Here is a 42,687-nt window from a genome sequence, read left to right as displayed (position 1 = left end):
TATTACGCGCATCCGTACAGCAGCTGGGAGCGTGGAAGCAACGAAAACGGAAATCGGATGCTGCGCAGGTTTCTTCCCAAGGGAACGGACTTCAGCAAATTGAAGCCAAAGGAACTGCAGCGGATCGAAGATTGGGTTAACAACTATCCGCGCAAGATTTTCGGATATAAGTCAGCAAATGATATGTATGCTGCGATGATATAACTCGCTAAAAGTTTAACGAGACCTTGCGACAATTAAACTTGCAATTTGCCATCCTCTCCTCGTGTAAAAAATTCGCTTGCATTTTCCTCCCGCACGGGTTATAATAGCCCCTGTCAATCATGGGGACGTAGCTCAGCTGGGAGAGCACCAGGTTCGCAATCTGGGGGTCGAGAGTTCAATCCTCTTCGTCTCCACCATCTCGATGACAAAGAGGCATCTACGCGGATGCCTTATTTTTGTATAAGGAGTAAAAATATGTTCCGTCCGATGCGCCGCAAACGCCAAGAGCTCACAAAGGAAATGACCGAGGAAATCCTGCACCGCAATACAGCGGGCGTTCTCGCCCTCGCGGGTGATGAGGAGTTCCCGTACGCCGTCCCCATCAGCTACGTCTACGACGGCACGCACATCTACTTTCACACGGCGGTAACGGGACACAAGGTCGATGCCCTCCAGCAGAACCCAAATGTCTCCTTCGCCGTCATCGACCGCGATGAGATCATCCCCGAAAAATACACCACGGCATACCGCAGTGTTGTCGTATTCGGACGCATCCGCATCGTCGAGGATGATGCAGAAAAGCGGGCGACCGCGCGCAAGCTCGCTCTCAAATATGCTCCGCACAACACGGAGGAGCAGCATACGCACGAAATCGACGGCGCATGGAAACGATTCCACATGCTCGAAATGACCATCGTCCATATCACGGGCAAACAAGGCAAAGAACTCGTCGGAAAAGAATAACGGACAGCAAAAAGAGCAGCCGCACGACGGCTGCTCTTTTTTCTATGAAAACTTTATCCCTCGACGTTCAGCACGATGAGCTTTTCCTCCGTCAGCTCGCGGATGGCATAGGCGGGACCCTCGCGGCCGACGCCGCTGTCCTTGACGCCGCCGTAGGGCATGTTGTCCATACGGAAGGTCGCACCGTCGCCGATGATGACGCCGCCGACCTCGAGGTTCTCGGCGCAGTAGTTCGCGACGGCGAGCGAGCGCGTAAAGACGCCCGCCTGCAGGCCGTAGCGTGTGTCGTTCGCCATGTGCACCGCCTCCTCGATCGTGTCGTAGGGGATGATGCTGAACACGGGGGCAAATGTCTCCTCGGAGACGACCTTCATCGCCGGGGTGACATCGGTGAGCACGGTTGGCGCATAGAACGCACCGCGCCGTGTGCCGCCCGTGAGGACGCGTGCACCTGCCGCCTCCGCCTCGCGCACCCACGCCTCGATGCGCTCCGCCTCGCGTTCTGCGATCATTGGGCCGATCTGCGTGTGTACGTCCATGAGGTCGCCACTGCGGAAATCCTCCGCCGCTGTGACCGCAGCGCGGCAGAACGCCTCATAGATGCTGCGCGCGACATAGACGCGCTGGCAGGAGATACAGACCTGCCCTGCGTTGACGAACGCATGCCGCGCGCAGTGCTCCGCAACCCATGCCACATCGTCAACATCCTCGTGGACGATGTTCGCCGAGTTCGAGCCGAGTTCGAGCGAGATGCGGCGAAACCCGACCGCCTCGTGGAGCGCCTTGCCGACGGGGACGCTCCCGGTAAAGGAAAACATGCGGATACGCTCGTCCGCCGTGAGCAGCCGTCCGACCGCACTGCCCGCGCCGTAGACGAGGTTGAGGCAGCCCGCAGGCAGTCCCGCCTCCACGAACACGTCGCAGAGGAGCGACGCCGTGAGGGGCGTTGCCGAGGCAGGCTTGTAGACAACCGTATTGCCCGCCGCGAGTGCCGGACCGATCTTGTGCGCGGCGAGATTGACGGGAAAGTTAAACGGCGTGATGGCGCAGACCACGCCGAGCGGACGGCGAATGGTGAACGCCATCCGATTGCCGCAGCCGGGCGCCCCCGCGAGCGGCACCGTCTGCCCGCGCAGACGCTTTGCCTCCTCGGCAGAGAGGATAAGGGTCTGATAGGAACGGTCGATCTCACCGCGTGCGTCGCGGATGGGCTTGCCCGCCTCGGCCGAGAGCGCCTCTGCGAACTCCTCACGCCGTTCGCGCATGAGATTTGCCGCACGCATGATGATCTCGTAGCGTTCGTACGGGCTGAGCTCCACCGTGTGGAAGGCGCGCTCCGCCGCATCCACCGCCGCGCGCACCTCCTTTTGCCCTGCCGTGCAGATCTCCGCAATCACCTCGCCGGTCGCCTTGTGATAGACGGGGAGCGTCCCCTCGCCTGCGACACGTACACCATCAATGAGCATCTCGACCGTCTTCATTTCATCGTCCTCCCTCCGCAGGTGGCACAGGAACCGCGCCGCCCCGCAGAAAATCGTCCAGAAGGTTCATCATCCGCGCTTTCGATAGGCCCCGCGCGGCTCATGTCAGCTATTTTTCATTATAGACACGCCTCTTGCAAAAATCAAGAAATCATGCATCCGCAAATTTTTACCAACATATAATCCCCTCCTTACGCCGTTCCCCATTACTTTTGCTACACTATCATCCGTCAGCAATCAACAGAAGAACAAATGGAGGAACCATGATGAAGAAAACTCTGCGCGCTGCGGCGCTTACAGCGGCGATGACAACGATGCTTTCCGGCGCGGCATTTGCGATGGCAACCGTCACGGACGGACAGGAGACCAGCGACGGTGCGACGCTCACCTATCCCGTCGTAAAGGCCGATGCGCCTGAGGCACAGCAGCGCATCAATATGGTGATCGAGGACGATGTGAAGGCATTCATGCAGGAAATCGACGCCGCACGCGTTGCGGGCAAGCCGCCTGCGGCAAAGATGAGCTACGAGATCACAAAAAGCAGCGACGAACTGCTCAGCCTGAAGACGGAGCAGTTCATCTCCGAGGAAAGCGCGGCGCATCCGATGTCCTATGCTCACGGCTATATCTTCCGTCTGTCCGACGGCAAGGCGCTCACTCTCGACGACGTACAGCAGCTGCCGGATCGAAAGAAGCAGGCCGAACGCTACACGCTGGAGTCACTGAACAAACGCCTCGCTGAGCCGAAAAACGGCGCGGCCAAGGACTTCAAAAAGCTCGAGACCGCGCCCAAGGACATCTATATGGATGCCAACGGACACATTCATGTACTCATTCAGCGCTATGAGGCGGCTTCCTACGCAGCGGGCATCCTCGACATCGACCTCGACGCATAACATCGTTCCGCCCTCCCTTTTTCGCCTGCGCCCCATGGGCGCAGGTATTTTTTGTGCCGCAGAATGCATTGCATTTCGCCCCTGCTTTCGGTAGAATGAGGGAAAGGGAGGATCTATCATGCTGAAAAAATTATTCTTGCCGAGCCTCGTGCTCGTGCCGCTCCTGTTCCTACACCCGTACGGACAAGTTCAGGCAGAAAAGCCCCTTCCCAAAACGACGTCAGTCCAGCCGGTTCCCGAGGATGCGGTCGGCCGCTCAAGATTTTCATCGGCGACAGAATACCTGAGATTCCGTGACCAGGGCTCCGCCCTCACGATGTCAGTACCGCTCATTAATGGTCCATTTTATATCTATAGGCTCAAAGGCGGCATTACCCTATTTGTCAATGACAAATTTTTAAATGGCGATGTGCCGCTGCGCCTTACAGCGCTGCTCACACATATGCCTGCTCCTGCAGGAAAGGCACAGACGACAGCCGAACCTTTCAAAGACGACGCTGACCGCACCATCCTCTCTTACCAGACATCGCCCCTCATGCGCAATGTCAAGATCCTCAGCAATGAAACACTGAAACAGAATGGCTCTCCCGCACGGCGCCTGACGATGAGCGTATTCACACACGAGAGAGATACCATTGTCGAAATCCTGTGGATTGGCGATTCATCGGGAGCATGGCTCGTTCAATTTGACTGCAACGCCGATGATGCGAATACGGTTGATCTCCTTCCTCGCCTCCTCTCCTCTGTGAGCGTCGGCGAAGATACAGAAAAATAACCCCCATCTATGGATACCGGATATCGAAAGGAGAACAATGATGGATTCCATCGAAAAACTTCGCACCATCCTCGGTGCCAGCCGTCGTGCGGTCTTCTTCGGTGGGGCGGGCATGTCCACGGAGTCGGGGATCCCCGACTTTCGCAGTGCGGGCGGGATATACAGCGAGACGCTTCATCAGGAGTTCAGTCCCGAGCAGATGGCATCGCACAGCTTCCTCATGGCGCATCCCGCCGAGTTCTTTGACTTCTATCGGCGGCGCTTTGTCTACCTCGCAGCGGAGCCGAATCCGGGGCACTATGCACTCGCAGAGCTCGAGCGGCGCGGCATTCTCGCGGCGATCGTAACGCAGAACATCGACGGGCTCCATCAGGCGGCTGGCTCCAAGACCGTCTACGAACTGCACGGCTCGATCCGCCGCGCACACTGCATGGACTGCGGCGCGCACTACGAGCTCGACTACATCATGGAGCACACGCCCATCCCTTACTGCTCCTGCGGCGGCATCGTCCGTCCCGACGTCGTGCTCTATGAGGAAAGTCTCGATCCCGCAACGATCGAAGGGGCTGTCGCAGCGATCCGCGCGGCGGACACACTCATCATCGGCGGCACGTCGCTCATTATCTATCCCGCAGCGGGGCTGATCAACTACTTCCGCGGCGAACATCTCATCCTCATCAACAAGAGCGAGACGCGTGCAGACAGCCGTGCCGAGCTCGTCATCCGCGAGCCGATCGGTGATGTGCTGCATGCGGCGCTGCCGGAGGTACACTGATTCGAACACCAAGCGTACGGCGCGCGCACAGCATCATCAGACACAAAACAAGGTGGTTTCCATGTCCATCAGAAAGATTCTCGCAGTGACCGTCTGCGCTCTTCTCCTTGCTGCAGCGACGGTCTCGGCACAGGAAAAGACAGAGACCAACCCGTGGGCAGCATCTCTGCAGGCAACGACACTGGAGGGATTCGGCGCACGCCTCACCATCGATCTGCCGCCCCTGGAATACTGCCAGCTGGGACGTTTTCCGACGAAATCGGAGGGAAACGACTTTGGATTTGTCGGAAACACATTCTCGTCAGGGGATGCCCGTGATGCCCTCTACATTGGAATCTCCTGCGAAGAAAATGCCGCCTTTTCCAAGGACGGCGATACGATAAATCAGCTCTCCGACTATGCGCACAATTTTATTTCCACCATCCCCGCATCCGATTCCGCCCCCCGCATCATCCGTGAATATTTGCTCTCACGGGACAAACATCCTGCATGGATGATCAGCCTCTCCTATAACGGGGGTGCTGCGCGGCGTGACTTTCTCTTCATTGCCGACGAGGGGAGGATCTGGCGCATCAGTATATTGTGTCACGCCCCGAGCGCACAGCAGGAAAGGCGTATCGACACGATACTGACCTCTGTCAAACTCAGCTCTTCCGAGGCGACAGTGCCTCGCGTTCACATAGACGGCATACAGCCCATCGAGTTCACAAAGAGAGCCGCTGAGAACGGCGATGTATCTTCCCACGCGCTCAGCACCACAACGATCCGCGACCGTGACAGCATCCTCACAATGCAGCTGCCAACCTCTGGGGTGCCGTTTTCCGTCGACACCTCGCACACGGAAAGTGCATTCTTTACCAGCAACCGATTTTCACACGATGACACGCCTCTTGCCCTGTCCGCCGTGCTGATCCATACGCCCGATATGGACGCAGGGCAAACGAACGAATCCATGGGGGAGCGCCTGAACGAACAAACGACGCTGCTGACCCAAGGCATCCTGACCTCCCCGCAGGGAAGCGAGAAAAAGATCCTCCGCGACGACGTCCAATCCCAAAACGGCTGTCCCGCACGGCGGCTGACCGTGCAGGCGCACTATCAAGGTCAAAACATCATCACCGAGATCCTGCTCATCCGCGGCAAGACAGATACATGGATCGCCGAGCTGACCTTTTATGCAGAGGACACGGTACTGGCGGAGCTTGTCCCCGTTCTCTTATCCTCCATAAAAATCGGCGCATAGGAACCTGCCAAGAAAATCACAGATACATTTAGGCAGCGGCCCTTGACACGTTTTTCCATGCTTCGACGAAAAATTCTCCACGCAGCCCTTACTGTGCGTCCTCTTTTTTCACCTCATTCGGACGAAAACGTCTGCGCCGATCAACCGACTCCATTTCAGCCGCGTTTCGTTAGAGAAAGGAATTCGTAAATGTTCCGACAAATAGTGCCGCTGTGTCTTACGTTCCTATGTTTTTTTGCCTGCGCACCGGTGCATGCAGAAATCCAGTCATACGCCAGTGCAGAGTCAACATCGGAGGAGGTACGTCATCTCCCTGCACCGACCATCCCTGTTATGTCCGTCAAAATCGGCGAATTCCACGACCGCGGCTCTGTCCTAACGATGGACATCCCCTCGACGGACACGCCGTTTGCCAAATCTACGGTACGCACAGGGGACACTCTCTTTGTCAACAATCAATTTGCCAACTACTACAAGACACCACTCGCCATGGCGATGATGCTGCTACATTTCCCGGCAAAGGACGACCTGCAGACAAAACCAATCAACCAAAGCCTCGATGAGATGGTCGAGGGGTTCATCGACAGTGTTATGACATCTCAAAATGGATACAAGAAGGAAGTGCGCCGCAACGAAGCCCTGCTGCAAAACGGTTTTCCTGCGCGGCGGCTCACGGTGTGGTGGTCTCTTAGAACCGGACGGGAAACGATCGGCGAGGTGCTTTTCCTCTCATATAAGAACGACGTATGGTGTATTCAGGTAATCTACGACACAAGCGATCCGATCATCCCCTACCACGCAGCCAGCCTTCTGGACAGTGCAGTGATCCGCACGGACACGGAAGAATAATCCTTACTCCAACACCAAAGACAGCATGCATAGAGCGGCTCACCTCGAGCTCCTGCCCCGCCGCACATTCTGGAGCAGGATCCCACCCATGATGAGCACGAGGGCGAGGAGTACCGCCCCCGTCATGCGCTCGCTGAGGGTAACGGCGGATACATTCAGACAGCCTCTCTTGACACATTTTTCCATGCTTCGACGGAAAATTCTCCGCGCAGCCCTTGCTGTGCGTCCCTTTTTTTACCTCATTCGGACGAAAATGTCTGCGCCAATCAACCGACTCCATTTCAGTCGCGGATCCCAAGGGACATGAAAGGAAACCTGTTATGTCCATCAAAACAATCTATGCGCTGACCATCTGCGCCGTACTCCTCCTGTTCATGCCGACCGTCTCGGCACAGACGGAAAACGTTGGCGATGAGGTGCTCTTTTTTACGGGCGAGGGCACAGAAGACGTTCCCCCGTCATGGGAACTGCGCGACAATGTGCTCAAGGATCGGGGGCATGCACTGTACATCAGCCTGCCATTTGATGTAAAAAGACCTTTTCGCAGGTATAGAGATTCCGATGAATATTTTCTCACCAGCAAGAATGAACACATCGCTTTTGCCCTCTTCCACCGCCTCTACGAGCCTCCTTCGTCAAATGACGCCCCCCTCTCCCGCCCATCCCAAGAGGAGATCATCGAAAAAGCACTGGATCGCCTCACTGACAATGATACACCAAATTGGACCGTTTTGCGCAGTGAATCATTACGACTGGGCAACACTCCTGTCAAACGTGTTTCCGTCATGTATCCCTATCGCTTTCAAAGCGGGGAGTGGCATATTTTTAAGATGGAATATCTCTTCGTTTGTACCGACACAGAGGATTGGGTTGTCATGTTTGAATACAGAGCCGATGACCGCGAGATCACTGATGATATGCTCGACGCCATGTTCTCATCCGTTCGTTGGCGCATGATCGATACAAAGTAATCCTCGTCTACCCACGCCCCCGCCGCACATTCTGGAGCAATATCCCGCCCATGATGAGCACGAACGCGAGGAGTGCCGCCCCTGTCATGCGCTCGCCGAGGGTAACGGCGGAGACGATGAGCGAGAGCAGCGGCACGGCGTAGGCGAGATTCGCGACGGCGGCGGAGTTCGTCGCCTGCTGGAGCGCCATCGCCCACCAGAGATAGCCCACGGCATCGATGAAGATCCCGAGCCAGAGAATCCCGCCCCACTGCATCCACGAGAGCGTGACCCACTCCTCCATGATGAGCGTCACGGGCAGCGAGCACAGCGCCGTCACGCCCCACGCCATCACCATCATCACGATCTGATCGATGTTCCGCCGCTTGTTCAGCACGCAGAAAAGGCCGTAACAAAGTGCCCCAAGTATGCAGGCGGCGGCGCCGAGCATTCCATTTCCCTCGGCGCTGCCCTCCCCGCCGAGCGTGAGCACCACGACCCCCGAGAACGAGAGAAGGAGGGCGGCGGCCGTGCGGACGGTGATCCGTTCCCCGAGAAGGAACGCCGCAAAGAGGACGATCATCATCGGCCAGAGGAAGTTGAGGATGCACGCCTCCTGCGAGGTGAGCTGCGAAAGCCCGTAGTAGTAGAGCCCCGAGTAGAGGAAGATCCCGAGAAAGCCCAGCCCCGCCATCGCCGCATAACCGCGCACATCGTAGGCGCGGAACACGCGTCCGCCGTCACGCACGAGCTGCATGACGATGAGAAAGAGACAGCCCGCGAGACTGCTCACAAAGAGTGCCTCATACGTTGGGATCGCCGTGAGGAGGCTCTTCACCAGTGCCGCTGTCGTCGACCACATGAGGACTGCGCTGACGGCATAGAAATAGACACGCCCCTGCATCATCACTCCTCCTTTACGTACGCAATCTGTGCTTTCCTACTTCTCCCTCTGCCCCTTTCATCCCTTCTTCTATTATGACAAAATATGTGAACTTCTCACAGGCAAGAAAAAAAGCTTCCGATCTCTCGGAAGCCTCTGCGTTTCAAATGGAGCTGATTATAGGACTTGAACCTACGACCTGCTCATTACGAATGAGCTGCTCTACCAACTGAGCTAAATCAGCATACCGCCTCACAGGCGATAGTGGAATTATACCCGAGCCGCGCGCTCCTGTCAACCCCGCAGCAAATATTTTTTTCACAGTGGGAATCATCTGCGGCTAATCCCCGTTTCACTTCACTTTAAGGATTATTTGGAACAATACGAGGTAGTTTATGGACAGCATCTCGGGGCATCTCATGCCCATCAAGGAGTGAACTGCATGATCGGACATATTCTGCGCGCCCTCTGCTGCGCGCTGTGTCTCCTCACCGTAGCGAGTACGGCACTCGCCGCCCCGCAGACCATCGAGGCGGAGGGCGTCTACACCGTCGGTGACAACGACTCGCCAAAGATCGCCCGCGACGCCGCACGGCAGGAGGCGATGCGCTCCGCGACGGAGCAGGCCGGCGTCTACGTTGAGAGCTACACGGAGACGCAGAACCTCACCCTCACCAAGGACGAGGTGCGCATGGTCGCGGGTACGGTGCTGCGCGTCCTGCACGAGGACGTAACCCCCGAACTGATCGGCGACGTATGGCGTTACCGCGTGCATCTCGTCTGCGAGGTCGACACGTCCAAGGTCGATCTCGCCGCCCTCGCCCAGAACAAGGCGGAGCTGGCACGCCTCCAGAAGGAACGCGACGAGCTGAAGCGGCAGAACGACGAGCTCCTCGCACGCTACGAGCAGGCACGCGGCACAGAAAAGGCGGAGATCGGCGCACAGCTCGAGGAGAGCTACAAGCTTGGCCGCATCTTTGACGACGCGGCATCCATGATCCAGCGCGGTGACGAGCAGCACGCCATCGCCGACCTCTCCCTCCTCATCGAGGATCCCGCCGTCACAGGGAATGCGCGTGCGTATGCGTTCTACCTGCGCGGGCGCGCCTACTACGAGCTCCGCAGCGACCGTCTCGCACTCAATGACTTCGACGCGGCCGACCGCACACCGCACACGAACACGCCCTATCCCATCTGGCAGCTGCACCGCTACCGCGGGCAGATCTACTTTGACATGGGCCGCTACGACGATGCGGCAGACGAACTGCGCACGGCGTGGGACGCCTCCGACAAGACAGACGACGAGCTCTGGATGAAACTGCGCCGTGCCGAGCACAAGGCGGAGCAGGAGGCACGCCACGCCGAGCGCGGTGACGGCGGCGCGCGGGGCGGCATCGACTGGACGCGCGTCATCACCGAGGTCATCCGCGGCGCAATGCAGCAGGAACGTACAACAGAGTAACAGTGCACCGTAATCTTTCTTGACAGAGACTTTCATCTATCATATACTTTTTATAATGAAGGTTTTATGTAAAGGAGGATTCCCATGCTGCACCCATTTTTGCGGCGCGTATGCGCTGCCCTCACCCTCTGCATCGTGCTCACCGCGCCGGCCGTACTGCTCACGGGCTGCGGCGGACGCAGCGCGGAATCCCCCGTCCCGACGCAGCAAATGCCCGCGCGCAGCATGGAGGAGCGCAGAGCGTCACTCGGCCCGTATATGGAGGCAACGACCGCCTACAACAGCACGATGCTCCCCCTGAGCCTCGCCGTCTCCACCACCGTCAGCGACCTGCGGCAGGGGAAGCACCTGACGAGGATCACGCTCCCGCCGCTCTCAAAACTCCGCCGTGAGCTCGACGCGGCGCACGCTGCGCCCGGCGGCACGGGCGTCTATCCCGACGTCGATGCGGCGACAGAGGAACTGCGCAGCACGCTGGAGGAGCTCGCCCCGCTCGCCGACCAAATGGAGAACTACTACGCCGCCGGGGCGTACACGACGGACGGCTACGCGCAGGCGAACGAAATGACGGCACAGTTTCTCCCACTCTATGACCGGTTCATCTCAGCCTACGACCGACTGGATGCCATCGTCACCGACCACTACAAAGAGATGCGGCTCACTCAGATCGACGCGATGCATAGCGACGGCAGAGAGAACGCCGCCACCTTCCTCGAGCTGCGCACGAAGGCACGCGAGCTCGTCCGTATGCTGCGCAGCGGTGGACACGATCCGGAAGCCACCGAGGCGAAAATCCGCGAGATCAACACCCTCATCGAGAAACTCCCCGCCGGCACCGGCTACCTCGTGAGCTACAAGAACGGCATCAACAGCCTCGTCACGGCCGTCCGCGCGTATAATGCGGGACCTCCCGACCCGAACAAACTCGACAACGTCGTCGAGGAGTTCAACCGCCTCGCCGCCACGGGCAACAACGTCGATGTGAATGCGCTCGACGCGAAAAAGAAATAGCGCACAACATAAATCTCCCCCTCCCACTTCACGGCAGGAGGTTTTTGCGTGCCGATCAACATAATCCCGTACACGATTCCCCCATGACACACAACGAAGATCCACGGATGAAAGGCACATAATGTTTGACAGAAATTATCACCTGGGTTATACTTGTTGTGATTATTTATCTTATATTCAGATATTTTCAAGAAGGAGGCTCCTCATGATCTGTTCCACGATCCGACGTACCCTCTCCATCCTCACAGCGTGCAGCCTGCTCGCCGCCCCTGCCGTACTGTTCACGGGCTGCGGCAGCAGCAACGACAACGCCGCATCACAGCAGACCACAGCAAGCAATGCACAGTCGCGCGAGACGGCACTCAACCCCTACCTCGAGGCAACGAACGACTACAACCACAACATCGTCACCTTTAACTTTTCCATCGCCCCGTCCCTCGACAGCCTCCGCAAGGGAGAGCACAAGGAGCATATCTCTCTGCCGCATTTTGAAAATCTGAAAAGTGCCCTTGAGGCGGCACGTTCCGACCCGAAGGCCGCAGGTGTCTACCCCGACATCGATGCGGCAGCGGATGATCTGCTCGCCGTCCTGAAGGATCTCGCCCCGCTCACCGCGAAGATGGAGAGTTACTACTCCGCCAAGACCTATATGACCGACAACTATGCGCAGTCGGACGAGATGGTCGCGCAGTTCTTCCCTCTCTATGACAAATTCGACGCTGCCTACGACAAATTCGACGCCGTCGTCACCGACCGCTACAAGGAACTCCGCCTCGCCCAGATCGATGCGCTGCGCAGCGAGGGCAAGGAGAACGCCGCCTCCTTCCTCGAGCTGAACGGCAAGACACGAGAACTCGTCGAGATGCTCGACGGCGAGCAGGTCGACAAGAACGCCGCCGAGGCGAAGATCGGCGAGATCAGTGCCCTCCTCGAAAAACTCCCCTCCGGCACGGGCTTCCTCTCCTCCTACAAGAGCCAGGTCAACAGCTTCATCGGTCAGGTGCGCGAGTATACCTCCGGAAGCCCCGACCCGAAGAAGTTCAACAACGTCATCGAGGAGTTTAACAGACTCTCCTCCACCAGCAGCAACGTCGATGTGAATGCGCTCGACGCGAAAAAATAGCACCGATCCCCCCTTCCTCTGACCTGCCCCCCAAAAGTTAGACTTAAGGAATCTAACTTTTGGGGGTATTGTAATGGCAAAATACAGTACAGAATATAAACTGAAGATTGTAAGGGAATACCTTGCAGGACAAGGAGGATACAGAGCCTTATCCAAACGGCACGAGATTACGAAATCTCAAATCAAACATTGGGTGAAAGCATATCGAGCTTTTGGAGAAGATGGCCTGAAATGCTCCCGTGCACAGCAAACCTACTCTTTCGAATTTAAGCGTTCTGCGGTAGAATGTTATCTGTCAACAGAGGCATCCTATCAGGATGTAGCCATCGCGCTTGGCCTGAACAATCCGCCCCTGCTCGCCCGCTGGACGAAGGAATATCGCCTTGGCGGTGTGGATGCCCTGAAACCAAAACCGAAAGGAAGAGCACCCACCATGCCAAGAAAGATGAAAGAGCGTCCCCAAGACCTTCCACAAGACGAGACCACGCAGCAGCTGAAGGCCCTGCAGGACGAAAATCAGAGACTGCGCATCGAGGTCGCCTATTTAAAAGGACTCAGGAGGCTGCGTCTGCAGGAAAAGATGCAGAGCAAAAGGCAAGGATCGTCCACAGCCTCCGAGGAGAATTTCAGCTGAAAGATATCCTTGCCGTCACAGGTTTTCCGAAAGCGACCTATATGTACTGGCAAAAGAAATTTGCTCAACCGGAAGTGCCGGATGAGCGGGAACAGCTTATCCTTGCCATTCGTAAAGAACACAAAGATTATGGCTATCGCCGCCTATGGGCACAGCTACGAAATCTTGGGCACAAGATCAATCGCAAGGCGGTGCAGCGGATTGTGCAGAAGCTTGGACTGCAAGTGCATTCCTTTACGCACAGAACGCGCAAGTACAGCTCCTATAGGGGAGCTGTCGGCAAGGCTGCAGACAATCTCCTCAGCCGCAGATTCAAAACCTCTATCCCGCACCAGAAGATAACAACGGATACGAGTGAATTCAAATACTGGGGGCAGGATAATGGTAAGCCCGTCGTACACAAGCTGTATCTCGATCCATATATGGATCTGTTTAACAGCGAGATTGTCAGCTTCCATATCGGAAGACACCATCTGCCGCGGGGATTCAGAGCGCACTCGAGGAAGCGATTCGTGTGACAGCGGACTGTCCCTATCGGCGTACATTTCACTCGGATCAGGGATGGGCGTATCAGATGAAGTCGTACACAAAGCGGCTGAAGGAGGAGCGAATCTTTCAGAGTATGTCGCGCAAAGGGAACTGTCTGGACAACAGTGTGATGGAGAACTTCTTTGGACTCTTAAAGCAAGAGATTTACTATGGGCGTGTGTGTCTACCATAGCTACGAGGAGCTCAAAACGGCGATTGAGGAATATATCGTCTACTACAACGAGTACCGGCATTAAGGAATCTCTCGGCTGGCTCAGTCCTGCACAGTATCGCCGCAAACATCTCGCCGCATAGCAAAAAGCGCAGGATTTTGCTTTCCTACGCTTTCAGGTCTAACTTTTTGGGGTCACTACCCTCCTGCTTCATCGCAGGAGGGACTTTTTTGCGCTGCGCCACATCTCCCATGCACGGCAAAACAAGGTGCATCACGTCGCATAAAGTTTGACAGAATTTCTCACCCGCGTTATACTCATTGCAATATTCATCTTATATTCATATTCAGATGCTTTCAGCAAGGAGGATTTCCATGACCCATCCATCGATTCGGCGTGCCCTCTCCATCCTCACCGCGTGCAGTCTGCTCGCCGCCCCTGCCGTACTGCTTACGGGCTGCGGCAGCAATAGCGACAGCGCCGCATCACAGCAGGCCACAGCAAGCAACGGACAGTCGCTCAATCCGTACATCGATGCGATAAACCACTACAACCGTGGCCAGGTCACCTGTGATGTTATCATTACCCCTTCCCTCGACAGCCTCCGCAAGGGAGAGCGCAAGGAGTACATCTTCCTGCCAGATTTTGAAAAGCTGAAAGACAGGCTCGAGAAGGCACGCTCCGACCCGAAAGTCGCAGGTGTCTACCCCGACATCGATGCAGCGGCAGATGACCTGCTCGCCATCCTGAAGGATCTCGCGCCGCTCGCCGCAAAGATGGAGGCCTACTACTCCGCCAATACCTACTTGACCGATAACTACGCGCAGTCAGACGAGATGGTCGCACAGTTCTTTCCGCTTTATGACAAATTCGGCGCTGCCTACGACAAATTCGGCGCCATCGTCACCGATCACTTCGAAGAAATACGCCTTGCCGAGATCGATACGATGCGCAAGGAGGGCAGGGTAAATGCAGTGACCTTCCTCGAGCTGACCGGCAAGACACGAGAGCTCTTCAGGATGATCAGCGACGGGCAGGTCGACAAGAACGCCGCCGAGGCGAAGATCGGTGAGATCAGCGCCCTCCTCGAAAAGCTCCCATCCGGCACAGCCTCCCTCTCCTTCTACAAGAGCAAGGTCGACAGCTTCATCGCTCAGGTGCGTGAGTACACCGCCGGGAACCCCGACCCGGAGAAGTTCAGCAACGTCATCGCGAAGTTCAACTACCTTGTCGCCGCGGGCAACCTCGTCGACATCAAGGAACTCGACGAAAAGAAAAAGTAAGGAAAGCAATTCCTAAACACGGATCCCCCGCAGATACTCTGCGGGGGATTTTCAGCAGGAACGAGGCGTGACACCATGACAAAATCAGCAGATCAAGAGTACATAACAACCGCCATCGGCAAGAAGTACCGCGTGGAGAAATCATCGGACTTTGAGTACGCAGCCACCGCCATCGGCGAGGAATGCTTCCTCTTCGGCGTGGACGTATTTGCCCACGAATGGACAGACACGCGCAAATGTATCCGTGTCCATGATCCGCTCTACGGGCAGCCCTACACCATGAACGTATACGAAATCACCGTGGACGGCAGCGTTCACCGCTTCGCCGCCGGTGAATTCTCCAACAACGTGTGGGGCTTCTGGCTGCCAAAGGACCGCGCCCGCCCGGACGGACACGACAGCGCACGCATCCCGCCGGATGAGAGCAGCGTGCCGCACACAAAGGGGCAAGAGGGAAGATCGTCATGAGATAAACACGATATACGACACAGCAAATACGACACAGCAAATACGAACCAGTAAAAAAGCACCTACCATAACAGTAGGTGCCGACATTCAGTTTTGTGATGGGGCGCCCTGTCCCCTCATTTCAGGACGGGGACAAGGACACGCATACGCAGACATACAAGGCCTCCACAATGAATGCCTCCCATCACGCGCACGAGCGCATCAAAGAAAACGGCCGTCCGCACAACTCGCGAGAGGCTCCACTATTGTTGGCGGCACAGCCATTATGCATCACTGCAAAAACGAGTAGGGAAAGTGGAGCTGACCCTTGCTCATCCATTCTTTGACATGCTCAGAATAACATAATTCGCACATCCGAGCAACAACATTCGTCCCCTAGCATGGACGGATGCGACTACCAAGGAAATATTTGCAATGAGTAATTATGAAGATTGTTTTTCCTTCTGTGTGGAAAATGGACAGCGACTCCTTGAATTGAAAATCGTCTGTTCTCAGCGGCCCCCTGCAATTTGCGCCCAAGTATATCAGATGGGCAATAATGACTACAGGATATACTGGAACGTAGGGCTGACCTCTATCGACTACTTTCACAAAATAGTGGATTACTACTCCCCAAGAATGGGAGATGCTCTATCCAAAATGAAAATAAACAAAGCTGTCACAATGGCAGAACATGATAACGGTTTTATTCGCTACGTGAAGCAGTTTACTCCGGTAAACGAGAAGGTACTGAAAGAACACGATATGTCACTTATCAACGCCGTCATAAATGCAGATTGGGGATCATCTTTCGTTGATCGTATTATTGGGCTGGATGGGCATAGATACTATCTAAAAATTGATGGTCGTGTGCCCAGAGAATACGAGGTGAGCCCTATTATCCCTCCCAATATGTCAGAAATATTCCCTTTGATCAAATTTATTGTTGACGATGTCGTCCAAATCAAAGAAAAAGACCAGATATTCTATATGCCAAGCGGAACGGTGCAATCTCCCATCACACAAGAGGATCTGCAGTCGCTGGATATCCCCCCATGGATGAATAACGATAACTGAGATGAACTCATCTCCTCTACTGATGCCAGCCTCTAAAAAATATGGAGCAAAGCCTTAAGGAAGCACTGACGAACTAGCCCCCACGGACCTACTTATCATCCTTGATTGTCTACGAGTAGGCGCGAAGCATCTCATCCATCATATCAAATGCCAGCGCAGGCTGCTCATACTTTTCCAGTGTATAGTTCCCCCGACCGTTCTCGAACTGCTGGAGAAATCTCGTGAACCCAACTGGCTCCAGTGCAGCAGCCAGCACCTGCATCCCTGCTGCCCTCACCTCGCCGGGGCTGTTCACGTTAATATCCATCATCTTCAATCACCTCAGCCAAGTAGGATACAGGATTCATCACACGCATACGAGTTACTGTATTCCGGCAAGCACGAATCAGCTTTGTATCTGTTGTCAGGAACACATCAACACGTCCGAACTCTGCACTTGCAAGGTGAAGGCTATCCATTTCATGAATGGCCGTCGTCTACTGGATCTCCTCCTCCCAACACAGCTCATCCTTCTCCTCGTTATAGACCACCGACCAGAGATATATTCCTCCCGAAGAAGATCGAAGACGTGCGGAAATGGATCGATGCGCGCCATCGCCTCCCCCTATATGTATACATTCCACGACCACCCAGAAATATCCAAGTAACATCTCTGCAATCATCCAAGTGATTGCATTCTCGCGTCGTGTAGCAAGTGCACACAGGAAAATTCGTAAGAGAAAATTCATGGCAAACGGCGTTATGTGCCAAACGTGCCCTGGTGCTCCGTACGGATCGTCAGTTCGCAGAGAATATCCTCTGCAGTCGCAACATCATCCCATCGACTCCGGCAGTGAAACGTAATACACCCATAGCCTTCTTTACCGCAGGTTATATCAAATATTTCTCTATAATCCCATCAACATCCTTTACTGCATACGATATATCACTCTCCCACCGGCCGAACTCACCTGTTTCATTAACTGCACGTACCCATTCTTCCAAAGCTTTCCGTTTAGCTTCAGATCGAGCATTCTTTTGCCCCTTTACTTCAAGTACGAGTGTGACCCCATTATTGAGTCGAATAAGGAAATCTGGGATATAGCTATAAATAACTCCTGAGAACGTATAGGGCACTTTGAATCCAAGGTGATCATTTTTGGCATATGAAAGAACGTGTTGATTCTTTTCTATTTGATAGGCCTCTGTCCCTTCCCAGCTACCATCACAAACAACATGACTAATTTGAGACTTCTTCGTAAGCTCCACAGGTTTAGAGGTAAACCATGTCAACATATCAGCTGTACTGCGTATACGATGATTTGTGTCATAGATAGGAATAAGTTTCTCAGACTGTGACGTTTTAATATAATCCACAATATGCTGAACAATCTTATTCATATTCAGCATATAAACAATACGACGCCTGAGCTCCGACCTGAAAAACAAAGGCGGCGACACATGGATTGTGTTAGGCCGCTCCAAATACTGTTCAACAACTCGAAATAATTGTCCCAAAAGCCCATATTTTGTGCCACTATCTTTCCATTTCGCATTTGTTGCATCAAAAACACGTCCAGCGACTTTAAAGATAATACTCTGCATGCGCATCTCTGCATCTAATTTCTCAAGATCAATTTCGGTACATTTTGTAAGATCAGTGTTCCCGTCCAGAACAGGTGCAAGGTCAGCTCTAATACGTGTTTCATTGGCGTCAATTTCCAACAAGGGAACTGAATTAACATCAAGTTCTAGTTTAGACTTCCAAATACGATCTAGCCGGATAATATTGGGCCAAGAAACACAGTACTCTGCACGCTCTGGTATGGATTCAATCTGAGTTTTGGGACTTGATAGAGGAGGACTTTGACTACTATCCTCTTCCGTTGGAAGAAAACGAAACGGAATACCAAATATATTAACATACTCCGGAACAAACAACTGATCTTCGCCATCTTGAAGATCATACGAAGTACGCCGCAGGCCTCGACCAATCACTTGTTCACAAAGAAGTTGGCTGCTAAATGCTCGAAGTCCAAGGATATGGGTGACAGTCTTGGCATCCCATCCCTCAGATAACATACCAACAGAAATAACATTACGCACGTTTTCTCCAGGTTTTCCCTTCTTCCCAACAGTATCAACTTTTTCACGTAAAGCAACAGCGGCTTCCTTTTTAGAGCCTGCTCCAGTCTCTGCTTCTTTCATAATCTTCGAGTCAATACGCACAGTATAATCAGGAACACATAGTTCCGGCACATTAACATGTTCTTTATCGAATGCGTTTTTTATCCTTGCAGCAGTCTCTGTTCGATTAGCAACCGTAATCATAACTGGAGGCGTTTGCATTCCGAGCAACCTCCACTCCTCATACGTTGCCTGCCAATCTTTTCCAAGCAACGTATATGCTTGATTTATCAAGTCTGGCAACGGCTCGGTCTCATCAGCTGAACGATTAATATCATCTTTAACTGTAGGGTCAGAATAAATGTGATACAGTTTTGAGCGGAATTTATTCCCAATTTTAGTTTGAATTGCATCGTCTCTCACAACGACACGAGGTGTCTTCACAAGTCCAGACTCAATACCATCATTTAATCCAAAATCGCTGACAATCCAGCCAAATAATGAGCCCTCATCATTTTTTTTACCTGAAGGTGCAAATGGAGTCGCAGAAAAATCATAACAGCAAAGGATATTCCTGGTCCTATGAATGCGATCCAATCCGCCAATCCAAACAGTAGCCTCGGCCTCATTGTCAATATACTCTTTCTTATCCCTCCCACTTAACGCGACCTTCACCTCTGGATTTTTGCGCCATGCATGATGTGCTTCATCATTAATAACTAGTATATTTCGTGCATGCGACATTTCTCCAAGTACTTGTCGCGTATATGCCTCATCACTCAAAGCACCACGTTTATCAACCGTTTTTTTCTTAGCAATATCTTGATCGCTATCCCATGATAAAGCTTGCCAATTCGTAATTCGAACTTGTCCCTGGCGCAACTGATCCAACATACTGGACAGAACGATACCAAATTGAATATAATAGTTATCCATCCCCCCCAGCTCTAATACAGAGAGCCTGCTTTTGACCGTAAGCCCAGGAGCAACAATGAATATATCTTTTGCAAAGCGCTTATCACGCGGATAAGCAACTTTGTTACAAATTTGCCATGCAATAAGCATCGCCATGACAGTGGTCTTTCCGCTTCCCGTACACATTTTTGTACAGATACGCTGAAACGTCCCGCCGTCATTCGGAACCTCAATTCCTATCCTCTCCATATCAGAGGCTTCAACGAGCCATAAAATCGTTTCAATGGCATCAAGCTGGCAGAAGAAAAAGGGTTATTGCCGTGCTTCTGTATCGTACCAATACTCCAACAAACGTCTCGTTATCCCCGTAACGCCAGGATAACCTGATTCACGCCAGTTTTTTACACGTGGTCGGATTTTGTTGACAAGCGGAAGGAGCTTAAATTCGCCTTGATCATTGTAACTATTCCGCTGCTGCCCAGCTACAATATAACCAGCGGGGCGTCTCCCTTGTTCTCGCGCAAAAGTCTGTGTTTCAATATTATATTTCCAATGAGAAGAAGGTTCTTGGTAAGCTGAGTTTATAATTAATTGCTTGATTCCAGACATCATTCCTCACCGACCTTTAATACTCGCATACTCTCAATTCCCCGATCATCAATAATCTTGACAGCAATCTTGCTATGCGGCTCTGCTGTGAACCAGAGCGATTCATTTCCAGCATAGCGTTCAATGCGTTCCTGATCAATTTCCGCCCTAAGAGTTTTAGCAAGCTTTATCCATCCACCTTTTGTGCCACTCATCGGGAAAAAGACCTGATGAGGCTCAATACAACTCATCGGATCATACTTAGTGTCGAGCATCCACATCGAGATATTGCTGGCCGATCCAGATTTTACGGTGCCATTTTTTACATCATAATAATCAAATCCCTTCACTCTGACTTTATACTTTCCTTTACTGCGTTGATCTTGTATGAGCTCAACATCTGGCTGACCAACAAGCCAAAAACTTTGATTCGATGATCTTTTTTTCTTGAGATCATCTGTCATAAGGTCAGTATTCATCTGAACTTTAAGCACAGTGACACCGTGCCAAACAACATCATCTACAAGCTGAGCTGCTTCTGGACCAAATTGGAACGCTGCAAAGATAATATAACCTGGCGTCGGACGCATTGTTTGAGCTTCATCAAGAGCAGCTTCGATGTAACGAGCATCCATAACCTTATTTTCACTGCCAAAACAAATAATAAAACGTTTTGGTTCCGTTTCCTTTGTTTCACCTTCCGCTTGGAAAAATGTTGTTCCTCCAAGAGGTTCTATACGAGAAAAGTCCAACTTATTCCCATTTTTCCCGAGGATGCCTGTAGCTAGCAGCTCTGCGCGCCAGCCATCTTGTTTTGAAGTTACCGCATTAACCTCTGAAGGCGTAACAACCTCATCAAGAGGTTTCACAAGGGGTGCAGGAAGTGATTCAACTGTAAAGGGGCCAGAGACGCGTACTTTGGTTTTATCAATTTCCGGCTGATCATACAGGATTTCCATTGGCGGTGGTTCATTATTCGCTATAGATTTTAAGGTAATATGCGGAACCGTCTTATAGATAAATCCACTCGATATGCCCTGCTTAGGATACGCAAGCTTATAGTAATCATAAGTTGCTGTCATCAACCGCTCTTTTGCGAGCTCAATTGCAACGCGCGATGTATCACAAGTAATCCAGCGACGGCCCCACTGTTCAGCAACATATGCGGTTGTTCCACTTCCACATGTAATATCAAGAACTAGGTCGTCAGGATCTGTTGTCATTAAAAGGCAACGTTGAACTGGCTTTTCCGCAGTTTGAACAACATAGATCATATCCATTTCTCCTCGTGTGTCATCCCAATTATTATCAATACTCACAAGAGGAAAATCATCGAAGTAGCGAATGTAACCTAAACGCTTACCAGTATCTCTTAATCTTCCGGCCTTCTTCAAATTATCAAGGCCAGCTGGATAGGAGGCTTTCCAATGTTCATTTTCTTTAGGGCAAAATTTTTTCCCATTAAAATCATAGATTTGCGACGTATTGGCAGCTCCCTTACTGGTTAAAGAGTGAATACCATATAGTCTTGTACCCTTTGGAAGAATAGTAAAATCTATTTTCTCCTCCTTTTTTAATGTACGAGATGTTCCGTCCGGCAACAAAGCATAAGAATAATTAGAAACACCACTCTTCGATAAACTTTTCTCTTTATAAAGAGGGCGGTATTTCACCATATTAATGTCTTTTGCATACCAAATAATATAATCTCCAACATTATCTATACGAGAACTTGAGAATCCTCCTGTTTTCCGTACATAAATCTGACTAATGAAGTTTTGTCCACCAAACACCTCATCACATATTTCACGAATATGATGTACATTCTCATCGCTAATTTGAATAAATATACTTCCACTATCTGCCAATAATCCCCTTGCTAAAAGTAGTCGATTTCTGATGTAGGTTAAATAAGAATGAACCCCTAGTTCCCATGTGTCACGAAATGCCGTAATCATTTCAGGCTCTTGTGACAAATCGTCATCTTTATTATCCTGCACCTCTTTCTTATTTACGAATGGCTGAAAGTTTGATCCATATTTTATTCCATATGGAGGGTCTACATATACCATCTGAACTTGCCCTGCCAATCCTTCTTTCTCAAGCAGTGAGTTCATAATGACAAGGCTATCTCCAGCAATAAGACGATTGGTCCAATCCACTCCATGCTGATAAAACTCGAGAGCATCCCGGTGACGCCGTTGCCGTTCTAATGGACTCTCCCAAAGCGATGTTTGAACCTCTTCAAAGTCATCTCCGATTGTCTGCACAGCGCGCAGTATTTTTGATGGTTTAATTGATTCGTGAATATGAATAGACGATGCTGACACTTCAAACGAGATTCCTTCGGCTTTGCCAGCCCACTGCAGTGACGGATCGATATGTGGATCATATTCATATTTTGTCATCTCCTCATCGCTGCGATCATATTTTGCCATCCCAATAGCAGGGTTATTCGACCTTTTTTTATCGTGATGATCATATGCTGTAACCTCACGTATTCTACTGATTTCCTTCTCACTAAGTTCTTTTCTCTTTTGTGGCATAAGGCAACATCCCTTTCTTGTGAAAGCAATTAATAAAACAATAATTCTATGAACTGCAATAATAATCCTTCAATGTGATCCAATAAGTACATATTTCTTTATATATCCTTCCGCAGTACCTCTACATACTGCGCATACGAGTAAATCCGCGTTTTTCCGACCCGCTGACACTGCTCCAAGATCCCCTTTCCCATTAGAATAGAAACACCTCGTGAAACAGCATTATAGGAGACGTTCAGCGCCTCAGCAGTCTTTTTTATCTCAATGATGGGATGCGACTCGATGTAGGAGAAGAGTTTTGTTAGTGTGGCAAGCTGACGATGATTTGCCCCGTCCGCAAGTAGTGCAACATTTTTTTCATGAAGCTCGTGCAGCTGGTCAATGGTATTCACAGCGTCCTCTGATGACACTACAACAGCACGCAGAAAGAACAGGATCCACTGCTCATAATTCCCGGTGCGCCGCACCTCGGTCATACGGTCATAGTATTCGATACGGTTTTGCTTCAGGAAATAGGAGATGTAGAGTGCAGGCGTACTCAGGAGATTTTGCTCCATCAGGAAAAGTGTAATCAACAGCCGTCCGATGCGTCCATTCCCATCAAGAAAGGGGTGAATCGTCTCGAACTGATAGTGAACGAGTGCCGTACGAATCAGTGGTTCGAGTGTGTCCTCTGCGTGTATATACGTCTCAAGTGCGGACATCGCCGCATTCATATCCTGCGCGCGTGTCCATACCGATTCCCTCCCATACAAACGGAATTTTCTACGCCCCTTATCCCTTTTGTATTTCCGTTTTTCAACAGAAACGGAAACACCGCTCCGGTGGAGCTCTGTATTTCGGCATCCAGTAGGTCATTTTGTGTGGAACTCGCTCTCTCGATATGTTATCATAAAAGAAATGAACAAAAGGAGGTGAGCCGTATGGCGGGAGTTACCGTACCGGTTCATGCACCTGTGATCGACTGGATTGTGCAGAACATCCATGAAGATCAGGTCACCCCTGATGCGCTCGACCAGCTGAACGCATGGAAGACCGGCGAGAAGCAGCCTACGCTGAAACAGCTGGAAGCGATGAGCAGGAAGACACGTATTCCATTCGGCTATTTTCTTTTACAGACACCGCCTGACGAGGATATTGCGCTTGCCGAATATCGCACGGTTGGGAGTAAAAAACATCAAAAGCCGAGCCGTGAGCTCATCGACATTTTGGATCAGATGACGGCAATTCAGGATTGGATGAGGGATGACCTCAAACGGGAACAATCGGACGCTCTTCCCTTCGTCGGATGTTGCAGTCTCCACGATTCTGCAACCGAGATTGCGCAACGGATACGGGATGCCCTTGCACTCAAAACAAACTGGTACAGAGAAGGAAAAAATGCGGAAGATAATTTCAATCACCTCCGCAACACGCTCGCACAGTATGGGCTTCTCATCTTTACGGGGGGAAAGGTCGGAGCAAATACACATCGTCCACTTGATGTGAAGGAGTTTCGTGCCTTTACACTCGTCGATGCATACGCGCCGCTCATCTTTATAAACACAACAGACACAGCAAACGGACGCCTCTTCTCCCTCCTGCACGAAACGGTTCATGTATGGCTCGGCAAAAACAGTCTCTTCAACAACTCCGAATGGTCGGATGAACACGTAAGTCTGCTCGAACAGAAGTGCAATGCCGTTGCAGCAGAATTGCTCGTCCCTGCAGCAGATTTTTCCGAGATATGGGAATCGTCCATTCCTGTTGAAGATATGATAGAACGGGCCGCACGTCATTTCCGATGCAGTGAATCCGTAATTCTGCGGCGCGCCTATGAGATGAAAAGAATACCACGGGATGTATATGCGCGTATGCTAGCTCTGCAAAAGGAGCGCTGGGAGCATGCAAAGGCACAAAAAAAGAAAAGCAGCGGCGGAGATTTCTACAACACTCTGCTCTCGAACCTTGATCATCGTTTCCTCGCCGCCCTTGAACGAAGTGTAACTCAGGGAAACACACAGGATACAGATGCCTACCGGCTGACAGCAACCAATCGCAAGACCTACAGAGAGGCGCTTGAGCGGATGGGAGGCGTCTGAGTTGAGCAAAAAATACCTCATCGATGCCAATAGCCTGATACGCCCATCCCGTGCATACTATCCTTTTGATTTCGCCCCATCTTTCTGGCAGCAGCTGCGTCCTAAAATTTCACTGGATAAAATAGCCGTTCTGGATAAGGTACGGGATGAGATTCTAAAGGGAACAGACGAACTCTCTGCCTGGATAAGCGATCTTCCGAACGAATGTATTCTGTCGACGCAGGAGATACAAATCATTCAAATGTATAGAGACGTTCTGAGCTTTATTCAGCAAAGCGATCAATACAGCGAAGCCGCACTTCGTCTCTGGTCGCGAGAAAATGTTGCTGACCCGTGGCTGATTTCCGCCGCCAAAGTATATGGCTATACGCTCCTGAGCTTCGAGCAGTCAGCCGGTCGCATAACGACGCGCTCGAACAATCCGAAACTTCCCGATGTCGCATGCCATTTCCAAGTACCATACACATCCCTATTTGATATGATGCGGCAAGAATGCTTTCGCCTATGACAACGCCCCTGCACCATTTCGATGCAGGGGCATTTTGTATCTATTTAGGGTCAAAAACTCGGATACAAGCCGTCCCAGACGACGCGGCGGTAGTTCGTGCGGTCGGTGTCGCCCTCGGTGGAGATGCAGAGGATGCGGGAGTCCTTCGTGAGGCCGATGGCGTCGCGCAGGTAGTCGAGGCTCGCGTTCTGCATGAGCTCGGCGACGAGTCCCGTGGTGACGGCGCCGCTCTCGCCCGAGACGACGCGCAGGTCGTCGTCCAGCGGGTTGCCGAGGATGCGCATGCCCTTCGCCGCGACCCACTCGGGGACGGAGACGAAGTGGTCGGCATAGTCCCGCAGGATTTCCCATGCGAGGGGATTCGGCTCGCCGCAGGAGAGACCCGCCATGATGGAGCTGATCTCGCCTGTCACGATATGCCGCTCGCCGTCGCTGGCGGCAGCCGTGCGATAGATGCAGTCGGCGCGGTTCGGCTCAACGATGGTGATGACGGGACACTCCGCCCCATAGTGCGCGGCAAAGTATCCCGTGATCGCCCCCGGCAGCGACCCGACACCTGCCTGCAAAAAGATATGCGTCGGCATCTCAGCGTACTGCTCCATTGCCTCATGGGCAAGCGTCGAATAGCCCTGCATGATCCACTGCGGCCGCTCCGTGTAGCCGCCGAACGCCGTGTCCTGCATGAGCACCCACCCCTTTTCCTGCGCCATCTGCGAGGCATAGCGCACGGTATCGTCATAGTTGTAGGTGGTGAACGACGCCTCTGCGCCGAGTCCGCGGATGTTTGCCAGACGCTCGGGCGAGCCGCCCTTCGGCATAAAGACATGCGCAAAAATCCCGAACAGCTTCGCCGCCCACGCAATACCGCGCCCGTGGTTGCCGTCCGTCGCAGTGACGAGGGTGACGCCGCGCAGCCGCTCGCGGTTCTCCGGTGCGCGCAGGCGCTCATAGGTCATCTCCTCCTCAGGGATGTCCAGATACTGCGCGAGATAGCGCGCCACGGCGTAGCTCGTACCGAGCCCCTTGAACGCGTTCAGCCCGAACCGCTTGCTCTCATCCTTCACGGCGATCCGCGCCAGTCCGAGCGACCGTGCGAGATGCCTGAGGTCGGCGAGCGGCGTCGGCTCGTACGTCGGCAGTGTCCGATGAAACGCCTCCACACGCGCTGCTGCCTCTGCACTGTAGGGCGTGAGATCTGCCTGCGGCGCTGCATCATGCGTGAGATGTGCCGCCTTGATTGATTCATTCATACGATTCTTTCCTCCGTCCATTGAAATAGTTCTGTATTTTTATTATACCATAGATTCCCGCTCTAATGATACGAATCATGTTCGTCATGTTTATTCTCTGTATTTAGGGAAGCACTGATAAATTCAGCACTACCATCTTGACGTCTCATCTTAGTTTCATATATAATGAGAAAGGTTATTATTATTTATGCGAATGGATGCAGCAAACGTCACGGACACCATCCACGATGGGAAACACAGACAGGCGGTGCCGGTTCGCATGATCCGAAAAGGAGGATTTTCCGATGAAGAAAACTCTGGTGTCCGCACTTGCGGCGGCTCTCGTCGTGGGAGCGGCAGGAACGACGTTCGCGGCGGCGAATCCGTTCAGTGATGTGCCGCGCGACCACTGGGCGTATGATGCCGTAACGCAGCTCGCCAATGACGGCGTGGTTGAGGGCTACGGCGACGGGACGTTCCGCGGCGACCGCAACATCACGCGCTACGAGATGGCACAGATGGTCGCCAAGGCGATGGCAAAGGGCGACCTGTCCGCCTCCGACCGCGCACTCGTTGATCGCCTCGCCGCCGAGTTCGCCGACGAGCTGAACAATCTCGGCGTGCGCGTATCGAACCTCGAGCGCAACGCCGACATGGTGAAGTGGAACGGCAAAGTTGAGTATACCTACACGAGCGACCGCACGGAAGTATCGCGTACGCCCTCAGGAGCGACAAAAGTCAACGACAACAATCTGCTGTTCCGTCTTGAGCCGTCTGCCGAGATCAACAGCCACTGGCACGTCAATGCACGCCTCGATGCCTCGATAAAGGTGAACAAGGACGCGGGCGAAGAGGACAACGACAAGGTAACGCTCCAGCGCGCATGGGCACAGGGCGACTACGGCAATTTCAACGTCAAGCTCGGCAAGCTGGAGATGCTCTCGGCAGAGGCGTATGCCAAGCCGGGTGCGATCGTCTTCGACCGCGAGTTTTCAGGAGCTGAGGTCAACTTTGGCAAGGACCTGCGTGTCAAGCTGCAGGCAGGACGCATGGGCAGTGACGAGTTCCAGTATGACAAGGCGGCAAACTATCAGGGCGCAGAGCTCCAGTACAACGGACGCCTGACGGCAGGGCTCGGCTACTACCGCCTCAATGCAGAAGATCTCCAAGCGATGCTCAAGAACAACAAGAAGACGATGCAGATTTTCGGGGTGAACCTCGCCTATCGCTTCGACAAGTATAATTTCCTCTCGGGTGCGTACGCATACAGCAAGGATTTCAAGATGGGAAATATGCCTGACAAATCCTATCAGATCGCGTACGAGTACAGGGGTGCAGAGCCTGAGGATCGCGGCTCGTGGGGGGCATACGTCGCCTACCGCCAGATCGCAGGTGCCTCCGTGGCACCGACGACGGATGGTGCGATGGAGGGGGCAAGAGGCGTCGAGATCGGTGCCGACTACACGCTGCTGCCGAACGTCGTGCTCTCCGCGAAGTATTTCCGTGGCAAGGATCTCTATGCGCGCTATCTTGGCTCGGATAAGGACAGGGCATCGAAGCTCTTCGGCCGCGTCGAGTTCTTCTTCTAAACGATTTCCATTTGGTCAACTTCCTTCTATATACAAAAGCCTCTCCCGACCTCACGGGGGAGGCTTTTCGCACGCCTCTTGACCCGTACCCAATTCTGCGCTATAACGATAGAAAGGAGATAGATACACGATCCCGTCCCCATGATGCACTTCTTCGCCGCAGTTCTGCTCACCGCCGCCCTCCTGCCGCAGGAGATGTTCTCTGCTCCGAACCGCAGGGAGGAGTATGGCATTGTCATGACAGACGGTGCAAAACAGCGCTGCATGCGCGGGAAGATATTGCCGCCTTTGTTGCGCAGTATATGAAGGAAGGAAATCCCCATGAACATTGTATTTGAAAAAGAGCGCTGCCGCAGCGCGGCGTACGACGGAGCCTCATGTATCGGCTATGCCGTCATCGAGGAGAGGGGCGGCCGCTGGGTCATCCCGCATACGGAGGTCGATCCCGCCTACGGGGGACAGGGCATCGCCCGCCGTCTGATCGAGGAGATCATCGCGGCGGCACGCCGTGAAGGCAGGAAGATCGTCCCCGTCTGCTCCTACGCTGCGAAGATGATGCTGCAGAGAAAGGACGCCTATCGAGATGTCCTAGAGAAGCACTGATAAATTCAGCACTACCATCTTGACACATCTTTTGCCCGCACTTCGGCGAAAAATCTACGCCAATTTGACGAACTTCATTTTATCAGCAACTCCCTAGAAAGTGATGTACCACATGAATAAAAAAGATCTTGTCGCGCAGATCTCTGCCGCGATGGAGGAGTTTCTCCGCGCACATCCCCGGGAGAGATTTTACGCGCTGGCGTTTGACTGCAATACAGAGTATGCGGAGTTTCTTGTCGGGATGAACACAGAGGAGGCGTTCCAAAAGACGCTGAGGGAATACCAAGAGGGTGGCGCGAGCGATCGCACGGATGCGTCTGCCGCCGCGAATCTGCGCTATAACCCCGGCGACTGGACGTATACGGATATCGCAGAGGCAGAACTGTTCAAGGAGGAGGAACTCATCGCGCGCTATCAGGACAACATGGAGAGGCAATGCGCCGATATGCGCCGGCTGTGCGAGGAGATTTTAGCGGATTTTCGCCAAACAGATACGTTCCGAAGCATACCGAAAACAGCGGATTTTGTCTCATACTGCATCGACCACGATGAGGATCCTGCCGATGCGCTGGCTCGCCCCCGCTGAATCGAGGGACGCTGCCCGCATCCGTACGCAAATATCGCGCCAAAAGACTGTGGCTGTTATCTCTTGACAACAATTATATAATGAGTGTAACAGTTCTCAATAGGAAAGGGATCGAATGCAAAAGGAACGTTTTAATATCACAGGCATGACCTGTTCGGCGTGCTCGGCGCGGGTTGAGCGCACGGTGGCGAAAATGGCAGGAACGGCGGATGTCTCCGTCAATCTCCTCACAAATACGATGAGTCTCGCCTACGACGAGAATGTCACGAGCCCCGCCGCCATCATTGCGGCGGTGGAGGAGGCGGGCTACGGTGCGAGCGTCAAGGGCGGATCCGCTGCGCAGACGGCGCAGACTGCCGCCCCCGCTGCACCGCAGGCAGGAAACGCGGAGGACGATGCGGCGGGCAAGGCCATCCGTGCGATGCGCACGCGTCTCCTCATCTCCATCCTCTTTCTCGTGCCGACGGTCGCCATCTCGATGAGCCATACATTCGCGGCATGGGGAATCCCCTACGCGCCCGCTTTTATTGATATCTTCTGGGGCGCGGAGAATGCGCTGACCTTTGCACTCGTACAATTCCTGCTTATTTTACCGATCATGTATGTCAATCGTACATACTATGTCAACGGTTTTCGCAATCTCCTGCACGGGGCGCCGAACATGGACAGCCTCGTCGGCATCGGCTCGATGGCGTCTGCCCTCTTCGGCGCATTTGCGATGCTGCGCATGAGCTACGGTTTGGGGCACGGCGACCTCGCTCTCACCGCGGAGTACAGTACGAATCTCTACTTTGAGTCGGCGGGCATGATCGTTACTCTCATCACGGTCGGAAAATATCTGGAGGCGCGCGCCAAGGGGCAGACGACGGACGCCCTGCGCGCGCTGATGAAGCTCGCACCGCAGGAGGCGACCGTTCTCCTCGACGGGGTGGAGCTGACCGTTCCCGTCAGTGCCCTCGCCGCGGGCGATACCATCGTCGTGCGTCCCGGCGCACGCATTCCCGTCGACGGCACGGTCACAGAGGGCACGACGAGCGTCGACGAGTCCGCCGTCACAGGGGAGTCGATGCCCGTCAGCAAAGCGGCAGGGGATACGGTTACCTCGGGCACACAGAACATCGAGGGGACGATCCGATTCACGGCGACACGCGTCGGCGAGGATACGACCATCCGCCAGCTCATCCGTCTCGTGGACGAGGCGGGCGGGTCAAAGGCGCCCATCGCACGTCTGGCGGATCGCGCGGCGGGGGTATTCGTCCCCGTGGTCATCACCATCGCGCTCCTCGCAGGCGGCGTTTGGCTCATGATGGGCGCGAGCCTTGAGTTCGCGTTCTCCATCACGATCTCCATCCTCGTCATCTCCTGCCCGTGTGCGCTCGGGCTCGCAACCCCCGTCGCGATCATGGTCGGCACGGGGCGCGGGGCGGCGCACGGCATCCTCATCAAGTCGGGCACGGCACTTGAAACGGCGGGCGGCATCGACACTGTCCTCATGGACAAGACGGGGACGCTCACCGAGGGGCGCCCGCAGCTCACGAGCATCCGCCCCGTCGGCGTAGATGTGTATAAGCAACAGTTCTTTCCTCCGGCCCTTGAAATAGTTGGGTTTAAGGCGGTGTGCTTCTCCGTTTTAGGTCTATCTTTAATCCCCTGTGAGGGGTGAATAGGGGAGAGGGGGCAGAGCATCCCTGCCGCGGCGGATTTTCACGCCGTATTCGGCAAGGGCGTGCGCGCCCGCGTGAGCGGTGCGGACTGCGCGGCAGGCAACACCGCACTCCTCACGGAGCTCGGCATCGCCCTGCCGCCCGCCATTGAAACGGTGCGTGCCGAGATGGCGTGGCGCGGCGAGACGGCACTCATCGTCGTCCGTGCGGGACAGATCGTCGGACTCCTCGGTGTCCGCGACGCGGAAAAGCCGACGAGCGCGGCGGCGATCGCCCAGATGAAGGTGATGGGGCTCACCCCCGTCATGCTCACGGGCGACGACGCACGCACGGCGCGCACGATTGCCAATCAGCTCGGCATCACGGAGGTGATCGCCGGGGTCCTGCCAAAGGATAAGCAGGAGCACGTCAAGAGACTGCAGTCTGAGGGACACCGTGTCGCCATGATCGGCGACGGTGTGAATGATGCGCCCGCCCTCGTGCAGTCAGATCTCGGCATCGCCATCGGCGCGGGCACGGATGTCGCCATCGAGAGTGCGGACGCCGTCCTCGTGCGGAGCGATCTCCTCGACGCGGTCAGTGCGATCCGCCTGTCGCGCAGTGTCATGCGCAACATCAAGGAGAACCTCTTCTGGGCGTTCTTCTACAATGTCATCGGCATCCCGCTCGCAGCGGGCGTGCTCTACCCCGCGTTCGGCATCAAGCTCTCGCCCATGATCGGGGCGGCGGCGATGAGCCTGTCGAGCATCTGCGTCGTGCTGAATGCCCTGCGCCTGCGCTTTTTCTCCATCACGAAGGAGACGGCAGAGCGCACGGAGTCAGCTCCCGCCGCACCGACTATCGCCCCCATCGACAGCGACGGCGCGCCGGACGCACCGTCCTCATCCATCACCAAAGCCGCGGCAGAATCTGCCGCCGACAGAAAGGAAGCAAATCTCATGGAAAAGACCATTCACGTCAAGGGCATGACCTGCCCGCACTGCGTCAAGCACGTCACGAAGGCACTCAGCGGCATGGACGGCGTCACGGACGTTGTCGTCAGCCTCGAGGCGGGCACGGCGACCTTTAAGACGAGCCGCGACATCCCCAACAGCGAGTACGCTGCCGTCCTCGACGACGCGGGCTACGAACTGGGCTGATCGCATAGGACATACACAAGAAAATAAACGGTCATGCGGGAGTATCTCCTGCATGACCGTTTATTTTATGATGTTTTTTATATCCCTGCCCGCATAAAAAATACGAATAATCGTAACGATACCACCAGTTTCATCAATACGATAAAAGATACAATAATGATCCACCGGCATCTGACGTATTCCCCGTGATGCCCACGGCTCCCAGGCCACAGCTCGATAGCGCTGTGGAAACGTGTCGAGTGCACGGATCGCATATCGAATCCGCTCCGTCTGTGCCCGTGCAGTTTCTTCCACCATCAGCTCAAATGCAATATAGCGATAGATGGCACGTAAATCATCATAAGCGGCAGGAGAATACTGTACCCGATAGCGGCTCATGCGCCAAATTCCTGCCTCAATGCGGCATCTACTTCATCTGGCGACATTCCCCGCCCCGTCTCCAGTGACGCCATGCCCTTTGCAAGTGCCGCATCCAGAGCAGCACGGCTCATGCTGCCCATGGCAACGGGACGATGCGCCGACGTTCCCCATTGTTCCATCGATTCTGCCGGCGGATTCAACGCCATCGCATGTGACATCGCCTACACATCCTTTCCTAACGGAGCAAGGATCCATTTTGCACCGCCATATTCGTGTCTCTTTTCGCACCTCAACGAAAAATCTATATCCATCCGAGGGACGATTCGATCAAGTTTCCCTTATTTCCTCCATTGTACCAGTTCTCTCTCCTCTTGACAATCATTTGTCTTGGCGCCCCGACATTTACAAATGGCGTGATTTATCTTACAATAAGAGAATCAAATGACAGTCATGGGCAAGGTGATAGGATTCATGGAGCAGAGCATCGGCGCGTCGCGGCGCGCAGTTTTTCTCGCGGGGGTGCATGACGGCGTGCCGATTGCACTCGGCTATTTCGTCGTGGCGTTTACGCTCGGGATTCTCGCCAAGACGGCGGGTCTGACGCCGTGGCAGGGCTTTCTCACGAGTTTTGTCAATCTCGCGTCAGCGGGCGAGTATGCGGGCTTTACGGTGATCGCGGCACAGGCGCCCTATCTAGAGATCGCGGTGCTGACCCTCGTCGCGAATGCGCGCTACTTCCTCATGTCAGCAGCGCTCACGCAGCGGTTTGCACCCGAGACGCCCCTCCTCCACCGCCTCGCCGTGAGTTTCGGCGTGTCCGACGAGATCTTCGGCATCACGGTGGCGCGCGGCGGCATGGTCAATCCCTACTATAACTATGGCGCCATGGCGATTGCCGTCCCCGCCTGGGCGATCGGCACGTCGGCGGGCATCCTCGCAGGCGGTATTCTGCCGGCGGCAGCACTCTCCGCGCTCTCGGTCGCGCTCTATGGGATGTTCGTCTGGGTGATCCTCCCGCCCGCAAAGAGGAGCCGTCCCATCGCGGGGATGGTCAGTGTGAGCTTCGCGCTCTCGCTCGCGGCGACGTACGCCCCCATCACGTGCGAGCTCTCGGGCGGCACGCGCACGATCATCCTGACTCTCCTCATCGCGGGCGTCGGCGCGTGGCTGTTCCCCATCACGGAGCAGAAGGAGGATGCCGATGCGTGACGTATGGATCTACATCGCGGTCATGAGCATCGTGACCCTCGCCATCCGCCTCATCCCGCCGCTCGTCCTGCGCAGTGAGATCAAGAGCCGTTTCGTCCGCTCGTTCCTGTTCTACGTCCCCTACGTGACGCTCGCCGTCATGACCTTCCCCGCCATCGTGCTCGCGACGCGCACCCCTCTGGCGGGCGGCGCGGCATTCGTCTTTGCCCTCTTTCTCGCGTGGAACGGCGCGAGTCTCTTTCGCTGTGCGGCGGGAGCGAGCATTATGGTCTTTGTGGTCGAGGGGCTTGTGATCGGATTTTAGGGAAGCCCTGATACATTCGGCACGGCCATCTTAGGGACATTGGAGCCCTTCAATAAAAGAGATTTTATAAAATTTCATTTATTTTAAGAAATCGCTGATAAACTGATGAACGAGAAGCTGTATCAGGAGAAAGGAGGCGAGGGATGTCCATCGAGTTTGACTGCTGGTCCGGCATCATCATCGGCGGGGTACGCTACATCATCGTGGAAAAGATCTGCTACCGCGAGCAGAATGGGAGCGACACATGGACGGAGTACGGGCTCACCCTAGAGGAGGACAAGGACAGCGAGGCGCGCATGTGGCTGAGCATCAGCGAGGACGGCGCGGAGTGCACGCTCTCCACCCCCGTCGCGCGCGTCGTACCGGCAAAATCCTACCGTCTGATCGACACGGGGATCGAGGTCGTCACGAGCGCACTCGGTGATACGGAGGCCTCGTACGGCGATTGTGCGGCCTACGAGCAGTACGAGATTGACGACAATCAATACTTCTTCCTTGAGGACTGGGACGGGTCAAAATACGGGTCGCGCGGGGTGAGAATCGATGCACATCTGATTCAAACCTTTGACCCCGGCCCCCAAAAGCGCCATGGGTTCCTGACCAAGAAACAGAAGGCCATCCTAAGCAAGCTGTTCTCCAGCAGTGCCGTATGGGGGGTGACCATATTTCTCGTCGTCATCATGCTGGATGTTGACCTGGACATCAACTCCATCCACGACATGCGCCGCACGTTCGGGTTCCCGTATGCACTTCATGAGCGCCTCTCGGATGCGCCATACTACACGGAGGAGCCGGCGGAGGGGGATGCTCAGGTCTACCGTGCCAGTATCGACAAGAACGCCGCTGCCCTCGATCTCATCGATGGGCTGGGCGGGTACGTGGATGAGATCGCCGAGAGTGACACGGATGCGCCGCAGCAGCTGATTTTCCTCCGCGCGGAGAAAGAGAACCTGCAGATCTCCGATGATGGCGAGGGGAAGGCGCGCATTGTCGTCTCACACGCGCCGCTTCCCGCAGATCGCGTGGCGTCGGTGACCGCCCGCACGCTCGGCCACTATGCCGAGACGGTGCGCGGGTGGAGTGAGACCGGCCGCCGCGGTGTTGTCGAGCCCGGCCCGAATGAGGCCCCCCTGCCGCTCCCACGATCCATCTATGCACCGCCGCCGAAAACGCCGCCTGCCGCCCCCGCCGCCCCTGCGTCCACAGCTGCGCCCTCTGATGCGGCAGCGGCACAGGACAAGTCATCTATCATGACACGCGCCGAATGGGTTGAGAAAATGCAGGCGGCGTCCGATGGGAGAGCGGTAAAGCCATCCCTGCATCTCGCACATTAGAGAATCGCTGATAATATGCAGTCCACTGACGATAGGAGAACCGCTATGATTGATCTGTCCACCCTCTTGCTCACCGCGTTCTATGCGCTCTTTGGCATCCTGCTGATGATCGTCTCCAATACGATCATGGATTTCTTCGTCCCCGGCGATTTCGCCGCTGAGATCAAGCGCGGCAACTGTGCCGTCGCATGGCTCTCCGCCGGCTCCTTCATCGGCATCGGGCAGATCCTGCGCGCCGTGATCCTCTCCCCCGCCTACGATGCTGTCCCGCCCGACTTCCTGCAGGGCGTCTTGCTCAGCATCGTCTACGCTGCGGTCGGCATCGTGTTCTTCGTTCTCGGCTTCTTCATCATCAAGATGTGGCATCGAAAGTACGCACTCGCCGAGCAGATCATGCGCGGCAACATGGCAGCGGGCATCTTCCTCTTTGGCGTATTCGTCGGGCTCTCCCTCGTCATCAGCGGAGCAGTGCACTAAGGAGCGGACGCATGGAAAATATGGGACGCAAGGCTGCCATCCTCGCTGCTGCCGTCGCGGCCGTCGGCGCTCTTGGGGCAGGGTATTACTATCGTAACGACATTATATATAAAATATGTGACATCGTACATCCCGAATGGAATGAGGGGGAGGCACGGCTCACGGATGATCTCGATCGCCGCTGCAGCCTCCTCAACAACGGCGACGGCACGGAGACCGTGCTCTACGACAACGATACGGCGGTGACCTTCCGGCGCGACGAGGGCGGTGATCTCGTCTGGCTGTACGGCACGGCGAGCATGATCGCCCCTCTGGCGGCAAACTATTTCGCCTTTCACGGATTCTCCTACCCCGGCGGTCACATGGAGCTCGCACAGATGACCTACCGCATCGACGGGGCGCTCACACCGTTGCCCGAGGCCATCCCCGTACGGTCGGGCCGGCATCATCACACGACGGTCATCAATAGCGGCGGCGGTCGCGGAGGAAACAGCGACAACGACAACTATGAGCGGAACAAGAGCCGCCGCATCAAGGACATCAGCAAGCAGTCCGGCTTTGGACGGGCAGGCATCCGCTCCTCCTCGGGAGCATCATGATGCATCCAGCCACCTATATTGATCAGCTCGATCCTTCGATTTTCCCTTTTATTCAATACGCCGACTATCCAGATCGCTACCCCACGCATACAGTGCAGGCGTTCCCGGCATCATTCTATGAGGAGATGCGCACGGCATCGGCAGGGCTGTTCCGCGTCTTCTGCAAGGCCGCCGAGGTGCTCCAGCGTGCGCCGAACGACTTCGCACGCGCGATGGATATGCCGCGCGAGATCCTGCCCTATCTGCACACGGTGAACGCCTTTCATCTGCCGACGTGGCTCTCGCGGTTCGACTTCGTACTCGACGAGGCGCAGCAGCTGCACATGGTGGAGATCAACGCCGATACGCCGTGCTTCGTCATCGAGTCCTTCTACGCGAACGGCGTCGCCGCCGCATACAACGGACGCCGCGACCCAAACGAGGGGATGGAGGCGCAGCTGCGCGGCTTCCTCACGGAGGTACACAACCGTCTCTCCTCCCCCCTCGCCGATCTCGGACGGCGCGCGCTCACGCGGCGGCCGTTCGTCTTCTCTGCGTTCGACGACTATCCCGAGGATCTCGGGACAACGCTCTACCTCATGCGACTCATGCAGGAGGGCGTCCCCCACGGCGACATCCGCTTTCTCTCGTTCTATGATCTCGCGATCGACGCGCACGGCATTCCGCTGGACGACAACGCATACGCATCAGCACTCTACCGCCTGCATCCAATGGAGATTCTCGTGGACGAACGCACGGAGGATGATGCACCGCTCGGGACGATGTTCCTCGATCTCTACCGCGCAGGCAGTTTTGCCATGATGAATCCGCCCGAGGCGATTCTCCTGCAGAACAAGTCCTTTATGGCGCTCGTCTACGCGCTCGCACGCACGGGGCAGCTCTTGACGCCCGAGGAATGTGCGCTGGTGGAGCGTTACCTCACGCCGTCCTATTTCGAGGACGATTTCGATGCGCTGCGGGACGGCACCTACATCCGCAAGGAGATCTGGGGACGCGAGGGGAAGAACGTCCGCCTCGTCGAGAAGCGCGGCGAGCGCGAGGAGATGGTCTACGAGCGGCAGCCCGACAGCCCCGAGGAGATCATCTGCCGCGCGAGCAGGAAGGCAATGTATCAGGACTTCGTCCGTCAGCCGCGCTTTACGCATACGGTCGACTCTGGCAGCCTCACGGGCTGTCTGACGCTCTCGTGCTTCATGCTCTTCGGCACGCCGTCCGCCGTGGGCGCACGGTTCTCCCCCGAGGAGATCGCGGGGACGGAGGCATTCTTCGTACCATTGGTCATCGCATAGCAAAAGGGGAATAGGCAACTCGCCTATTCCCCTTTTCGATCAAAAAAGAACCTGCCGAATATTAGGCAACGACGGTTCTTTCTTCAAGTACAAAGACTTTAGGGAGAGACCGACGTTCCCACGCGTCAGCCACTCTTTTTCTATCTCTATTATATTCTCCCCACAAAATCCTGTCAAGTGCGCTCGCTGTGCTGCCCCACATAGCTCCCCGCGAGGAATAGGATGAGGGAGGCGGTGATGCCGACAGAGATCGGATGCAGGCCGAGCGGTTTGATCCCGAGTGCCATCGCGGCGCAGTAGATGACCGTGCCGCCCGCCATCGCGGCGAGTGCGCCCGTGCGGTTGGCCCAGCGCGTAAAGAGGCCGAAGACGAGCACCCAGAAGAACGCCGTCTCAAGGCCGCCGAACGCGAACATATTGATGAGCCAGATGAGCGACGGCGGCGATACTGCCAGGAGAAAGACGATCACGCCGAGCACGGCAGTGACCCCCATGGAGAGACGGCGCAGCCGCTCCTCGGGAACGTCCCTGCCGTGCTTCTGTGCGTGGTGGAGGTAGACGTCCTTCACCACGGCGGAGGATGCAACGATGAGTACGCCCGAGATGGTCGAGATGGAGGCGGCGAGCGGCCCGATGATCGCAAAGCCGAGCAGCTCCGGCGGCATGACGTGCGCCATGAGCTGCGGGATCACGCTGTCGACGCCCCCGAGTTCCTTTGCCTCCACGCCGAGCACGCCGCGCCCGAGCACGCCGACGAGATTGACGGCGATGTTCATAAAGGCGATGACCACCGTCCCGATGATCATGGCGCGGTGCATATCACGGCTGCTGCGATAGCTGATGCCGCGCACGACGGACTGCGGCAGGGCGATGGTGAGTGCCCCCACGAGCAGCCACTGCGAGACATAGAGCGAGATGGGCATGCGTCCCTCCGCCGTTGGGGTCAGCATCGCGGGATGCGCCGTGCGCAGCTGTTCCAGAATCGCTGTGAATCCGCCGCCCGCCGCGAGGACGTAGTAGAACAGCAGGACGATGCCGAGCATCATCACGATCGCACAGCAGGTGTCGGTGAGCGCAACCGCACGGAACCCGCCGATCGAGGTGTAGATGACGACCACGATGCCGAAGAGCACGAGCCCCAGCTCATAGGAGTAGCCCGTCACTGCGGCGAAGAGCTGCGCGCCGCCCACGAACTGCGCGACCATCGAGGCAGCGAAAAAGAGCACGATCACGAACGCCGCGACTGCCGCGAGCGCATCCGACCGATAGCGGTGACGGATGATGTCCACGATGGTGACGGCGTGAATCCGCCGTGCGAGCCGTGCAACACGCGTCCCGAAGATCCCGAGCACAAGGAAGATGGTCATGGTCTGGATGACCGCCATGTAGATCCAGCCGAAGCCGATCTCATACGCCATGCCGGGACCGCCGACGAAGGAACTGACCGAGCTGTAGGTCGCGACCATCGTCATCGCGAGCACGAAGCCGCCGAGCGACTGCCCGCCGACAAAGTAGGTTGAGAGGAAGCCGCCCGCCGCACTCTGCCGCCGCACGTAGAAACCGAGCGCGAGCATCCCCGCCATAAAGCCGAGGAGCGGCAGGAGTACCATGAGATTCCCGCTCATCGCGCCCCCCCCTCTCCCGCCTCATCGTCGAGGGGAATATCCTCCGCCGTATGTGCGAGACAGACGGCGAGCACCGCGCCCGTGACGAGCACGCCGACCGACGACGCAACCGCCCAGAGCGGCAGCCCCATGACCGTCACGGGGACGGCAGACAGCCCGAATCCGAGCACGATCCAGATGAGCGCAAAGAGCACGCCCACCGCCGCAGTACGCCTCGCCTCACGGCTGATGGCGTCTGCCCATTTTTCATCCTGCATGATGAACCTCCTTGATACTAAGGAAGCACGGATAAATTCAGCGCGCGTCTCTTGACGCATCTTTCTTGCCCGCTCAATACCTGCAAATCCTCCACATAGCTTTAGCGATGCGTCCGATTGGGGTCTCTCGTCCGAACAAAAATCTACGCCAATCTGAGGCTCTATTTTATCAGCGATTCCTTAAAGCCCTTCTGCGCATCGTATGGAGCGGCGCAAACACGCTCCCACGAGATGCCGCAGGCGCGCCGTCAGGCGGACATATCCTGCCTGCGGCACGAGATTCATCTTAACACATCTCACATCGCATCGCAAATACAGGAAGCACGGATAAATTCAGCGCGCGTCTCTTGACGCATCTTTCTTGCCCGCACTTCGGCGGAAAATCTACGCCCATCTGACAGACTTCATTGTACCGGCAGCTCCTAAAGTACCGCGGCAATAATTTATTTTATGTAGATTAAAATAAATGTGAAATTTCCTTGATTCTTTGAGAAAAATGCGCTACACTCTTTTTATATGGCAGGATATGCAGGCGATCGGGGAGGAAGAATACCATGTCCATCAAACAAAAGCTGCTGCTTATGGGCGCCGTCATGGCGATCCTTGTCGGCGTGATCTGCGCGGTTGGCTATCACAGGGCACAAAGTGCCCTTGTTGAGAGCACCTCCAACGAGATTGACGCTGCGCTGAACGCCGAAGCTACATCGCTGAACGGCTGGCTGCTGGAAAGAAAGCAGCTCGCTCAGAGCGCGGCAAATCTGCTCACCGCCATGGCGGGCAGTCCCATGGAACATGACCGCAGTCTCATGAGTCTTGCCACCGGCGACAAGGCGATCCTTGACCTCAGTCACGGTGCCGAAAACGGTACTTTCATCAGCTGGGTGGATGGAGATATCACCGCCGAGATGGATCCGCGCACGCGCGACTGGTACAAAGATGCAAAGGCAGCGGATGCCCCCGGCTTCACCTCAGTGTACCAGGATCCGCTGAACAAAAAGCTGATCATCTCGGCTACTGCTCCCTACCGATCACCAGACGGAACCTTCGCAGGTGCCGTCTGCGCCGACGTCACACTGGACACGCTCTCCGCACGCGTACAGGAACTGAAATACCACGGCGAAGGGAAAGGCGTCATCATCGACCGCACAGGAATCATTATCACGGATGCCGACGGCAATACCCTGCGCAAAGCGTCGGATGATCCCGTCCTCAAGGATCATCTCGCGGAAATGCAGGAGAAAAAACAGGGACACTTCGTCGCCCCCATCGATGATGAGGAGCAGATCATCGCCTATACAACCGTCCCCGAAACGGGATGGATCATCGCCATTGCCGTTCCCGAGCACGTGGCATTTGCTCAGCTCGCGGATCTGCGCATCTCCTATGCGGGGCTGACCATTGTCGGCATCCTGCTCGTCATCGGCATCATCATCGCCCTGCTGCGCTTTGCCGCGACGATCACAACGGCAACGGAGGAACTCACAGGTCATGTGGATGCGCTTGCCCACGGACGGCTGAACCTCCCCGATCTCCCTGTGAACTCGGACGACGAGCTCGGACGGCTCGCCGCGAACTTCAACACCATGACGAAGAACATCCGTGATCTCATCAAACAGGTCGCATCGACCGCCGAGCAGCTTGCCGCCTCCTCTGAGGAGCTGACGGCGAGTGCACATCAGATGGCAGAGTCCGCCACGGAGATCGCGGGCACGGTCTCCGCGACGGCAACGGGGTCGGAGAAACAGCTCCACGCACTCACAGCGGCACGCGACACGATCCACAAGGTATCGGACGACATCGGGGCAATGTCCGCGAAGTCCGATGCCGTCGCCGACGAGTCCGCCGCGACCGCTGACGCCGCCAAGAAGGGCGCATCCCTGATGAACGACGCCATGGACAAAATGACTGCCATCGAGCAGAGCGTCCAGCGCTCGGCGGAGGTCGTGGAGAAACTCGGCGAGAGCTCCCAGCAGATCGGCGAGATCGTCGAGTCCATCTCCGCCATCGCCGAGCAGACAAATCTCCTCGCACTCAACGCTGCCATCGAGGCGGCACGCGCGGGCGAGACAGGGCGCGGCTTCGCCGTCGTCGCTGAGGAGGTCAGAAAGCTGGCGGAGCAGTCGCGCGACGCCGCCGACCAGATCAAGGAGCGCATCTCCTCCGTCCAGAACGACACGACGCACGCCGTCAGTGCCATGCACACGGGCACCGAGGAGGTGCAGGTCGGTGCGGGGGCGATCCATGCCGTCGGCGAGCAGTTCGACAGCATCATGCACAAGGTCGACGCGATCAATACGGAGATGACAGCGATTAACGCGGCCATGCAGAACGTTGCCCAGGGCGCGGAGGAGATCGTCCACGCTGCCGGCGAGGCCGATGCCATCTCGCAGACCACAGCGGCACACATGCAGACCATCGCCTCCGCCTCGGAGAGCCAGTCCGCATCGAGCGAGGAGATCGCCGCTGCCTCACAGGCACTCGCAACCCTCGCCACCGACCTGCAGAATACGACGCAGAAGTTTAGATTCTAAATCCCGCATGAAACAAGGGCTGTTGCGCGAAGCTGCAAACTTCGTGCAACAGCCCTCTTTTCGTAAGAAACAATTGCTTTTCACCGAATTCACGGTATAATAACCACAGAACGCCCCCAGACAAACGGCGGTGTCTTTTCCCCCGAAAGGGGGTGAGCAATAATGAGCGAGATTGGCGCGATCTTATTTCTTGTCGCGGCAACAGGCTATATTCTTGCGATAAACAAAAAGAAATAACCGCCCCTGCTTTGACCGGTGGAGCGGTTAGAAAAAGATAACCTATGATACTGGAAAAACACCGCCTGGGGCGTTCTTTCTATTGTTATTATAACAGACCCCGCACCTGCACGCAAGATAAATCTCACCGCAGAAAGGAAGCCCTATGACGGATATCATCGACCTGCACACCCACACCGTCGCGAGCATGCACGCATACAGCACCATCCGCGAGATGGCTGCAGCCGCAAAGGAGAAGGGTCTCTCCCTCCTCGGCATCTCCGACCACGCGCCCGCCATGCCCGGGACGTTCCATGAGATCTACTTTCACAACTTCAAGGTGATCGGTCACGCCTCGTACGGCGTCGAGATCATGATGGGGGCAGAGCTGAAC

Annotated in this window: 39 protein-coding genes, 2 tRNA genes and 3 pseudogenes (1 of these 44 only partly in view); 31 read left to right on the top strand and 13 right to left on the bottom strand. The window is 55.2% G+C overall.

The window, feature by feature from the left end:
- The 3 genes from C1713_RS02445 to C1713_RS02435 form a co-directional block, all read left to right on the top strand.
- Window positions 1–204 (top strand): IS30 family transposase (locus tag C1713_RS02445; RefSeq protein WP_138774471.1); only part of this gene is annotated, 204 nt, incomplete at its 5' end.
- 121 nt (window positions 205–325) lie between these two features.
- A tRNA-Ala gene (locus tag C1713_RS02440) sits at window positions 326–401 on the top strand.
- A gap of 58 nt (window positions 402–459) precedes the next feature.
- Entirely contained in the window at window positions 460–948 is a 489-nt protein-coding gene (locus tag C1713_RS02435) for a pyridoxamine 5'-phosphate oxidase family protein (RefSeq protein ID WP_170950752.1), read from the top strand.
- 53 nt (window positions 949–1,001) lie between these two features.
- Here C1713_RS02435 and C1713_RS02430 read toward each other — a convergent pair whose 3' ends face one another.
- Window positions 1,002–2,429: an aldehyde dehydrogenase family protein gene (locus tag C1713_RS02430; RefSeq protein WP_009753607.1), complete on the bottom strand. Its 1,428-nt coding sequence runs from the start codon at window positions 2,427–2,429 to the stop codon at window positions 1,002–1,004.
- 263 nt (window positions 2,430–2,692) lie between these two features.
- Between C1713_RS02430 and C1713_RS02425 the strand changes: the two genes are divergently transcribed.
- The 5 genes from C1713_RS02425 to C1713_RS02405 all read left to right on the top strand — a co-directional run bounded on the left by C1713_RS02425 (window position 2,693) and on the right by C1713_RS02405 (window position 6,967).
- Window positions 2,693–3,325, top strand: coding sequence for a PdaC/SigV domain-containing protein (locus C1713_RS02425; protein WP_009753605.1), 633 nt, complete (start codon window positions 2,693–2,695; stop codon window positions 3,323–3,325).
- A gap of 118 nt (window positions 3,326–3,443) precedes the next feature.
- Window positions 3,444–4,100: a hypothetical protein gene (locus tag C1713_RS02420; RefSeq protein WP_102492914.1), complete on the top strand. Its 657-nt coding sequence runs from the start codon at window positions 3,444–3,446 to the stop codon at window positions 4,098–4,100.
- Window positions 4,101–4,140: 40 nt separating this feature from the next.
- Window positions 4,141–4,875, top strand: a complete 735-nt coding sequence (locus C1713_RS02415) for an NAD-dependent protein deacylase (RefSeq protein ID WP_102492913.1) — start codon at window positions 4,141–4,143, stop codon at window positions 4,873–4,875.
- Window positions 4,876–4,936: 61 nt separating this feature from the next.
- Complete coding sequence (locus C1713_RS02410; RefSeq protein ID WP_102492912.1) at window positions 4,937–6,118, top strand: hypothetical protein; 1,182 nt, start codon at window positions 4,937–4,939, stop codon at window positions 6,116–6,118.
- Between the two features lie 333 nt (window positions 6,119–6,451).
- Window positions 6,452–6,967 (top strand): hypothetical protein, encoded by a 516-nt coding sequence (locus tag C1713_RS02405; protein ID WP_009753601.1) that lies wholly within the window; start codon window positions 6,452–6,454, stop codon window positions 6,965–6,967.
- A 39-nt stretch (window positions 6,968–7,006) separates the two neighbouring features.
- Here the strand turns inward: C1713_RS02405 and C1713_RS02400 are convergent, their stop codons facing one another.
- Complete coding sequence (locus C1713_RS02400; RefSeq protein WP_245870936.1) at window positions 7,007–7,153, bottom strand: hypothetical protein; 147 nt, start codon at window positions 7,151–7,153, stop codon at window positions 7,007–7,009.
- Between the two features lie 188 nt (window positions 7,154–7,341).
- On the opposite strand from C1713_RS02400, the gene C1713_RS02395 reads away from it, so the two are divergent.
- Window positions 7,342–7,938 (top strand): hypothetical protein, encoded by a 597-nt coding sequence (locus C1713_RS02395; RefSeq protein WP_245870934.1) that lies wholly within the window; start codon window positions 7,342–7,344, stop codon window positions 7,936–7,938.
- Window positions 7,939–7,945: 7 nt separating this feature from the next.
- Here C1713_RS02395 and C1713_RS02390 read toward each other — a convergent pair whose 3' ends face one another.
- Both C1713_RS02390 and C1713_RS02385 read right to left on the bottom strand, forming a co-directional pair.
- Window positions 7,946–8,824 (bottom strand): DMT family transporter, encoded by an 879-nt coding sequence (locus C1713_RS02390; protein ID WP_102492909.1) that lies wholly within the window; start codon window positions 8,822–8,824, stop codon window positions 7,946–7,948.
- A 144-nt stretch (window positions 8,825–8,968) separates the two neighbouring features.
- Window positions 8,969–9,044 (bottom strand) — tRNA-Thr (locus C1713_RS02385).
- 198 nt (window positions 9,045–9,242) lie between these two features.
- Here C1713_RS02385 and C1713_RS02380 point away from each other — a divergent pair.
- The 7 genes and pseudogenes from C1713_RS02380 to C1713_RS02350 all read left to right on the top strand — a co-directional run bounded on the left by C1713_RS02380 (window position 9,243) and on the right by C1713_RS02350 (window position 16,538).
- Window positions 9,243–10,262, top strand: a complete 1,020-nt coding sequence (locus C1713_RS02380; protein WP_102492908.1) for a tetratricopeptide repeat protein — start codon at window positions 9,243–9,245, stop codon at window positions 10,260–10,262.
- An 84-nt stretch (window positions 10,263–10,346) separates the two neighbouring features.
- A complete protein-coding gene (locus C1713_RS02375) occupies window positions 10,347–11,273 on the top strand; it encodes a DUF3829 domain-containing protein (RefSeq protein ID WP_102492907.1) in 927 nt (308 codons plus the stop codon).
- 205 nt (window positions 11,274–11,478) lie between these two features.
- Window positions 11,479–12,396, top strand: coding sequence for a DUF3829 domain-containing protein (locus C1713_RS02370; protein WP_102492906.1), 918 nt, complete (start codon window positions 11,479–11,481; stop codon window positions 12,394–12,396).
- A gap of 73 nt (window positions 12,397–12,469) precedes the next feature.
- Window positions 12,470–13,873: pseudogene (locus tag C1713_RS02365) on the top strand (IS3 family transposase).
- 232 nt (window positions 13,874–14,105) lie between these two features.
- On the top strand, window positions 14,106–15,014 hold the full coding sequence (locus C1713_RS02360) for a DUF3829 domain-containing protein (RefSeq protein ID WP_102492905.1): 909 nt from the start codon (window positions 14,106–14,108) through the stop codon (window positions 15,012–15,014).
- Between the two features lie 75 nt (window positions 15,015–15,089).
- The gene (locus C1713_RS02355) at window positions 15,090–15,482 is read left to right on the top strand and encodes a hypothetical protein (protein WP_102492904.1); all 393 of its coding nucleotides are present in this window, start codon (window positions 15,090–15,092) and stop codon (window positions 15,480–15,482) included.
- Between the two features lie 414 nt (window positions 15,483–15,896).
- Window positions 15,897–16,538, top strand: coding sequence for a hypothetical protein (locus tag C1713_RS02350; protein ID WP_245870932.1), 642 nt, complete (start codon window positions 15,897–15,899; stop codon window positions 16,536–16,538).
- Between the two features lie 109 nt (window positions 16,539–16,647).
- Here C1713_RS02350 and C1713_RS02345 read toward each other — a convergent pair whose 3' ends face one another.
- From C1713_RS02345 to C1713_RS02330, 4 genes and pseudogenes are all read right to left on the bottom strand, one after another.
- A complete protein-coding gene (locus tag C1713_RS02345; protein ID WP_006690613.1) occupies window positions 16,648–16,848 on the bottom strand; it encodes a hypothetical protein in 201 nt (66 codons plus the stop codon).
- A 560-nt stretch (window positions 16,849–17,408) separates the two neighbouring features.
- The gene (locus C1713_RS02340) at window positions 17,409–19,844 is read right to left on the bottom strand and encodes a DEAD/DEAH box helicase (RefSeq protein ID WP_212669085.1); all 2,436 of its coding nucleotides are present in this window, start codon (window positions 19,842–19,844) and stop codon (window positions 17,409–17,411) included.
- Window positions 19,845–20,167: 323 nt separating this feature from the next.
- Complete coding sequence (locus tag C1713_RS02335; protein WP_102492903.1) at window positions 20,168–22,693, bottom strand: site-specific DNA-methyltransferase; 2,526 nt, start codon at window positions 22,691–22,693, stop codon at window positions 20,168–20,170.
- A gap of 98 nt (window positions 22,694–22,791) precedes the next feature.
- Window positions 22,792–23,463: pseudogene (locus C1713_RS02330) on the bottom strand (Fic family protein); the annotation flags it as partial.
- A gap of 153 nt (window positions 23,464–23,616) precedes the next feature.
- Here C1713_RS02330 and C1713_RS02325 point away from each other — a divergent pair.
- Window positions 23,617–24,774, top strand: coding sequence for an ImmA/IrrE family metallo-endopeptidase (locus C1713_RS02325; RefSeq protein ID WP_102492901.1), 1,158 nt, complete (start codon window positions 23,617–23,619; stop codon window positions 24,772–24,774).
- A gap of 1 nt (window position 24,775) precedes the next feature.
- Complete coding sequence (locus C1713_RS02320) at window positions 24,776–25,282, top strand: DUF4411 family protein (RefSeq protein WP_245870926.1); 507 nt, start codon at window positions 24,776–24,778, stop codon at window positions 25,280–25,282.
- 50 nt (window positions 25,283–25,332) lie between these two features.
- Here the strand turns inward: C1713_RS02320 and dpaL are convergent, their stop codons facing one another.
- Entirely contained in the window at window positions 25,333–26,532 is a 1,200-nt protein-coding gene (dpaL, locus tag C1713_RS02315) for a diaminopropionate ammonia-lyase (protein ID WP_102492899.1), read from the bottom strand.
- A 284-nt stretch (window positions 26,533–26,816) separates the two neighbouring features.
- Between dpaL and C1713_RS02310 the strand changes: the two genes are divergently transcribed.
- The 5 genes and pseudogenes from C1713_RS02310 to C1713_RS02295 all read left to right on the top strand — a co-directional run bounded on the left by C1713_RS02310 (window position 26,817) and on the right by C1713_RS02295 (window position 32,092).
- On the top strand, window positions 26,817–28,100 hold the full coding sequence (locus C1713_RS02310) for an S-layer homology domain-containing protein (protein WP_102492898.1): 1,284 nt from the start codon (window positions 26,817–26,819) through the stop codon (window positions 28,098–28,100).
- 141 nt (window positions 28,101–28,241) lie between these two features.
- Window positions 28,242–28,406 carry a hypothetical protein gene (locus C1713_RS12045; RefSeq protein WP_170950751.1) on the top strand — a complete coding sequence of 55 codons (165 nt, stop codon included), beginning with the start codon at window positions 28,242–28,244 and terminating at the stop codon, window positions 28,404–28,406.
- Window positions 28,407–28,421: 15 nt separating this feature from the next.
- Complete coding sequence (locus tag C1713_RS02305) at window positions 28,422–28,703, top strand: GNAT family N-acetyltransferase (RefSeq protein WP_009753580.1); 282 nt, start codon at window positions 28,422–28,424, stop codon at window positions 28,701–28,703.
- Between the two features lie 112 nt (window positions 28,704–28,815).
- The gene (locus C1713_RS02300) at window positions 28,816–29,289 is read left to right on the top strand and encodes a DUF4303 domain-containing protein (RefSeq protein ID WP_245870924.1); all 474 of its coding nucleotides are present in this window, start codon (window positions 28,816–28,818) and stop codon (window positions 29,287–29,289) included.
- Window positions 29,290–29,404: 115 nt separating this feature from the next.
- Window positions 29,405–32,092, top strand: a pseudogene (locus tag C1713_RS02295) (heavy metal translocating P-type ATPase).
- Between the two features lie 60 nt (window positions 32,093–32,152).
- Here the strand turns inward: C1713_RS02295 and C1713_RS02290 are convergent.
- On the bottom strand, window positions 32,153–32,470 hold the full coding sequence (locus C1713_RS02290; RefSeq protein WP_102492896.1) for a type II toxin-antitoxin system RelE/ParE family toxin: 318 nt from the start codon (window positions 32,468–32,470) through the stop codon (window positions 32,153–32,155).
- On the bottom strand, window positions 32,467–32,670 hold the full coding sequence (locus C1713_RS02285) for a hypothetical protein (protein WP_050341947.1): 204 nt from the start codon (window positions 32,668–32,670) through the stop codon (window positions 32,467–32,469). The genes C1713_RS02290 and C1713_RS02285 overlap by 4 nt, the downstream gene beginning before the upstream one ends.
- A gap of 223 nt (window positions 32,671–32,893) precedes the next feature.
- On the opposite strand from C1713_RS02285, the gene C1713_RS02280 reads away from it, so the two are divergent.
- The 6 genes from C1713_RS02280 to C1713_RS02255 all read left to right on the top strand — a co-directional run bounded on the left by C1713_RS02280 (window position 32,894) and on the right by C1713_RS02255 (window position 37,664).
- Complete coding sequence (locus tag C1713_RS02280) at window positions 32,894–33,661, top strand: AzlC family ABC transporter permease (RefSeq protein ID WP_102492895.1); 768 nt, start codon at window positions 32,894–32,896, stop codon at window positions 33,659–33,661.
- Window positions 33,654–33,965, top strand: a complete 312-nt coding sequence (locus tag C1713_RS02275; RefSeq protein WP_040572553.1) for an AzlD domain-containing protein — start codon at window positions 33,654–33,656, stop codon at window positions 33,963–33,965. The genes C1713_RS02280 and C1713_RS02275 overlap by 8 nt, the downstream gene beginning before the upstream one ends.
- A gap of 143 nt (window positions 33,966–34,108) precedes the next feature.
- Window positions 34,109–35,299 carry a DUF4178 domain-containing protein gene (locus C1713_RS02270; protein WP_102492894.1) on the top strand — a complete coding sequence of 397 codons (1,191 nt, stop codon included), beginning with the start codon at window positions 34,109–34,111 and terminating at the stop codon, window positions 35,297–35,299.
- A 45-nt stretch (window positions 35,300–35,344) separates the two neighbouring features.
- Complete coding sequence (locus tag C1713_RS02265) at window positions 35,345–35,776, top strand: DUF350 domain-containing protein (RefSeq protein ID WP_040572554.1); 432 nt, start codon at window positions 35,345–35,347, stop codon at window positions 35,774–35,776.
- A gap of 11 nt (window positions 35,777–35,787) precedes the next feature.
- Window positions 35,788–36,375 carry a hypothetical protein gene (locus C1713_RS02260; protein ID WP_006690636.1) on the top strand — a complete coding sequence of 196 codons (588 nt, stop codon included), beginning with the start codon at window positions 35,788–35,790 and terminating at the stop codon, window positions 36,373–36,375.
- Complete coding sequence (locus C1713_RS02255; RefSeq protein ID WP_102492892.1) at window positions 36,372–37,664, top strand: glutathionylspermidine synthase family protein; 1,293 nt, start codon at window positions 36,372–36,374, stop codon at window positions 37,662–37,664. The genes C1713_RS02260 and C1713_RS02255 overlap by 4 nt, the downstream gene beginning before the upstream one ends.
- A gap of 173 nt (window positions 37,665–37,837) precedes the next feature.
- Here the strand turns inward: C1713_RS02255 and panF are convergent, their stop codons facing one another.
- Both panF and C1713_RS02245 read right to left on the bottom strand, forming a co-directional pair.
- On the bottom strand, window positions 37,838–39,289 hold the full coding sequence (panF, locus tag C1713_RS02250; protein WP_102492891.1) for a sodium/pantothenate symporter: 1,452 nt from the start codon (window positions 39,287–39,289) through the stop codon (window positions 37,838–37,840).
- Window positions 39,286–39,546, bottom strand: a complete 261-nt coding sequence (locus tag C1713_RS02245) for a DUF997 family protein (RefSeq protein ID WP_170950750.1) — start codon at window positions 39,544–39,546, stop codon at window positions 39,286–39,288. The genes panF and C1713_RS02245 overlap by 4 nt, the downstream gene beginning before the upstream one ends.
- A 554-nt stretch (window positions 39,547–40,100) precedes the next feature.
- Here C1713_RS02245 and C1713_RS02235 point away from each other — a divergent pair.
- Together C1713_RS02235 and C1713_RS02230 are read left to right on the top strand one after the other, a co-directional pair.
- Complete coding sequence (locus C1713_RS02235; protein WP_102492889.1) at window positions 40,101–42,077, top strand: methyl-accepting chemotaxis protein; 1,977 nt, start codon at window positions 40,101–40,103, stop codon at window positions 42,075–42,077.
- 382 nt (window positions 42,078–42,459) lie between these two features.
- A protein-coding gene (locus tag C1713_RS02230; protein ID WP_102492888.1) for a phosphatase crosses the window boundary here: on the top strand, window positions 42,460–42,687 show its 5' portion. It continues 525 nt past the right edge of the window; only the first 228 of its 753 coding nucleotides appear in the window; its start codon is at window positions 42,460–42,462; the stop codon falls past the right edge of the window.

Source organism: Centipeda felix, from assembly GCF_900186465.1.
GTDB lineage: Bacteria > Bacillota > Negativicutes > Selenomonadales > Selenomonadaceae > Centipeda > Centipeda felix.
The sequence above is the reverse complement of the archived record's forward strand: the minus strand, read 5'-3'. Positions and strand labels throughout refer to the sequence as shown.

Excerpts from the sequence above, each read along its gene's own strand:
- C1713_RS02435 (WP_170950752.1), top strand. The coding sequence starts at position 460 with ATGTTCCGTCCGATGCGCCGCAAACGCCAAGAGCTCACAAAGGAAATG.
- C1713_RS02430 (WP_009753607.1), bottom strand. The coding sequence starts at position 2,429 with ATGAAGACGGTCGAGATGCTCATTGATGGTGTACGTGTCGCAGGCGAG.
- C1713_RS02425 (WP_009753605.1), top strand. The coding sequence starts at position 2,693 with ATGATGAAGAAAACTCTGCGCGCTGCGGCGCTTACAGCGGCGATGACA.
- C1713_RS02420 (WP_102492914.1), top strand. The coding sequence starts at position 3,444 with ATGCTGAAAAAATTATTCTTGCCGAGCCTCGTGCTCGTGCCGCTCCTG.
- C1713_RS02415 (WP_102492913.1), top strand. The coding sequence starts at position 4,141 with ATGGATTCCATCGAAAAACTTCGCACCATCCTCGGTGCCAGCCGTCGT.
- C1713_RS02410 (WP_102492912.1), top strand. The coding sequence starts at position 4,937 with ATGTCCATCAGAAAGATTCTCGCAGTGACCGTCTGCGCTCTTCTCCTT.
- C1713_RS02405 (WP_009753601.1), top strand. The coding sequence starts at position 6,452 with ATGTCCGTCAAAATCGGCGAATTCCACGACCGCGGCTCTGTCCTAACG.
- C1713_RS02400 (WP_245870936.1), bottom strand. The coding sequence starts at position 7,153 with ATGGAAAAATGTGTCAAGAGAGGCTGTCTGAATGTATCCGCCGTTACC.
- C1713_RS02395 (WP_245870934.1), top strand. The coding sequence starts at position 7,342 with ATGCCGACCGTCTCGGCACAGACGGAAAACGTTGGCGATGAGGTGCTC.
- C1713_RS02390 (WP_102492909.1), bottom strand. The coding sequence starts at position 8,824 with ATGATGCAGGGGCGTGTCTATTTCTATGCCGTCAGCGCAGTCCTCATG.
- C1713_RS02380 (WP_102492908.1), top strand. The coding sequence starts at position 9,243 with ATGATCGGACATATTCTGCGCGCCCTCTGCTGCGCGCTGTGTCTCCTC.
- C1713_RS02375 (WP_102492907.1), top strand. The coding sequence starts at position 10,347 with ATGCTGCACCCATTTTTGCGGCGCGTATGCGCTGCCCTCACCCTCTGC.
- C1713_RS02370 (WP_102492906.1), top strand. The coding sequence starts at position 11,479 with ATGATCTGTTCCACGATCCGACGTACCCTCTCCATCCTCACAGCGTGC.
- C1713_RS02360 (WP_102492905.1), top strand. The coding sequence starts at position 14,106 with ATGACCCATCCATCGATTCGGCGTGCCCTCTCCATCCTCACCGCGTGC.
- C1713_RS02355 (WP_102492904.1), top strand. The coding sequence starts at position 15,090 with ATGACAAAATCAGCAGATCAAGAGTACATAACAACCGCCATCGGCAAG.
- C1713_RS02350 (WP_245870932.1), top strand. The coding sequence starts at position 15,897 with ATGAGTAATTATGAAGATTGTTTTTCCTTCTGTGTGGAAAATGGACAG.
- C1713_RS02345 (WP_006690613.1), bottom strand. The coding sequence starts at position 16,848 with ATGATGGATATTAACGTGAACAGCCCCGGCGAGGTGAGGGCAGCAGGG.
- C1713_RS02335 (WP_102492903.1), bottom strand. The coding sequence starts at position 22,693 with ATGCCACAAAAGAGAAAAGAACTTAGTGAGAAGGAAATCAGTAGAATA.
- C1713_RS02325 (WP_102492901.1), top strand. The coding sequence starts at position 23,617 with ATGGCGGGAGTTACCGTACCGGTTCATGCACCTGTGATCGACTGGATT.
- dpaL (WP_102492899.1), bottom strand. The coding sequence starts at position 26,532 with ATGAATGAATCAATCAAGGCGGCACATCTCACGCATGATGCAGCGCCG.
- C1713_RS02310 (WP_102492898.1), top strand. The coding sequence starts at position 26,817 with ATGAAGAAAACTCTGGTGTCCGCACTTGCGGCGGCTCTCGTCGTGGGA.
- C1713_RS12045 (WP_170950751.1), top strand. The coding sequence starts at position 28,242 with ATGATGCACTTCTTCGCCGCAGTTCTGCTCACCGCCGCCCTCCTGCCG.
- C1713_RS02305 (WP_009753580.1), top strand. The coding sequence starts at position 28,422 with ATGAACATTGTATTTGAAAAAGAGCGCTGCCGCAGCGCGGCGTACGAC.
- C1713_RS02300 (WP_245870924.1), top strand. The coding sequence starts at position 28,816 with ATGAATAAAAAAGATCTTGTCGCGCAGATCTCTGCCGCGATGGAGGAG.
- C1713_RS02290 (WP_102492896.1), bottom strand. The coding sequence starts at position 32,470 with ATGAGCCGCTATCGGGTACAGTATTCTCCTGCCGCTTATGATGATTTA.
- C1713_RS02285 (WP_050341947.1), bottom strand. The coding sequence starts at position 32,670 with ATGTCACATGCGATGGCGTTGAATCCGCCGGCAGAATCGATGGAACAA.
- C1713_RS02280 (WP_102492895.1), top strand. The coding sequence starts at position 32,894 with ATGACAGTCATGGGCAAGGTGATAGGATTCATGGAGCAGAGCATCGGC.
- C1713_RS02275 (WP_040572553.1), top strand. The coding sequence starts at position 33,654 with ATGCGTGACGTATGGATCTACATCGCGGTCATGAGCATCGTGACCCTC.
- C1713_RS02270 (WP_102492894.1), top strand. The coding sequence starts at position 34,109 with ATGTCCATCGAGTTTGACTGCTGGTCCGGCATCATCATCGGCGGGGTA.
- C1713_RS02265 (WP_040572554.1), top strand. The coding sequence starts at position 35,345 with ATGATTGATCTGTCCACCCTCTTGCTCACCGCGTTCTATGCGCTCTTT.
- C1713_RS02260 (WP_006690636.1), top strand. The coding sequence starts at position 35,788 with ATGGAAAATATGGGACGCAAGGCTGCCATCCTCGCTGCTGCCGTCGCG.
- C1713_RS02255 (WP_102492892.1), top strand. The coding sequence starts at position 36,372 with ATGATGCATCCAGCCACCTATATTGATCAGCTCGATCCTTCGATTTTC.
- panF (WP_102492891.1), bottom strand. The coding sequence starts at position 39,289 with ATGAGCGGGAATCTCATGGTACTCCTGCCGCTCCTCGGCTTTATGGCG.
- C1713_RS02245 (WP_170950750.1), bottom strand. The coding sequence starts at position 39,546 with ATGCAGGATGAAAAATGGGCAGACGCCATCAGCCGTGAGGCGAGGCGT.
- C1713_RS02235 (WP_102492889.1), top strand. The coding sequence starts at position 40,101 with ATGTCCATCAAACAAAAGCTGCTGCTTATGGGCGCCGTCATGGCGATC.